44 protein-coding genes and 1 pseudogene (1 of these 45 only partly in view) are annotated in these 48,849 nt (G+C 48.8%); 16 read left to right on the top strand and 29 right to left on the bottom strand.

What is annotated here, in order from left to right; all coding sequences use genetic code 11:
• From HK26_RS13445 to HK26_RS06670, 4 genes are all read left to right on the top strand, one after another.
• Positions 1 to 291: recombinase family protein (locus tag HK26_RS13445; protein ID WP_180539388.1), on the top strand; the 291-nt coding region annotated here is incomplete at its 5' end.
• Positions 292 to 512: 221 nt separating this feature from the next.
• Positions 513 to 881, top strand: a complete 369-nt coding sequence (locus HK26_RS13980) for a DUF6538 domain-containing protein (protein ID WP_307772207.1) — start codon at positions 513 to 515, stop codon at positions 879 to 881.
• Positions 878 to 1,021 (top strand): hypothetical protein, encoded by a 144-nt coding sequence (locus tag HK26_RS13440; RefSeq protein ID WP_180539351.1) that lies wholly within the window; start codon positions 878 to 880, stop codon positions 1,019 to 1,021. Before HK26_RS13980 ends, HK26_RS13440 begins: the two co-directional genes overlap by 4 nt.
• 392 nt (positions 1,022 to 1,413) lie before the next feature.
• A complete protein-coding gene (locus tag HK26_RS06670; protein WP_257640894.1) occupies positions 1,414 to 1,875 on the top strand; it encodes a tyrosine-type recombinase/integrase in 462 nt (153 codons plus the stop codon).
• A gap of 121 nt (positions 1,876 to 1,996) precedes the next feature.
• Here HK26_RS06670 and HK26_RS06665 read toward each other — a convergent pair whose 3' ends face one another.
• The gene (locus tag HK26_RS06665; RefSeq protein WP_086639050.1) at positions 1,997 to 2,884 is read right to left on the bottom strand and encodes a hypothetical protein; all 888 of its coding nucleotides are present in this window, start codon (positions 2,882 to 2,884) and stop codon (positions 1,997 to 1,999) included.
• Positions 2,885 to 3,205: 321 nt separating this feature from the next.
• On the opposite strand from HK26_RS06665, the gene HK26_RS06660 reads away from it, so the two are divergent.
• Complete coding sequence (locus HK26_RS06660) at positions 3,206 to 4,138, top strand: DUF6538 domain-containing protein (RefSeq protein WP_257640893.1); 933 nt, start codon at positions 3,206 to 3,208, stop codon at positions 4,136 to 4,138.
• Here HK26_RS06660 and HK26_RS06655 read toward each other — a convergent pair.
• The 10 genes and pseudogenes from HK26_RS06655 to HK26_RS06605 all read right to left on the bottom strand — a co-directional run bounded on the left by HK26_RS06655 (position 4,047) and on the right by HK26_RS06605 (position 18,938).
• Positions 4,047 to 4,789: pseudogene (locus HK26_RS06655) on the bottom strand (IS5 family transposase). The gene HK26_RS06660 and the pseudogene HK26_RS06655 overlap by 92 nt on opposite strands.
• Positions 4,790 to 4,959: 170 nt before the next feature.
• Complete coding sequence (locus tag HK26_RS06650; protein ID WP_086639049.1) at positions 4,960 to 5,874, bottom strand: LysR family transcriptional regulator; 915 nt, start codon at positions 5,872 to 5,874, stop codon at positions 4,960 to 4,962.
• Between the two features lie 90 nt (positions 5,875 to 5,964).
• Positions 5,965 to 7,284 (bottom strand): amidase family protein, encoded by a 1,320-nt coding sequence (locus HK26_RS06645; RefSeq protein WP_086639048.1) that lies wholly within the window; start codon positions 7,282 to 7,284, stop codon positions 5,965 to 5,967.
• A gap of 18 nt (positions 7,285 to 7,302) precedes the next feature.
• Positions 7,303 to 7,968: a DUF2848 domain-containing protein gene (locus tag HK26_RS06640; RefSeq protein ID WP_086639047.1), complete on the bottom strand. Its 666-nt coding sequence runs from the start codon at positions 7,966 to 7,968 to the stop codon at positions 7,303 to 7,305.
• Positions 7,958 to 9,229, bottom strand: a complete 1,272-nt coding sequence (locus tag HK26_RS06635; protein ID WP_219337080.1) for an MFS transporter — start codon at positions 9,227 to 9,229, stop codon at positions 7,958 to 7,960. Before HK26_RS06635 ends, HK26_RS06640 begins: the two co-directional genes overlap by 11 nt.
• 114 nt (positions 9,230 to 9,343) lie before the next feature.
• The gene (locus HK26_RS06630; RefSeq protein ID WP_257640892.1) at positions 9,344 to 11,797 is read right to left on the bottom strand and encodes a TonB-dependent receptor plug domain-containing protein; all 2,454 of its coding nucleotides are present in this window, start codon (positions 11,795 to 11,797) and stop codon (positions 9,344 to 9,346) included.
• 1,331 nt (positions 11,798 to 13,128) lie between these two features.
• Positions 13,129 to 14,400 carry an MFS transporter gene (locus tag HK26_RS06620; protein WP_086639044.1) on the bottom strand — a complete coding sequence of 424 codons (1,272 nt, stop codon included), beginning with the start codon at positions 14,398 to 14,400 and terminating at the stop codon, positions 13,129 to 13,131.
• Between the two features lie 31 nt (positions 14,401 to 14,431).
• Positions 14,432 to 15,589 (bottom strand): M20 aminoacylase family protein, encoded by a 1,158-nt coding sequence (locus HK26_RS06615; RefSeq protein ID WP_086639043.1) that lies wholly within the window; start codon positions 15,587 to 15,589, stop codon positions 14,432 to 14,434.
• A 16-nt stretch (positions 15,590 to 15,605) separates the two neighbouring features.
• Complete coding sequence (locus HK26_RS06610) at positions 15,606 to 18,092, bottom strand: TonB-dependent receptor (RefSeq protein ID WP_086639042.1); 2,487 nt, start codon at positions 18,090 to 18,092, stop codon at positions 15,606 to 15,608.
• A 129-nt stretch (positions 18,093 to 18,221) separates the two neighbouring features.
• Positions 18,222 to 18,938, bottom strand: a complete 717-nt coding sequence (locus HK26_RS06605) for an SDR family NAD(P)-dependent oxidoreductase (protein ID WP_086639041.1) — start codon at positions 18,936 to 18,938, stop codon at positions 18,222 to 18,224.
• A 1,287-nt stretch (positions 18,939 to 20,225) separates the two neighbouring features.
• Between HK26_RS06605 and HK26_RS06595 the strand changes: the two genes are divergently transcribed.
• Positions 20,226 to 20,609 (top strand): hypothetical protein, encoded by a 384-nt coding sequence (locus tag HK26_RS06595; protein WP_180539386.1) that lies wholly within the window; start codon positions 20,226 to 20,228, stop codon positions 20,607 to 20,609.
• A gap of 689 nt (positions 20,610 to 21,298) precedes the next feature.
• Entirely contained in the window at positions 21,299 to 22,030 is a 732-nt protein-coding gene (locus HK26_RS06590; RefSeq protein WP_180539384.1) for a hypothetical protein, read from the top strand.
• A gap of 65 nt (positions 22,031 to 22,095) precedes the next feature.
• Here HK26_RS06590 and HK26_RS06585 read toward each other — a convergent pair whose 3' ends face one another.
• Genes HK26_RS06585 through HK26_RS06535 form a run of 11 tightly spaced genes read right to left on the bottom strand, consistent with a single transcriptional unit; the run spans position 22,096 to position 30,003 of the window.
• A complete protein-coding gene (locus tag HK26_RS06585; protein WP_086639039.1) occupies positions 22,096 to 23,142 on the bottom strand; it encodes an EscU/YscU/HrcU family type III secretion system export apparatus switch protein in 1,047 nt (348 codons plus the stop codon).
• Complete coding sequence (sctT, locus tag HK26_RS06580; RefSeq protein ID WP_086639038.1) at positions 23,139 to 23,969, bottom strand: type III secretion system export apparatus subunit SctT; 831 nt, start codon at positions 23,967 to 23,969, stop codon at positions 23,139 to 23,141. Before sctT ends, HK26_RS06585 begins: the two co-directional genes overlap by 4 nt.
• 7 nt (positions 23,970 to 23,976) lie before the next feature.
• Positions 23,977 to 24,243, bottom strand: a complete 267-nt coding sequence (locus tag HK26_RS06575) for an EscS/YscS/HrcS family type III secretion system export apparatus protein (RefSeq protein WP_086639037.1) — start codon at positions 24,241 to 24,243, stop codon at positions 23,977 to 23,979.
• Between the two features lie 9 nt (positions 24,244 to 24,252).
• Positions 24,253 to 24,912: a type III secretion system export apparatus subunit SctR gene (gene sctR, locus HK26_RS06570; RefSeq protein ID WP_257640890.1), complete on the bottom strand. Its 660-nt coding sequence runs from the start codon at positions 24,910 to 24,912 to the stop codon at positions 24,253 to 24,255.
• The gene (gene sctQ, locus HK26_RS06565; RefSeq protein ID WP_086639035.1) at positions 24,905 to 25,912 is read right to left on the bottom strand and encodes a type III secretion system cytoplasmic ring protein SctQ; all 1,008 of its coding nucleotides are present in this window, start codon (positions 25,910 to 25,912) and stop codon (positions 24,905 to 24,907) included. The genes sctR and sctQ overlap by 8 nt, the downstream gene beginning before the upstream one ends.
• On the bottom strand, positions 25,909 to 26,424 hold the full coding sequence (locus tag HK26_RS06560; RefSeq protein WP_143296302.1) for a hypothetical protein: 516 nt from the start codon (positions 26,422 to 26,424) through the stop codon (positions 25,909 to 25,911). The genes sctQ and HK26_RS06560 overlap by 4 nt, the downstream gene beginning before the upstream one ends.
• Positions 26,403 to 27,707, bottom strand: coding sequence for a FliI/YscN family ATPase (locus tag HK26_RS06555; RefSeq protein WP_180539382.1), 1,305 nt, complete (start codon positions 27,705 to 27,707; stop codon positions 26,403 to 26,405). The genes HK26_RS06560 and HK26_RS06555 overlap by 22 nt, the downstream gene beginning before the upstream one ends.
• Positions 27,704 to 28,255 carry a FliH/SctL family protein gene (locus HK26_RS06550; protein ID WP_086639032.1) on the bottom strand — a complete coding sequence of 184 codons (552 nt, stop codon included), beginning with the start codon at positions 28,253 to 28,255 and terminating at the stop codon, positions 27,704 to 27,706. The genes HK26_RS06555 and HK26_RS06550 overlap by 4 nt, the downstream gene beginning before the upstream one ends.
• Positions 28,248 to 28,817 carry a hypothetical protein gene (locus tag HK26_RS06545; RefSeq protein ID WP_143296301.1) on the bottom strand — a complete coding sequence of 190 codons (570 nt, stop codon included), beginning with the start codon at positions 28,815 to 28,817 and terminating at the stop codon, positions 28,248 to 28,250. Before HK26_RS06545 ends, HK26_RS06550 begins: the two co-directional genes overlap by 8 nt.
• Positions 28,818 to 28,828: 11 nt before the next feature.
• The gene (gene sctJ / locus HK26_RS06540) at positions 28,829 to 29,560 is read right to left on the bottom strand and encodes a type III secretion system inner membrane ring lipoprotein SctJ (RefSeq protein WP_180539380.1); all 732 of its coding nucleotides are present in this window, start codon (positions 29,558 to 29,560) and stop codon (positions 28,829 to 28,831) included.
• Between the two features lie 14 nt (positions 29,561 to 29,574).
• On the bottom strand, positions 29,575 to 30,003 hold the full coding sequence (locus HK26_RS06535) for a hypothetical protein (RefSeq protein ID WP_143296300.1): 429 nt from the start codon (positions 30,001 to 30,003) through the stop codon (positions 29,575 to 29,577).
• A 208-nt stretch (positions 30,004 to 30,211) separates the two neighbouring features.
• Between HK26_RS06535 and HK26_RS06530 the strand changes: the two genes are divergently transcribed.
• The 8 genes from HK26_RS06530 (at position 30,212) to HK26_RS06495 (ending at position 37,295) form a co-directional block, all read left to right on the top strand.
• Complete coding sequence (locus HK26_RS06530) at positions 30,212 to 30,808, top strand: hypothetical protein (protein ID WP_086639028.1); 597 nt, start codon at positions 30,212 to 30,214, stop codon at positions 30,806 to 30,808.
• Between the two features lie 18 nt (positions 30,809 to 30,826).
• Positions 30,827 to 31,015, top strand: coding sequence for a hypothetical protein (locus HK26_RS06525; RefSeq protein WP_086639027.1), 189 nt, complete (start codon positions 30,827 to 30,829; stop codon positions 31,013 to 31,015).
• A gap of 34 nt (positions 31,016 to 31,049) precedes the next feature.
• Positions 31,050 to 31,841, top strand: coding sequence for a DUF1521 domain-containing protein (locus HK26_RS06520; protein ID WP_086639026.1), 792 nt, complete (start codon positions 31,050 to 31,052; stop codon positions 31,839 to 31,841).
• A gap of 105 nt (positions 31,842 to 31,946) precedes the next feature.
• Positions 31,947 to 32,117, top strand: coding sequence for a hypothetical protein (locus HK26_RS13430; RefSeq protein ID WP_180539378.1), 171 nt, complete (start codon positions 31,947 to 31,949; stop codon positions 32,115 to 32,117).
• 48 nt (positions 32,118 to 32,165) lie between these two features.
• Complete coding sequence (locus tag HK26_RS06515; RefSeq protein WP_086639025.1) at positions 32,166 to 33,035, top strand: FHA domain-containing protein; 870 nt, start codon at positions 32,166 to 32,168, stop codon at positions 33,033 to 33,035.
• Positions 33,035 to 35,020: a type III secretion system export apparatus subunit SctV gene (gene sctV, locus HK26_RS06510; protein WP_086639024.1), complete on the top strand. Its 1,986-nt coding sequence runs from the start codon at positions 33,035 to 33,037 to the stop codon at positions 35,018 to 35,020. Before HK26_RS06515 ends, sctV begins: the two co-directional genes overlap by 1 nt.
• A 32-nt stretch (positions 35,021 to 35,052) precedes the next feature.
• Positions 35,053 to 36,239 (top strand): IS3 family transposase gene (locus HK26_RS06500; protein WP_143296299.1). Its coding sequence is split into 2 segments (ribosomal slippage): positions 35,053 to 35,311 and positions 35,311 to 36,239, totalling 1,188 coding nucleotides; the frame shifts between segments, so codons are not numbered across the junction.
• A 243-nt stretch (positions 36,240 to 36,482) separates the two neighbouring features.
• Entirely contained in the window at positions 36,483 to 37,295 is an 813-nt protein-coding gene (locus tag HK26_RS06495) for a tetratricopeptide repeat protein (protein ID WP_086639022.1), read from the top strand.
• Here HK26_RS06495 and HK26_RS13205 read toward each other — a convergent pair whose 3' ends face one another.
• The 4 genes from HK26_RS13205 to HK26_RS06480 all read right to left on the bottom strand — a co-directional run bounded on the left by HK26_RS13205 (position 37,296) and on the right by HK26_RS06480 (position 43,592).
• The gene (locus tag HK26_RS13205) at positions 37,296 to 37,958 is read right to left on the bottom strand and encodes a CpaD family pilus assembly lipoprotein (protein WP_180539376.1); all 663 of its coding nucleotides are present in this window, start codon (positions 37,956 to 37,958) and stop codon (positions 37,296 to 37,298) included.
• Entirely contained in the window at positions 37,955 to 39,379 is a 1,425-nt protein-coding gene (locus HK26_RS06490) for a type II and III secretion system protein family protein (protein WP_180539374.1), read from the bottom strand. The genes HK26_RS13205 and HK26_RS06490 overlap by 4 nt, the downstream gene beginning before the upstream one ends.
• A gap of 169 nt (positions 39,380 to 39,548) precedes the next feature.
• The gene (locus tag HK26_RS06485) at positions 39,549 to 42,410 is read right to left on the bottom strand and encodes a type III effector HrpK domain-containing protein (RefSeq protein WP_086639020.1); all 2,862 of its coding nucleotides are present in this window, start codon (positions 42,408 to 42,410) and stop codon (positions 39,549 to 39,551) included.
• A 183-nt stretch (positions 42,411 to 42,593) separates the two neighbouring features.
• A complete protein-coding gene (locus HK26_RS06480; protein WP_180539372.1) occupies positions 42,594 to 43,592 on the bottom strand; it encodes a cupin-like domain-containing protein in 999 nt (332 codons plus the stop codon).
• 312 nt (positions 43,593 to 43,904) lie between these two features.
• Between HK26_RS06480 and HK26_RS13200 the strand changes: the two genes are divergently transcribed.
• Positions 43,905 to 44,339, top strand: coding sequence for a hypothetical protein (locus HK26_RS13200; protein ID WP_143296297.1), 435 nt, complete (start codon positions 43,905 to 43,907; stop codon positions 44,337 to 44,339).
• Positions 44,340 to 44,786: 447 nt separating this feature from the next.
• On the opposite strand, the gene HK26_RS06475 is transcribed toward HK26_RS13200, so the two are convergent.
• The 3 genes in view from HK26_RS06475 to HK26_RS06465 are tightly spaced (each overlapping or abutting the next) and all read right to left on the bottom strand, a layout consistent with a single transcriptional unit that may run on beyond the window.
• Positions 44,787 to 45,785 (bottom strand): ABC transporter substrate-binding protein, encoded by a 999-nt coding sequence (locus tag HK26_RS06475; protein WP_086639018.1) that lies wholly within the window; start codon positions 45,783 to 45,785, stop codon positions 44,787 to 44,789.
• Entirely contained in the window at positions 45,782 to 46,399 is a 618-nt protein-coding gene (locus tag HK26_RS06470; protein WP_086639017.1) for an ANTAR domain-containing response regulator, read from the bottom strand. Before HK26_RS06470 ends, HK26_RS06475 begins: the two co-directional genes overlap by 4 nt.
• Positions 46,399 to 48,849, bottom strand: partial view of a bifunctional nitrate reductase/sulfite reductase flavoprotein subunit alpha gene (locus HK26_RS06465; protein WP_086639016.1) — the 3' portion only. 1,518 nt of this gene lie beyond the right edge of the window; only the last 2,451 of its 3,969 coding nucleotides appear in the window; the start codon falls outside the window, past its right edge — the gene reads right to left on this strand; the stop codon is at positions 46,399 to 46,401. The genes HK26_RS06470 and HK26_RS06465 overlap by 1 nt, the downstream gene beginning before the upstream one ends.

The following is a 48,849-nucleotide window of genomic DNA, read 5'->3' as shown; positions in this document are numbered from 1 at the left end:
ATTGCTCAAAATGAGCGTGAAACCATTAATGAGCGCATTAGAAGTGGCATAGACCATGCTCAGAAATATGGAACGAAAACAGGTCGTCCCATAGGCAGACCCAAAGCCAGTTCTGCAAAGGTGCAACATGCTCTTGACCTTTTAGCATCTGGAAAAAGCTACAGACATGCGTCTTCCATTGCTGGTGTGTCTTTAGCCACATTGGTCAGGCGTGTTCAGGCCATGCAACAGAATAACCAGTTCACACGCCAAACCAGTATTTTTGAGACACTGAAGCAGGAAGCCTCCTGACAGAAAGGTCTTGATTTTCTACGAAGGTCTTCTACAATTTCCTTCACGTCAGGATTATAAAAGTCTTTAATATCAGTATGTTATTTAGGAGACTGCGGGATTCTTGACTTTCGAGTCCCGCAGTTCGCACCACAGACACCTGAAATAGCACGATTTTTCGGCTGAATGAGGGGCAAAGACTGTCTTTGCTCCATCATCCTTCCCCACTGAGGGAAGATTTTATGCTCCGTGTCCGAGGCACTACCTACCACTTCCGCCGTATCGTTCCCTCTGCCCTGCGAACAGCCTTAAACCGGCGGGAAATCTGGATTTCCTTAAAAACTGGCTATCAAAATAAAGCCCGCAAACGGGCATCACTTCTCCATGCCAGAACCACTGAACTGTTCGCGCAGGCCCATTCTGTTCTGGCTCAACCGGACGCTTTAGGCAGGCTTGAAGGACTGCGGGTTTCACTGCGGGATTTGCAGAGCGTGAACCTGCCTTCATCTGCTCAGGAAACGGGGTCCTTGCCAGTTTCAGCACCGATGCCCAAACCCCGGACAGTAAAGAAAACGGCCAAAGCACCCAAAGCAGCCCCCTTGATGCTATGAAACGCTTCGTGCTGGATAATCACCATGCCAGTGCTGACACCAAGAAAGCTACACAACGGGCGGTAGAGCTATTTCTACAAGCTTTCGGAGATGCGCCTGTATCCATTATTGGTGGCGAAAAGGCTGGGGGCATTCCGTGACCTCTTGTTTTCTCTTCCTGCGTCACTGGGGAAGCGCAAAAGCAGCCTTACCCTTGAAGAAGAGGCTCAGAGAGCCAAAGAGGAAGGTTTACCAACCTTGAGTGGCAAGAGCGTCAAAAACCATATGATGCGCCCCTCGGCTCTCTGGAACCAGTTACACCAAAGGGAATTGGTCACACGCAACCCGTGGACGGGCTGGAATTTCGAGAACGGACAGAAGACTGTCAGAAGAAGCTGGACAGCTAAAGAATTAGCCCTCTTGGCCTCTGCGTCATGGCATAGCACGTCTGTGCCAGAACAGACCTTCAGGCTGGTTGCCCTCATTGCAGCCTATTCTGGCATGAGGCTGGGCGAAATCTGCACCCTGCGCAAGGAAGACCTCCAGACTGTCGATGGTATCCCCTGTTTCCTTATCCGGGCGCCACCAAAACCGGCTGGCACCCAAGACGGAAGCAGGCACCCGCATTGTGCCCGTCCATTCAAAACTGATTGAAGCAGGTGTGCTGGCCCTTAAGGATACCACTGACAGCCCTTATCTCATTCCGGGTCTGGAAACCTCAAAACAGGGTGTCAGGGGCGCAGCCCTTGGCAGAGCTTTCTCATTGCTCAAGACCCGCATTGGCCTGCCCGCTGAAATCACGTTTCATTCCTTCCGGCACACCGTATCGACCCGACTCAGAAACGCAGATGCCAGCATCCGGGAAGTATGGATTGACCGCCTACTTGGTCATGAAGCAACCCATAAGAGCCAAGGGACGACTACCTATCTGACCGGCATTTCAACAGCCAATCTGCAACAAACTATAGAGGCAATAAGCTACCCTGAAACAGCCTTTGCAAACATGACGATTTAAAAAGGAGCCAGCAGTGTCGAATGGCTACCCATTCGACATCTGGCAAGGGGGAGAAACCTCCCCCGTTGACCCCCTCCAACATAAAATATTCGGATATTTCTGATTTCTAAAATGCTTTGATTTAATGCACTACCTCAGTCGGTGCACTATTACTCGAGTTCTCATTTTGTTTGAGTAAGCTATCACTCAAACCTGCATTTTTCAGAGAAAATCGGACATTAACCTGCGCACGTCGCGAATTCAGTGCCAGTTTCTCAACAGATTCGACAGCCCGATCCATATCGTCAACGCCTGACATCTCGTTACGAAGTTCTCTCAGTATTTCATCATGAAAATAAGTCGACCAGTAGTATACATAACTTTCCCCAAACTTATCAAAACCCTCTTTTGATTGAGGTACCATTTCAATTATTGATTTACTGATAGACCCAGCCTGAAGCAAACTACTTTTATTGTCTAATGGCATACTTAGAATCTTCATTACCCCAGCAGCTAGGAAAATAATATTCTCATAAATATCAAAAGCTTTAAGTGCTTTCTCACTCAAATAAAGTCGCGGAAGTGTCTTATCAATTTCTCCAAACTTCTTCATCTTCTCATCAATATCAAATGGTTTAATTAAAGTCTCTATAAAATCTGTAATCCTCGAGTTTTCAGAACTCGCAAATATTTCATCTGTATTAAGAATTTTCAAATACTCAACAAGCATAGAAAGCTGTGAAAGCGTATTGCGTGCACGAAGCAATATTTCTGCGGCTTCTAATCGTTTTAACTGAACTACCGCGTCACGATCTTTACGAGCAGAAACGAGGAACGATCTGATGTGTTCTAATTCAGTTTCATTATCCCTGATACCGGCTTTAAAGGTCTCAAGTTTTTTTTCAAATTGATGCTCAATTGCTTTAGCAAAAAATTTTCCGATAGTGTCGCGCAGTAGATAAGCGACGCCGCTTATTATACCAGCCGAGGACACCACACCTAGTAGCCAATTCCAAAACGTAGAAATCATAAACCACTCTCAATAAAGCATGTTACGAAGTGTTGTTAGTCGAACGTATAGGATAAGATTATAACAATTATCGAGTGTGCGGTAATCCTCTTGACTGCCCCACGGATTTGCCCGCAGAGTGAACCCGCAGTCACCATACGAAGGATGATTTCGTCTGAAATTATCGTTCTGCTTCAATGGGTTGTCTGATTGATTGCGATCAAGGAGAGCGGGTTCGAGTCCCTCAGACTTGTGCGCTACAACCTTGAAAAGACGTCATAAAACCGGATGGTGATAGGTGAACGGGACTTTCCCGGTTGTCTTCCCAGTCTGGGAACTCACATGCTGCGTCTTATCGGCTCTCATTACCACTTCCGCCGTGTCGTTCCGGTCGTGCTGCAAGCCTGCCTTGGCAAAACGGAAATCTCCCTCTCCCTGCAAACCGAAAGCAAGTTTCTGGCCCGCCAGAGGGCTGCTGCCCTTTATGCCCGCACAGGCGAAGTTTTCCATAAAGCCCGAACCATGCAGGGACGGTTCTCAAGCAAGGAACTGACATCCCTCCTCACTTTCCAAAGCCCGGTAACGCTGGAACCTGAGGTTATGGCTCAGGAACCGAAGGCAACCTATGCCCCCAAACGGAAGACCCTCAAACCGAGGGAAAAACTGACCCGTAAGGTCGTCAGGAAGCCTCGTAGCACCAAGAAGAAACCGTCCGTTCTTATGCTGTCGGACGCTCTGGAGCAGTTTGTCTTGAGCAACCCCAACGCCAGCACCGATACCAGAGAAGCAACCAAAAAAACCGTGGCCCTCTATATCAGGGCTTTTGAGGATGCGCCTGTCAGTGACATCGGCGGCAGTCAGGCGGGAGCTTTTCGTGACCTGCTTCTTGCCCTGCCTGCGACACTGGGCAAGGGCAAAAGCAGCCTCACTCTGCAACAGGAGGCACAGAGAGCCAAGTCTGATGGTCTCCCGACCCTGAGCAATAAAAGCGTTAAAAACCATATGCTCCGTCTGTCCGCACTATGGAACCAACTGGTGCAAAGGGAACTGGTGGCAAAGAACCCTTGGTTTGGCTGGCATTTTGAGAGTGTCCCCAAGACCGTACGAAGAAGCTGGACACCACAGGAACTGGCACTTCTAGCTTCTGCTTCATGGCATAGCTCCTTAGGCTCAGGACTCATAGCTAGAACAAGACGGTTGCAGCGAGGCAGATTGCCGAGAAGAAGACGGTCGGGCATCTGTCATAGCGTGTTGCGACCCATCTCCAGTCTTTGAGCCTGCCGAACATGATCTCGATACGGTTGCGGTGTTTGTATTTCCGTTTGTCTTATTTGACCGGTCTTCCACGAGATTTTCGGCCAGGGATACAGGGGTTGATTCCTTTCTCCTCCAGGGCATCCCTGAACCAGTCAGCGTCATAGCCCTGGTCTGCCAGCATCCATTCGGCTGGTGGGAGACCGTCCAGAAGGGCAGCAGCACCGGTGTAATCACTGATCTGGCATGCTATCATGAAGAAGTCGAGCGGACGTCCGTTCCGGTCGGTGACAGCATGCAGCTTCGTATTCATCCTGCCTTTGGTCCGCCCGATCAAACGGCCCGAGCCCCCTTTTTTAAACGCAGGCTTGACGCCGTGCGATGGGCCTTGAGATAGGTCGCATCAATCATGATCGTCTGAGGCTCTGCCTTGCCGGTAGCCAGTCCCTCCATCATGCGAATGAATATCCCCATAGCACTCCAGCGCTTCCAGAGCGTCATGTGCGGACCGTATTCCCGGGGAGCATCACGCCAGCGCAGACCATTTCGGTTCACGAAAATGATCCCGCTCAACACACAACAGTCGTCAACGCGAGGTTTGCCATGGCTCTTCGGGAAAAAGGGCCGCAGACGATCCATCTGCTCGTCCGTCAGCCAATACAGGTCACTCATCTTCAGTCTCCTCACAGAGCCTGAGTCACATCCTTCCGTCCATATCAATAGCTCCTGAGCCTAGCCAATATCGTCTATAATATGCTTCGCTTAGTGTTCTTGGAGAAGAGTAATGCCCATGCTTGGCAAGCCAGCGAATGAGAACTCCTGCGCCTCATGTTTTACCGTTTTTACTGACTGGGTGTTTGGTGGCCCCACAAATGCGGCGTGCGCGTCATGCTGCTGGCAAGATTAACAATATCATCAACAATATTGGAGCCATGCTTTGCAAGCCGACCGGCTACACATTCCATTGCCGGAATTTTAACACCAAGATTGATAACCTTCAGTTCACCACTATCAAGATACTTTTTAATCATCACAATCGGTAAAAGCGCCAGACCTATTCTGTTACACAACATGTTAATAATTGTTGGCACGGAGTTCATGGCGCATATCCTGTGGTGCACTATGCCCTCACGCGCCAGCAAACTCCGTAAAATGACATGCGGTACCGTATTGCGTGAGAATGTCATGATCGGCATAGCAGGCAGGGTGTTAAGATTGGCACGCTCGTCCGTATCCAGTTGAATCTGGGAGGAGCAGACAAGCGCCATTTCAAAATAACATAAATGCATTTCCACCAGCATGGGGGAGTTAGTCGCACCTATGTATAATCCTATATCCAACATACCTTTGAGAATTTTTCTCTGGATTTCGTCAGACACGCTCACATCAAGGTCAACAGTAACATGCGGGTATTTGTCCGACAGGGAGCACATGAGCGATGGGAGCCATGTGTGCACCACTGTTTCTACAGCACCAATGCGGATAATGCCGCGCTCCTCGTTATGCCCTTTGATGGTTGCAATAGCCTCGTCTCGCAGTTCAAGAATACGCTCTGCATATTGGAGCAGCGTCATCCCCACTGGTGTCAGCGTAATACTTTTGCCTGTGCGGTAGAAGATTTTTGCGCCAAGCCCTGCTTCCATCTGTGCAATACGCACAGAAATGGCAGGCTGCGTCATGCGCAGGGCTTCCGCGGCCGCCTTGAAGCCCCCTAGCCTGTCAATCCAGATAACGGCTTCAAGACTCTTGAAATCCATAAAACATCCATTCCGGCAACATACCCACCATGCCAGGCAACAGCATGGGCACAACGGGAAAATACAATATTCTCCCGTGTATTGCGATGATTACTTGTCGTTGACGATGGTTTCAATCTCCTTCGCGCAGTGCAGGAGCGCCCAGTCTGCATCCGTTCGGCCCCACAGCATCAGACCAACAGGCTTGCCCGGCACAGGCAGAGGGATGGAAACGGACGGCATGTCCAGCAGATTGGCAATACGTGTATTGCGCAAAAGCAGGCTGTTGATGGCATGAAAATGCTCAGGCTCGGCCAGATCAGCCGCCAGAGGGGCCACAACAGGCACGGTCGCCAGCATAATGGCGTCCACCCCCTGCATAAGCTGCTGCATATGGGCAATCGCGCTCTTACGGAGTTGTTGCATGGCTAGGTAGCCTGTTGCCTTGGCGTGGTACCCCGAGCGGATACGGTCCCATATTGTGGGGTCCAGCAAAGCCTTGTCTGCATCAGACAAAGTGCCCAGTCTGGCTGCCAGTTCAATACTCGGGAACGTGCCGCGGGCATCAATCTGCGCCAGTTCATCCAGTACTGGAGCAATGTCTATACTCTGCAACAGCACGCCCTTTGCGCTCAGCCTGTTTTTGGCCCGCTGCAACGCCTGTACAACCGCATCCTCCGTACCATCAGTTATGCGGCCATCATACACAATGCCCAGTCGGTAAGGACCGCGTGCAGGCATAGCCGGAACACAACCGCCGGATAACACAGCAAACGCCTGCATACAGCCTTTTACCGTAGTCGTAATCGGCCCTACCGTATCCAGCGTCTCGGACAACGGGAATGTCCCTGCGGTTGGCACCATCCCCGACGATGGCTTGAACCCCACAACCCCACATAAGGCCGCTGGAATACGCAAGGACCCGCCCGTATCGCTTCCCAACCCGACATCTGCCAGCCCCAGTGCGACAGAAACCGCAGCTCCAGAGGACGAGCCACCCGGAATACACGCAGGATCGACCGGATTGGCTGGCGTGCCAAAGTAAAGATTATTCCCAATGCCGGAAAACGCCAGTTCGGACATGCTGGTACGCCCGATGATAATCCCGCCCGCCGCGCGTAGCCGCTGCACTGCCGGGGCATCTGCCAGTGCCTCGGTTGCATGGGTGGCCAACAGACGGGAGCCCGCGCTGGTTTTATGCCCCCTGATGTCAAACAGATCCTTAACCGAGACAACTACCCCATCCAGCGGCCCCAGACACAGACCAAGATGCCTGCGCCTGTCCGCCTCCCGGGCTTCGTGCAGGGCACTCGTCTCATACACCTCTGTAAAAACAAAGCGTGTTCTGGCATCTTCCTGCTGTAGTCTGGAAAGGATGCCACGCACCCGTGCCTCGCTTACGCCAGAAAGTGGGGCCTGTGGATGTGTCATATCGCTCTCGTCTGTTCTTCAGGCCACAACAGGCAGGCATGTCACAATATAGGTATGCGACAGGGTTTTTTCCTTTACGGGGTCAAATAGCTCAACCGTCAGCTTAGGCGTTGGCACAATGCCCCCAATGGCCACAGTTGTACCACAGAACATGACAGTCCCGTTTTCCAGCAGCCCCGATGCAGTCTGCCGGGGGGACTGCTGCATCAGCACCTCTGGGCGTAGCAGGGAGGAAAGCTGACCATTCTGGTAAAGAATACGCGTGTCACCATCATGGAGATACGAACGCAGGTACAGATCATCCCAGTAAGGCTGCACATCTTCGTACCGCCAGAACTGCTGGCCAACCACCTTGGGGCAAACCTGCTTGGACAGGGCCACGCTAAAGTTTTCGCAGGTTCTGTCCGTATGGTCAGACCCGATACCCACAAGCAGTCCGTCGCGGGTCGCAAGCAGAACCGGCTCCGCCTCCCCCGATGTATTGTCCCCCACAACAGCAATATTATGTGCTTGCGTCAGACGGTCCACAGAGACCTGATAGAACAGAGGCGTTGTAGAAGGAGGCGCCACACCCAGTAAGGCCAGTTCCTGAATATGGTGCTCCACATCCTCTTTATGCCGCCCGGCCCAGCCAGCAATAATAACGTCTGTCACGCCCGCATCATGCGTAATGTCAATGTGCATTATTATGTTTTTCCTGTGCGAAGTACTGTCCCGCCATTGCAAGCCCAAGAAATGTCACTCCGGTTGCGGCAATAGCGTAAAGAGCAATTGTGAATGAGGATGAAGTCGTGCGGTACAGCACGGTCATGATAAGGGGAGCAAAGGCCCCACCTCCAGCAAGACTTCCAAAAGTATAGGAAATTGAAGACCCACTATACCGGATTTCTGCTGGAAAACAGGCTGTTATAAATGCTCCCTGAACAGCATACATAGAGGCATGAACAATTAGGCCACCTGTTACAATCAGAATAATGGCAGCAGTATGCCCCGTGTTCATAATTGGAAAAAATAGGCAGATTACAGGCACGGACGCCACAAGTCCTGCCATATAAACAGCTCGAACCCCCACCTTGTCCGCCAAAACGCCAAAGCCCGCCGTAGCCGGAACACTCAATGCAGCCCCCACCAGCAGCGCGCTCAAAATGACCGAGCGCGACAACCCCAGAACCTGAGTGGCATACGTCAGGCTAAAAACAACAAGCAGCGCGTACAGCACATCCGGGCCAATTCGCGACATGGACGCAAACAAAAGGGATTTTGCATGATACCGGAACAGGTGTAGAACCGGAGAGGCTACTTTTTTCCCACTGTTCTGTAGTTTTTCAAACTCTGGTGTTTCTCCCACGCCATGGCGTATCCACAACCCAACCCCGGCCAGAATCCCGCTCAGAGCAAAAGGGAGACGCCACCCCCAAGACATGAACTGCTCACTGCTGACACAGGCCGCCACAATGGCGATCACGGCGGAAGAGGCAACCGTGCCCGCCCCTGGCCCCATTTGCGCCCATGAGGCATGCAGCCCACGCCGTTCCTGCTGGCCATGTTCTACGCCCAGCAGCACAGCACCAGCCCACTCCCCCCCAAGAGCAATACCCTGAAACAACCTGAGCATGACCAGAACAAGGGGGCTCGCCAGCCCTATGGCCCGGTAGGTCGGCAGCAGTGCAATAAGCCCCGTGCAGGCCCCCATAAGCACCAGTGTAAGCGTCAGAACCGTTCTGCGCCCCAGCCGGTCCCCCAATTGGCCAAATATTACGCCACCAAGCGGGCGGGACACATACCCGACAGCATAAGTGGAAAACGCCATAAGTGTGCCAACCATGGGAGATGTCTGGGGAAAAAACAGTTGCCCGAAAACCAGCGCCGCCATGGTGTTGTAAATCATGAAGTCATACCATTCCAGCGCGGTCCCTATCATGCTGGCAAATGCAACGTGCCTCATGGAATGTCGGGAGGTCCGGGGGTCAATAGCTTGTCTGGTCATGGCACTCCGCCGCATCGTGGTAAGGACCATGCCAGCAGGGCATGCTCCTTACGATAAGGCAATATGATCTGTTTAAAACTTCAGGGATGTTTTGACGTAATACATGCCACCATTAAACCCGTATGGAGAATTTCCGGCGTAAGTAAACGCATTTTGCAAGGCAGCTCTGGAAGCCGAGTTCGCCTTGGTCGGGTAATGGTTGCCCAGGTTATACGCGCCAACCGCAACATGCCACTTTTGCAGAATATCGTACCCAAGCTCCAGGTTGGTAATGTATGATGGCCCGGCATAGGTCCACTGGGATTGCTGGAGGGAGGGAGAGGCAACCCAGGTGTAGGATCCAAAACGCTGCTCCTGCACACGGATCGAATAGGGGCCTCTGTTCCACAGCACCGTCAGGTTTTCGATATTCCGTGGTGCGGAATGCAGGAGATACTCCTTGTTGGTCCGGTTAAAGGTTGTCAGGCCCATGCCCGCCAGAATAGACGGCGTGCTGTTGTAATGGCTGATTTGTGTATCCGCTATATTCACGGCAAACCGGAACTGGAATGTGCCCAGCCTGTCGGTTTTAAGTGTGTAGGCAGTTGCAATATCTCCACCATTGGTCGTGGTGTTTACCGGATTGCTGTAATACGAGGCATACAGAACACCCGGCAACCCGGCGCCGGAGAGCAGGCTTTCCACCTGACTGCCACCAAACTGCGATGTATTGAACAACCTGTCTGCAATGGAAATACGGTAAATATTTGCAGTCAGGGTCCAATTGGGCAGCAATGTTGCATCCACACCAAAGCTAAAGCTGCGGGACTGCTCCCCTTTAAGCTTGGTTGCACCAAGGGCTTTGGCCCAGGACGAATTAACGGGCAACTGCGCCGTACGGTAGGTGGGGTAGGTCGTTTCGGCAAAAAATGCCTGTTCGCCAAGTGTCGGAGCACGATAACCGGTGTTGGCATTAGCGCGAATGGCAAAATGATCACTAAAATTATAGCGCGTTCCAACCGACCCCGTAGGATGGGTACCCACATCGTCATAACTGACAACATGGCCGCCAAAGGTCCACTCCCAGCGTTTTGTGGCGTACATGTCCAGATTTATGGAGCCGTCATAAATACCACGATTGATGGTGCCGCCTGCTTCTTTGGGCACCCCGAACTTGTCAACCGCACCGGCGGAGGCCATCTGCCCTGCATTTGGGCCATCCAGAATTGGCACCCCACCATCCAGCACCGATGCCTCATCCCCCGCACCAACCTGGTACGTATCGTAACGATATTCAAACCCGTAAGACAAGCTGATCGGGCGTGGAAGGCTGGGGGAATGGAAAATCTTTGTCGCCTTCAGCCCGGTTGCCAGCTCTGTAGAAATAAAGAGGCTTGTGTTGAATGTTGTCGGGCTGGCAAGCCCCATAGTCGGGTTATCGGTATCTGTGATCTGGGTTTTCATGGAATCACGGCCATAATTTACGTACGCGTCCCACTGCATACCCAGCAGGTTACGGGCACGAATACCGTTATCCACCTGAAAGTCGTATTCTTCCGCCAAAGCCTGAGGCTGCATGCCATCGGGATAAAAAGAACGGATGACGTTATCATTGGAGTATGCGCGGTAGGTCTGCGCCTGCACCATATCCTTATGGGCAAATGTGGAGGTATTGTAGAGTTCAAGACCATGGCCAATAGGATAGGCCGCATTGGTGCTGACCGTTTCCAGCAAGGTGCGCGGAGAACCCGCTATACGCTGGACATCACGGTTGGCAGTCTGGTTCCGCGGGTCCCCGGCAAAATAAAGATTTCCCAGATAATCACCCGAACGGTTGGTAGAAAGCTGGTTCGCTATCTGTGCCGCAACATTCAGGTAGCCTCCATTACGGCCAAGGGCCATTCCGTAATCCGCACTTCCGTCAAACGACTGCCCATCCCCGACATAATATCCGCTATTCTGCAGGTTGATGGTGCCCCCTTTTGTGTTCCGTTTGAGAACAATATTCACCGCCCCCGCTTCGGCATCCTGACCGTACAGGGCACTCGCGCCTTCAGTAATAATTTCCACATGGTCAATCGCGCTCATGGGAATAAGGGAAAGGTCAGCCGGGTCTGTGCCATAGTTCGGTCCGGACTGGAAGTAATTGAAGTTCGCATCAACATGTCGGCGCTTGCCGTTAACGAGCATCAGCGTCTGGTCGGCTCCAAGGTTGCGCAACTGCATGGTCTTGTTCAGCCCGTTCCCACCAATCCCGCCAAATGGAGAGGACGTTACCGCGGGCGAAAGCTGGGCAATAGCGGCCAGAATATTGGTCTGTCCCGTTTCCTTCAACTGCTCCGCACTGTAACGAAAAACCTGTGCAGTGCTGTGCTCACGCGTGGAAGGAGACAGAACAGTGTTGGCAAGCCGTGTTCCCTGTACGGAAACATTTTCGTTGTCACGCGCAGTAACCTGTCGAATGGCCTTTGCCCGCTTGGCCGATGTGTAGTCTGAATCCTTCTTTTTTTGGTAAGTTTTTTTTGCAAGGCTTGGCGCATCCTGCACAGATGCAGCCTGCCCCTCCTGAGCACACAAACCGCAAGCAAGAATGAACACCCACACCAGAGGGGATAAAACATTGCTGTTTCGCAACGATAATGAAGAGGTACGAAGGTGCAACATTCCTGATCTACTCCCTATTCCATATCGCCAGGTTTTAAGATGATTCGCCCGAATCATTCATTCCGATATCGCATCTAAACAATCCACAGGTCGAAAATAAAGATTTATATTCTTATACGATTGGATAAATTTTATTTATGCAATCAGATCCTCATGCCCCGGCGACACCGTCGTATGAGAATTTCTGTTTTGAATTCAAGGTTATCGTTTTTCCCTCAATCCATTGAAAAAATACCATCAGAAAAAGAAGATAGGCTTTGATGCACGATAGAAATGACATGTCTGTACGTTTAACATCTTCCAAAATCTGAAATCATGCATACCGGCGGGTAAGTCCCGCTATCCTGCCCCCATACAATAAGGCCCAGTGGGGCAAAGGAGTTTCTCTGCTAGGCTCAGGACCTGTTAATTCATGGAATTGAACGGTGCTCCGTGATTCACAGTCTTACCGATGGAGGTGAGGCTGTGAGTGACGTGTTTCTGCTGGCTGAGAGGCAGAAGGAGCAGATTGCGCCATTTTTCCTTCTGGCGCACGAAGTGCCACGCGTGGATGACCGGCGTGTTCTGGCGGGATCGTTTATGTGATGGACAGAGACGCCCTGTCCACCCTCATCTGACTGCTGGACAGGTCAGTGATTTCACAGGCGCTAATCTGCTGGCGGACCTGCGAATGAAACAATGGAAGTCATCAGTGATCGGGGATACGACAGCAATAAAATCAGACAGTCTCTGACAGACCGGAACATCACTGCCTGTATTCCGCTAAGGAGAAACAGGAAACCAAAGCCATCTTACGACCGGCATCTGTATAAGACGCGCCATCACATCGAAAACATGTTCGCAAAGCTGAAGGACTGACGATGTGTTGCGACCCGATATGACTGGTGTGCTCATACCTCCATGTCCGCAATCCATATCGCAGTAAGCTTCATCTTCTATCTTGAAGAATGAGTCCTGAGCCTAATCAATTCTGAACTGGCTGATGACGATGGCCAGCAGGTCGGCTCAGAACATTACAACCTGCGTCATGCACTCTCGCGCAACCTCTCGCTCAGCTCAAGGCCCTGAATCTGGATATGACGGTGCGACTGCGCGACCTGCTGCCAGACTAATGCAACTATCTTCCATTACATCAATAGCTTCTACAATCCAAGGCGTACCCATTCCTATCTGGGTGGCATCAGCTCTTTCACGTTCGTAGGCATGATACATTATCAATGAAGAGAATTATTTATTGTATTCGAATATTTAAAGTTCAAATGCAACATAGATAAAGTTCCAATAATAGATGCTACTGTACCAACATACGCAGGAATCATTACACTACCAGTGTGAGCAATGAGCCAAGCTATAATGGGTTGTGTTACCCCGCCAAACAAACAAACAGCTAACGTATATGTAATGCCATAGATCAGAGATCTGTTTTCTTTTGGCAGAGACTGCAATATTAAACTCCAAACTGTTGTCGCCATTAATCCAGCGGGAAGAAATAAAACAGTATTCAAAACAATTTGACTTATTATACCCGATAAATGTGTTGCATAATAAAATGCAGGATAAATAGAGAAAACCTGAACCAGATTCAGGGAAAGAAGAATTCTCTTTGCAGGAATTTTAGCATGAATATTTATGCTAATCAGCATCCCCAGAATACCCAATAACAAGCCAATACTCATAGCAGCCATGGCGACAGTTGTCGGCAACCCGAGAACATTAACAGCATAACTAACGCCAAATGTTCTAATATAAGTAAGAACAGAACCACTTGCGACATATACAAACATATTAATCGCCAAAAAACTGCCCAGTTTTTTCTGGGACGATTTTTTTGCCTTTTTGAGCGATATGTCTTGAGAAATAGATGATCGAATCCAAAAACCAACAGGCACAATAAGAATACCCATTGCAAATGGTATTCTCCACCCCCATGAATACAAACTCTCTTTTGAAAGCACGAGTGATAAAATTAACCCAACAAAAACCCCGCAAAAAGATGCTATATATTGTGTAGCAGGCTGCATAATAATATATGCAGATCGGTAACGTTTTCCTATTTGTGAAAATAGCAGATCTGTAGATGGCCCGACATCTCCACCTTCTGAAAAGCCTTGTACAACGCGTGCAACAACTATCAAGATAGGTGCTGCATACCCTATAGTCTTAACTCCAGGTGTTAATACCAAAATTAGGGTGGAGATTCCCATAAGAATAAATGTTAAACTAAGTGTCGCTGCTGATCCATGTTTCTCAACATAAAATCCAAAATAAATGGAGCCGAGAGGGCGAGCAATATATCCAGCAGAAAATGTCAGCAACGCACAAATCAGCGATACCATTTGGTTATGGGAAGAAAAAAAGACTTCTCCGATCATAGGCGCAAAAAAAGCGTATATAATGAAATTATAAAACTCTAGAAAGTTCCCAATACTAGCGCCTAACGCTTGATTCTGATGATAGGGAATAATATTTTTCATTCTGTCAAACATTACAAGCTCCCACAATATTTAATAAATATTATTATGTCAGGAAATTTTCTACAAGTTTTGCATAAAGGGCTGCACCAAATGGAATTGCTTCATCATTGAAATTATAATTAGGATGATGCGGTGAAAATCCTTTACCATTTCCAATCATGCCATAAGCTCCTTCTACATGCTCAAGCATGAAACCAAAATCTTCTGATCCCATGAGTTTTTTTGCATTTGTTTGAACATTTTTTTCGCCCAACAAACTCTTTGCTGTTTCTGCAAAAAAATCAGTTTTCTCTTTATTGTTAATAGTTGGAACAAAAATAACTTTAAAATCCACTTGTGCTTCAGCACCGTGGGAGTGTGCAATACCTTGGGAAATTTCTATCACACGCTTTTTTATAAATTCCATTATCTCATTGCTAAAGCACCTTACTGTACCACCCAGAACAACATGATGTGGGATAACATTATACGCAGAACTGGATGACTCCACACGTGTTACGCTAAGTGAGGCACTTTCGAAGGCTGTAATATTTCTTGAAAGGATAGTTTGCAACGCAAGAACAATTTGCGCGCCAATAACAATAGGATCAATGCCCGTTTCTGGGCGAGAAGCATGTGCTCCTAAGCCGGTTATCGCTATATCAAAAAAAGCACCACCTGCCATAATAGGTCCGTGATTGATCCGGAACTCACCAATCTCCAGTTCAGGTGAGTTGTGCATCCCAAAAATAGCATCACAAGGAAAACGCGTAAAAAGATCATCCTGCAACATGGCCTGTGCCCCCCCGGCCCCTTCCTCACCAGGTTGGAAAATAAAATGCACAGTTCCATTAAACTTCCTTGTTTGCGCGAGATATTGCGCAGCTCCAAGTAGCATGGTTGTATGTCCATCATGGCCGCAGGCATGCATTTTATTGGCCAAAGTGCTCTTGTAGGGAACGTCGTTTTCTTCCTGCATAGGTAGAGCATCCATATCAGCTCTTAAGCCAATTTTTCTATGCCCTGAGCCCGCACGTAAAACGCCTACAACTCCAGTTTTCCCTACGCCTTCATGCACATCTATACCAAAAGACCGTAATTTTTGCGCAACCAGTCCTGCTGTACGGTATTCCTCCAAACCCAATTCAGGATGAGCGTGCAAGTCCTGTCGAAATAGAGTCAATTCATCATGAAATTTACTGATATTTTTTATAATATTCATTTTTTCCTCACATTCTTTACAAATCAAAACCAACACGGGCACCCACAAAGCGTGGTGGCGCTGGCAACCAATATTGTGAAACCGTTACTGATCCGCCTGCTGTATAATATTTTCTATTCGCCAAATTACTTCCATAAACCGTCACATTCCATTTCCCATTATTGGGTCTGAAAGACATATGTGCCCCAAGCGTAAAATAAGGAGGTAAATGATAACCGTAGGTGTTCAAACCTCCCACGCTTGTTGCCTGTGTGCTTCTATATTGCCAATCCAAACCAGTTTCCCACTGATAAGAACTAAAGGCATTAACACGATAGTTGGCAAAACCATTCAGTGTCAGTTTTGGATTACCCATATCTTCATTGGCATAGTTTGTATTAATCTGAGCCCATTGTCCGGTATTTTTATAATGCGCATTTACTGCGGGAAGATCTGTCGCTTCAAATCGGATATAATTACCGCGTTGATAACCAATATTTTGACTAATAAATAGATTTTTAAAAGGATGAAGCTCTAGAGTTGCCTCAATCCCCCATATCTCTGAATGTGGAATATTAATATACTTCCCAATTGTTCCATACTGAGGAAGAACAATAGGAGATGCAAGTTCCTGCCCCCGGTAATCATAGTAGAATGCCGCAGCATTCAATCTTACTTTATTTTTTACAATATCAGACTTAAATCCTGTTTCATATGCCAGAACTGTTTCAGGCTTAGTCGGAACAAGTTGTTCCTGTACAACAGTATTATTGGCAGTAAGAGCCCCGGGTTTAAATCCTTTGCTAATCTTAAAATAATACATAAAGTTTTGAACAGGCTGCCACTGGACACCAATTTCACCAGAAAACTGGTTAGATGCCGCACCAGATGCCGCAAAACCAAGATCCTGCGTTTGCGCTTGGCATAGCTTGGTAGCAGAGCATAGATTACTTGAAGCATAATGAATGGTGTGAAGGTTATACAATTGCCGATCGTCAGCCTCGTGACTGATACCGCCAAATAATGTTACATGTCGCGGCAGCTGATAAGACACATGTGCATATTGCGAAAATGTCTGTTGATCGTCATTAAATTTTGTCTGTGATAGATATCCACGAGCTGGTGTATAATCGGTAAAATCTAAAAATTCATTCTGTTTTGATTGCACTCTATTATAATAAGCGCCCACAATCCACTTCAGGCGATCATGAAAACTATTACCATATAATTTGACTTCCTGACTAAACGAATTTGTGCTTATGGTCCGATATTCATCGCCTGTGCGCCAGATCGTCGCATCTTCATCTACAAACTCACCACGGTGTTCTGTTTCGTAAGCACTAATAGTTTCAAGTTTTGCAAAATTCAAATCTCTTACAAAACGCAGGTTAAAACCCCACAAAACGTTTCGTTCACTCGGTTTCAGGTCAGCATTGCGGCCAATAAGGTTTGCAAATGCTGGGTCCATACTCCATTCTGTTTGCTTATACGGGAGCACATAACTCCCTGCAGGACTATTCCCGTTAAGGCTAACAAGATTACCTGGACGCGATGGTAAAGAGTTAACTGTTGTTACACCATTAATATTTTCCGATCGATCTTGCACCCACTGGGCAGTCAACTTGATTTCCGTCTTTGAATCCGGATTCCATTTGAGCTTACCTCTAACAGCTCCCGTATCAGCATCACCCAAGTTTGTATTGTGTGATGGACTGTATTGCCACCCGCCTCCCTGCAAAGTTTGTGCTGCAACCCGAAAGCCGAGATTTTCAGTAATAGGTCCAGAAATATACGCATCTGTGCGGCTACGCGCGTAGCTTGCTATATCTTCCGATAGCCCACCATGTAATTTATCTGTGGGATCATTCGTAACAATATTAACTTCCCCACCCGTATCTGCCTGACCATGCTCAAAACCGACTGGACCTGGTTTGATACTTACAGAGGAGATATCAAATAGTTGTCCCGTCATCATAGATGAAAATGGATATGCTACCCCATCTATATAAGTCATAACAGATTGGGTATTATTATTTGTAATATCGCGCATACCTATGCCACGAATATTAAAATCAACGGTGGAAGTACCATTGCTTTGCTGAATACTCAGGTTAGGAGCAAGGTTTTGTAGATTGTAAATACTCACTACTCCCTGCTGCTTTAATCTTTCTGCACTAATATGAGTGTCCGAATTCGCTTCGTGCTGTTCTCGTGTAAAATTAAAAGCTGCTCGACGACTTTTTACGTCTATGTCTTCACCATGCGCAGATTGGTACGCAGTGTTTTTAGCTGATATTTGCTTTAGTTTTTTTTTCCCATGCACGGACGACGCGTTGCTGCTCCATGCGCCTACCTGAGCGGGATTGGCTCTTGCATAGCCTTCTTCTCGCACAACGGTTAAACCCGCAACACCATAAAACACTAACGATAGTGTATTTATATATGACGTCGTACGTCTTTTTTCCCCTGAAAAAAAGACTCTCCGCCCTTCGATCCACCCTGATTTTAGCATGCCGATCCCCATATATTAAACTTTAATTTTTTGTATATTATTTTTTATACGATTCGCAACGATAATTTTATATTAAACGATATAATTTAGTTGTTTATGTGCGGAATTAACAATATGCAATGAATTTTTATATAAATTTAGTTATTCTGCGTCATAATCAATTCTAGGTCGAACAGATATTTCAGATATCTGAGTATTTCTACCCACATTAACAATAGCTCTTACCGCTTTTGCATGATCCTTAGCTTCACTTTCACGCCATTTCACTTGGGTGTGACTATATTCAGTCTTATTATTACTCTCTGTTGGGCCTGGATAAATTGTTGCCACTCTTATTCCATCTGCGGCTTCTTCCAATCGTAAAGAGTCTGCCAAACCGCGTAATGCAAATTTGGAAGCAACATAAACTGTATGACCAGCAATACCACGCTGGCCAGCACCTGAGTTAATAAAGATTATCTGCCCTAAATATTCTCTCAATTTATACAAAGACATCCTAGTTACTTCAGCTGGCACAAACACATTTATATCAAAAACCTTTTGCCACAAATCATAACTACTATTTTCAATAGAAAATTTTTCTAAATTTGCAGCAGAATGTACAAGAACATTTATTTTATTTAAAGTCCCGAAAAAATCTTCTCTTTCTTTTTTATCAAGAAGGTTGAGTTTTATCGGAATAATATTTTCTTTATTTTCCAGATCCTTAATTTTTTTCTCGTCTCTCCCTATTGCATAAACAAGATGATCTGCGGCTAATTCATGCACAATAGCAAGACCAATACCACTCGTTCCCCCCGTAACCACCGCAACAGGGAGTTGCGCACGCTCAGTATCATTTTTAATTAACGATTGCATTTAGTTATTCCTTTTTTACACTATATATTTTGATTATTTTATTCGGCGCATGTCAACTAGATTTTGATGGTCACTTCAAATATCATTCTTTTATTTCGGATCAGAACTCATGCCTCTAGGTGGGCAATAAAGCGCACTACGATGTGGATTGCATTCAACCGAACTTGAATATTCTCCAGTTTTGTGGAGACATTTTTTATCTGATTTGAGAAATTAATGCCTGGTATTTATAGAAATATTCATCAGAATTTAATTCAATTATATATTCAATAAATGATATAGTTTATTTACTGTTTAGATTATTGATCAATTTCATTGTGGATATTTAAATATATTCACAATTTTTTCATGCCCCCTGATAACATATGAGTTCATTTTTGTGAAACCGTGCATAGTCTCCACTAGAACATTATCAGAGGATATTTCCAACAGATGTAGAGGGCAATACCAATGACTTCATGTCGTAGCTAATACTAAACCTTGCACCCTCCATAGACATAGAAATTATCTACTCCATGTCCCACTAGTTTTATTTCCTGCTCTTTATTTTTCTAAATACTTAGACGGATATCTTCTGTCTTGCTACAAGAGCATTCTCAACAGATGGCACAATCAGCAGAACTTTATAGATTTCCCCAAACATATAGAAGCAAGTCGTTTGCCAACATCCAATACAGCGGTGCCTGTTTTCATGTGTTCGCGTTCTGACAGCAGACTTTCCGCTTCCCCCTGATCTGCCAGTCGGCTCATGAAATTTGAAGCAAACAGGCGGCAATCACCATTAGGTCACGGCAGGGATCACCCCGTACGACACGTAAAGCCCGTCCTCACCGGGGGGCTTTCACCGACCCTCCCCTTATCCTCCACAACCTCCAAGATCACCCACCAACCAGAACCTTCTCTCACCCTATCGACAGAAAAACCTTGACCTCAACCATCATGAGGTACCCCCGCATAATCTCAAAGCAGGTAGCCATGTGCTACGAAAATACGTCGATCCAACGGACGCGTATATCGAACGCCGATTCATAAAGGAAAAGCACTCAATTGTTTCATTCTTCACTTCGAAGGAAGCAGCCGAACGTGCTATTCACAAAGTAATCAGAGATAATGCCTCCAAAATTGATGAGTGACTAACGAAAGCCAAAACCGGAACCAAGACAGAGTTTGAAGGATATATCTCGGGCAGCGGAACTGTCATTATCGAAAGCAATGATCGTTTGCGCAAAACTGCTCGACGTATCCACGTGACAATTATCAAAAAAGAACACAATGGAATGATCCACTATGTCCAAACCGTTAAACTATACCAATAATGATATTCTCGACCTGTTTCCTCGTCTGGCTGACCTCGGCTGCGGCGCATTCGGCGAAGATGCCGAGGCCTTTGGCGATACGTTACGTGAAGTTATACAGGATGAACCACAAACGCGGGTTTTGTCATTCAAATGGCAAACGATCAGCGAATTAAAAACTTTATTGGCTGGTAGTGATGCAGACATCGAATGCGTCAGTGAGGCTGTCCTTGGCATAATTCCAACCGTTGCCCCTGAGGAACCACCGAATTGGGGCAGTTTTTCTAACCTGCGGACATTCTGGTCAGCTGTTCTACAGGCCTTTGAAAGCGACCCCGAGGTGCAGGCGGGGAAAGACATTGGCCCCGACATGTAAGGGCGGGGTATCCACTAACACCGTACACAGGGATGTCTGCTCAACATATGCCGCACCATTCCAGTGCTAAGAATGTCCGCTCACGCAAACATCTGTCTGGCTCGGCACCCTTAACTGTCGTTCAAATGTCTGGACGAGCGCTTTAAGGTACCGTTTGTTCTTACCTTACTCAGGGGCAGTTACCTTTGGCTAGGTCGTGACGATTGACTTTTTGCACTTAGCCCCATCGTATCCAGCGTGTGATCCCCTCTCCAGAGTTGAACACAAAGTCTGGCAGTCGAAAAGAACCGCCGTAGGCCTAGCAATACATGCGTATTAAACACAAAATATAATACTAAAATATCAATCAATATATCTATGCTCTCTATATGAATTACCAAATGATTTTCATAGAATTTACGTGGACCTTATCCATTTCTCCAACGTCATGCAGACAGATAATTTATAGCAGCAAGACAAAACCATACTTCCACAAACACCCATACTTTATTAAACTTTTATAAATAAAATGATCTTTTCTTCCTTTTCATTTTTTTTATGCGAGACTTCACTCCTAAACTTCCTAGATCAGTAAGGCTGTTATTATGGCTGTTTCAAATGTTCTGAGCGCAAGTTCTCTCGCGGCTATAGAAGATGCATTGACCAGTGCAGGGGTCAACCCAAGTGAGTTGGCCCAACTGTTTGGGAGCATGGCACAAAATAGCCAGGCCACAACCGGTCAGGCTAGCAGCCCGGCGCTCACCAGCAGTGTGGTTGCGGCCCCCACAAACACTGCTACAACGGCAGCAGCAAACCAGTCGTCTACAACAGCAAGCGATGCTGCAACCAAACAGGCAGATGTGTCTGGTGGCAGTGGCAGCAATACCGTCACTATTACCAATACCAGTTCACAGAGTGAAACTATTGGTGAGTTCCTGAATGGTGGCTCCACAACCCAGCCAGTTGCCGAAATTACGCTCAAACCTGGAGAAACCGGCACCCTGAGCTACGCGAATGGTCAAGGTGGATATATGGCCAAGGCGGATTCCTCTGGCACATTCCAGTCCACAGCCTCCCGCCTGGAATTTTATGCTGACGCCAATGGTGTGAACAACACAGACGTCAGCTATATTGACGGGCGGAATGCATCCATCAAAGTGTCGGACGATCAAGGTAAAACCGCAGGCGATACGCAAAGCATTGCTGCATCTGCACCTGAAGGCACCATAACACGGGACAGCGCAGGCAATGCGACAATTGCCGGCTGGTACGACGGGTCCACATCCACCATGCAGGCTGGCGGCGCTTACATGGAACAGCAACTTGGAACGGGCAATGCCTATATTCATCCCGATGATGACCAGCGTGCCACAGCCTCAAACCCCATGACCATGGCACAAGATAAAAGCCAGAACTACACGGCCAGCTTCGGAGACGCATGATCGCTCTCCTCTTTCTCCCCCGGTATGCTGCATACCGGGGGATAGAACACATAGTGCTTTCACACTTACAGAAGACCTGCCTTACGCATACATGTAATAGCGGTCTGAAACGTATCCTTTGGCAATAAGCCACCCAATGGTATTCGCGCTGCCAGCACTTTAACCGCATCTGGGTCTTCCACGCATGGAATACCGGCAGCTTTGGCATCCGCTATAAATTCAGGCAAATTATCTTGTGTGGCACGGGCAACCAATGCCGGAACCAACACGCCCGGAGGCGCATATTGAAATGCAAGTCCAACGTCAAAATCATAAACCACAAAAGTTGCGTTTTTTAAGCCCATACGCACATTGCTACCCATTGCCATGCGGCGCTCCTGCCGTTGCGCTTTTTTAATAAGAGGATTGCCCTCCATATTTTTATGTTCTTTTTTCTGCTCTGTACGGGTCATACGCATCTCGCGCGAAAACAGCAGACGCTGGATACCAAGATCAAGGCATCCAAGAATAAGAAAACAAAAAATAGCAGATAAAAGAACAGGCCATACCATGGTGCGCAAAGCATCAGGAACACAATAAAGGCCACAAGCTGGCAAATGCACAAGGTCACGCACATCGGCCTTAACAACAAAAAAAAGCGTAAAAAGCACTGCTGCAAATTTAAGAACAACCTTTAACCCATCAATCATATTCCGTAAGGAAAAAATACGTTGAAAACCACTGACGGGATCAATTCGTTCAAACTTTGGAAGCAGCGGGTCAACTGAAAAAACAAGCCCTCCATTGCCTACGAGCGCCGCGACTGTAACGGCCAAAAACAACAAGGCTAGTAAAGGCAGAATAAACTCAACAAACAAGGCAACAAGCCGCTGCATAATAAGGGGCAGTGCCTGCTCAAGCGGCTGCTCCGCCAGAACTGCCACATCGGATAAAATAGAAACAAATTGTGCAAAAAGGGTTGGCGCACGCAAAGCAACATAAAAGAGAGCTGTAACAGTTGCTACAGCTCCTACAAAATCCTTACTATTTGCAACCTGACCTTTTTTGCGTGCATCCTTGAGTTTTTTGGAAGAAGCTGGGAGTTCCTTACTCTCACTAGAATCGCCGCTCATGTTAACGGCTGCTCCACCATCAGTTTCATCGCATCAAAAAATATTGGCATGCGTGCAATATCCTGGCGGACAAAAAGACAGAGATAGGATGTATAAAGCGTCAATATGAAAAAAAAGACCACATTCCGCGCACCCATGGCGTAATCGTCCACCCGTAATGACGATGCAGCACGGCTGACAATGCTCAAGGCAATATCTGATAAAAGCATGGCTAACAGCATAGGCAATGCCAAACTTATGGCCGCCGCCAGCATTTCATCCAATAGCCCCAGAACAAGAATCGGAAATTGATCAGAAAAATTTGGTATTCCTGAAAGGGGTTTCCACAACTCCCAGCTTTTATACAAAATATCGACCATCATTTGCAGTCCACCAGACGCTGCAAAATATGCGATACTCAGAAGTAAAAAAAATGTACCTGTTATGGAAACATCCTCAAAACCTGCCGGGTCATTCAGTCTTCCCTGTGTTGCACCACGCTGCAAATCCAGAACATCCCCTGCTACATCCAGCATCCAAAAAGGCATACCCAGCAGCAAACCCAGGATGCAGCCTATACTTCCTTCCTTAACCCCCAGCAGCATCAGTGCAACACCTGTCTGTGGCTGCTGATCCAACATATACGCAATCATGGGAACGGCTGGCAGAGCCAACACCAGAGCCATGGCTCCGCGCAGCAAACCTGTAATTTGAAAACGTGTGAAAACAGGAAAAATAGCTAAAAATCCCATGGGTCTGGCCATGGTAAATCCCAGCGCGAGCAACCAGTGCTGGATAAAACCCAACGCATCCAGAAAAAATGGCAGAGTATCTATCTGTGCGTTCACTCTGGCATTACCGCGTGAGGGCCGGAAAAGAATCAAATACCTCTGCCGCTTCACGCTCCAAAGGTACAGCAAGCAATGCGCCACCAAACAAGAGCAATAAAATAACTGTTAGCAGCTTAAATGTCATGGGCAGGGATTGGTCCTGCACCTGTGTAACAGCCTGCAAAATACCAACAATCAGCCCCACTGCCATTGCAGATAAAAGCGGCAGCAAAGACATGTACAGTACAAGAGATAACGTAGACTGTAGGTGAGAGATAAGCTGCTCGGACATTGTGCACCTTTACGTGGCGTAACTCAGCACAAGGCCGTGAATCAAACGAGTCCATCCTGTGATTGCGACAAACAGGAAGAGTTTAAGCGGCACCCCAATTGTTGTGGGTGAAACTGAAGACATACCCATGGCCATAAGCACTGCCGTAACAACCAGATCAATCGCAATAAAGGGGAGATAAAGCAAAAATCCGATTTCAAACGCCCGTTGGAGTTCTGACAGCAAAAAGGACGGCAAAACAATCAGCAAATCATTAGGAGCCGCTTTAAGCCCGGATTCAGTCCCCCACACCCGCATTGTGGCATTTGTAAAGAACTCTCGCTCACCTGGGCTGGTAAAACGCAGCATAAAGGCTTTAACCGGCTGCTCAGCCCGCTTGGCTGCTTCAAACATGTCTGACAAGGTCATATGATCGACCGGTGTTGTGATGGCCGCTGTGTAAGCACTCATAACCACTGGTGCCATAACGTAAATGCTCAGCAGCAACGCAATCCCGTATAAGACAATATTAGGGGGTGTCTGCTGAATACCCAAGGCATTACGGAGCAAGAACAGAACTACTGCAATTTTAATAAAACTGGTCATTGTTACCGCTGCAAACGTAACAAAGCCCAGCGCTGTAATGCCAACAAGAACCGCAGAAATATCGGGGCTGACAAGATTATTCACGACCAAAAAACCTTGTGACACGCACCCCTGCGGCACCATCTACATTCACCAATGCACCGCTCCCAATACACCGCCCCCCCACATAAATATGAATTGGTGCATCTACAGGCGATGCCAGCGCCATGACACTACCCGGCCCAACTGTCTTTAATTCGGCCAGAGACATCGTTTTTTGCCCCATTTCAAAATTCAGTGTGACAGGCAGATCATCAGTCGATGTCATCATTTCATCTGTACGATCATGGTCAATCGGCTTTGCCACATTATCATGCTCTGTCATCTGACCTTCCTTCTTATTCTTGTATGTTATGGCAGTTTCCAATACCCAGCCTTGTTCCTGTATCCACTGGACTGTGGCCTGTGCGCAGCCTGCGACCAGCAGTATGGCCTGGTTTGGGGTAGCCTCTTCAAACAACACAACATCTCTAATCTGAAGGCTGAGCAAAACACCCAAAGGAAGAGTAGTGCGACCCACACACAAAGCTGTTCTGACAAACACCTCCTGCTCTGGCAGGGGCGCAACAGGCCAGACATCCAGAAGAGCTGATAGCACAGCCGGGGAGGCATGCAGAGCAACAGGCCAGTTGTGCCCGTTGACCTCCATAATACCGTAACGATCCGTCGCAGAAGGAACCTGCTGCGAAAACCTATGCAAATGAATGCTTTTGCCCAGATTCTGCTCCAGCTGCGCCAGACCGCTTTCCATCAGCAAAATGCTGATCATAGCCTGTATCTCACATGAGAGAGCACCGGCCGACACACCCATTTTTGCTGTCAGTGCTGCCAGAAGCGGCAGTGCTGCAAACATAAAAAATGGCTCGTCACCGATCTGCCCTTCGTAGCAGATCCATGACCCAGTCCACGGCATGTGTCTGTCATGCAACGAGAGTCCCTGATCTATTTGCAGCGAAACACGAGGAGTACAACTCTGGTTGGTCAGACGCAGCTCGTCCTGACTGACATCCGAAGGCACATAAGTCTTCACAACACCGTCTATCATTCCTGTGCGTCCACAACACGACACGCAAACATGATTTGCGCATATTGGTCACGCTGGACTTCCTCAGTCATACGTTGACGCTGCATAACATCCTGATAAACGCGACGCCTGAGCGCACCGCGCCTGCTGGTTATGGTGCGCATGACCCGGGCCTGCTCCTGAACGGCTTTCAGGTCTTCTTTGGCACTCTCCAGCGCATCCTTTGCCTTTTGCTGCGCTTGTGCACTCAGCGCGATGGAAGAGAGTCCTTCTTTATCTGCATCATTTAAAAACTGAATGGTACTTCCACTCAGTTCCAGCCCCACTTGTGCACGCCAGCGTGCAGCACGGGCCTGTGTCTGCTCAGCGGCAGTCCGTTCACTCGCGCTCACCGCATTTCTGAGCATATGCTCTGCACGCACGACATCCTTCTGCGCACTGGCAAGCTGGCGGGTTACGCGCTCCTCACGAACAGTCTGTAGCCGTTCGAGTGTGGCAACCTGTTTCAATCTCAGGCGATCTGTTGCAGACATGTCGTTACTTCAGAAAATGGTGTAACTTCCCGTTCACCCTGTTTTAAAAAAGCCCTGATTTCATCAATTTTGGCCAGAGCTTCATCTGCAAGTGCATCGCCTCCAGGCTGGTATTCACCGACTTCCACCAAAAACCGCACTTCTTCATACCGGTGCAGCAATGCCCGAATACGGGCCGCATGCGCGCAGTGCTCTGGCGTTGCCACAATACTCATCAATCGGCTGCGGCTCGTCATGACATCAATGGCAGGATAATGGCCTGACATGGCCAGAGTCGGTGAAAGAAGAATATGCCCATCCAGAATACTCCGCATTTCTTCGGCGACCGGGTCCCCTTCCCCTTCAACCAGCACAGTATAGAAAGCAGAAATCATACCCGCGCCCTTGCGCTCGTCTCCAGGACCTGCCCGCTCCAGCAGGCGCGGCAGTTCCGCCATAACGGATGACGGAAAACCACCTCGGCCCGGTGCTTCCCCTGCAGCCAGACCAACCTCACGCAAGGCTCTGGCATGGCGTGTCATACTATCCACCACGAGCAGCACATGCTTGCCCTGATCTCTAAACCACTCGGCAATAGTTGTGGCCGTCATACTCGCTCTGATCCGCTCCAGAGGTGGGCGGTCAGATGTTGCGGCAACAAGCACCGTGCGCGCACGTGTAGGGGGATCCAGTTGATGCTCTAAAAAATCTCTTACCTCGCGCCCGCGCTCGCCAACCAAAGCTACAACCACCACATCAGCCCTGGCCCCGCGCACCAGTTGGCCGAGCAACGTGGATTTGCCACACCCTGCCTCGCCAAAAATACCAACACGCTGGCCTTTGCCGCAGGTTAAAAAACCATCAATAACCCTCAAACCCGTTGCCAGTGGCTCTGACACACGGTGCCTGTACAGGGCTGATGGGGGCACATCCGCACAGGGGCGCTGCGCACAATCCTCTGGCAAGTGCTCGCCATCCAGTGGACGGCCGAACCCATCCAGCACCTGCCCCAGCAGACGGCTGTCTACTGGCACTTTCAGCACCCCACCGGTGCGATAAACAATGCTACCCGGTGCAATACCCTGCATACTGCCAATGGGTGCCAGACGCACCACTACGCCTTCAAACCCGACCACTTCAGCCAGCAGGTCTGTATCAGGCAAAGCAATACGGCAGATTTCCCCTAACGCTGCTCCCTCGACCCGGGCAAAGGCAAGTCCCCCAGACACCCGTACCACCTGCCCGACAACCGGACGTGGCGTTGCCAGAGTCAGACGCTGCGCAAAGTTGGCTAACGCTTTCACGCTGTCGCACTCTGCCACAAGGCTTTAAGCTGTGCAGGCACATCCAACTGAACCTGCCCCAGATCATGCTGGATGAGGCAGCCTTCCTCCCCTTGAGACGGACATTCCACAACACTTATGCCACCAGAATCCAGAACATCTGAAGGTAAAGACGCTACAAGAGACGCACCAGCCGCGACCGGCACCTTTATAACAACCCCCATTTTTTCCGGCAGTTCAATCAGAGCCGTTTTAACCAACCGTGCCAGCTTCTCATCACGCGGGATGTCATCAATCAAACGGCGAGCGACCAGAAAAGCCAGATCTGCCAAGCTGTCTTCACAAGTTTGAAGAAATGCTGAGATTTCGCTCCTGATCCGCTCCTGCTGCTCTTGCCCGAAAGCGGCAGCCTCCGCCTGTGCTGCAAGCCTGATAGCAGTTGCCTCCTCCTGCGCCGCAGCAAGACAGAGAGAAGCATCTACCTGCGCCTGAGAGCGAATGGCCTGCGCATCTTCAATCGCAGCAAACTGCTCTGCACGAATAACGTAAGGTGAGGAGAGCTTACTCACCACACAAATGCTCCCTCACAAACGTATCCACCATAGCCGCAGGGTCTGCCAATGGCAGTTTTACAGGCTGCTCCTGCACCGGCAGTATAGCTTGAACACGCAGGCAAACGGGTTTTGGCTGCTGTGCACACCATGCCCAAAGACAGTCTATCCCTGCAGTCTGAATGGCACTGGCCAGATCCTGCGAGGTCGATACCCCACCCGAAGGGGATAAAAAACCATATCCCCATGCCGCATCCTGCATGACAAACAGTGTTGTCTTCTGCGCAAGGGCGCGCACATCTTCCCCTTCAATCAGGGCGAGAATAGCTGGCGCATAACACACAGCCCCAAGACGCAGAGCCAGCCCCCCCACCTGCTCCCCCGATTGAGCAAGCATGAACTGCTGAACGGACGTAAGGGTCGACGGCAGGCTCCCACCCAGTTTTTCTTTTAAACACGTATGCAACACGTCATGAACGTACCGGCTGGCATCCATACGATGTATGATGCTTTGATCGACACCAAACAAACGGGCAGCAAGGGTGAGGTCTCCCCCGGCCACATCGTCTGGTGCAGGCATGCCGCCGTGCATTATTGACCACGTCCCAACCGGACGCGCTCGGCCAGTTGAGGCCAGCGCCTGCACGCCAGAACACCGGCAAAAATAGCCATGAGCAAAGCAGGGACACCGCCCATAAGCCCCCACACAAACCCGCTGCGTGTGTGAGTCGGCACAACAGGCATCGTATTGTCTTCCACTGGCACCATCACCACCGAAACCCGGTCGTAATTCAGGCCTTCCACACTATCGGCAACCAGAAGCTTGATTTGCGGCACCAGGCGCTGTGCAGCACTTTGCGCTTTGTAGCGTACAAAAACAGAAGCAGAAGAAGGCGTTGGTTCGCGGCTCAACAGGTCATTATTGGGCAAAACCACCTGTACACGTGCCGTCAAAACCCCATCAATGTCAGAAATTGTACGCGAAAGCTCCTGCCCCAAAGCCCACAAAAAACGTGCCCGCTCCTGTTGGGGAGAAGAGACAAGACCCGATGGCTGAAAGACGTCCCCCATGCTCTGAAAGTTCTGGCGGGGATAACCCGCGGCATGCAAAAGACTAACAGCCTGCGCAAATTGTCCCTGCTCAACCCGCAGCGTATCTTTACCGTCCGCTTGCTGCACTTTATCCGCATTGACCCCACGTTGCAGCAATAATGCCAGCATAACATTGGCATCATCCTCCGCCAGGCCAGACATAAGCTCTGTTTTACAGGAACAAAGAAGCAGGAGCGGCACAAGACACAGAACAGCTCTTAAAGAACGCATACGCCGGGAGAGCATTATTGCCCTTTCAGAAGGGTATTGAAAATCTTGGTTGTCTCCGTGGAGCCCTTACTGACCAGCGTTGTTTCAATGGCAAAGGTATAGGTAGCCTGAATCTGGGCTACGAGTTCGGTTGTGCTGGCCGGGTCTGCCGCAGCCGGAGTTGCACCAGTGCCTGCAGCCGCCTGCCCCAAAGGCTGCGCACCCCATTGGTTGAGGTAACTGGAAAGACCTTCCAGCTTCTGGTTCAGGTCATGCCCGACGGCAGCAGCGCCATCTGTGCGTTCGGGCACAAAAGCAACCTCCCGCGCAATAGCCTGATTAAACTCCACCCCCAAATTAGGTGCGACCTGCTGCGTAAGAGCTGTCTCCTGCATACCAGAAGCCGTCAGATTTTCCGTCGGAGCGGCTGCCAGACCCGACAACGCGCCAATAGCGTCAGACATACAAACAACCACCTGCATAACAAGGAGCAGGCACTTCAGCCACAACACTGTTTATAGGTTGGGCCAGCCTGTCCATATCATTCTCAATAGCAGTAGTTTTCCGGGAGTTGTGTGAAATTTTTATTGCTTAATCACTTTCGTGTTGCATCCTCCCCAACGGCACTGCTTAAAAAGCCACATTGAGGAGCTAACAGGAAAAACTCTTTAAATGCTTGACCATTTCTCGACGATTTTGGGTTGTGCAGTAGTGGGTGGGTTTACCATATTCACACCTGCCGCACTCGCCCATGGGGAATGGGAAGAAAAGCCGTTTTCCTATATTGCAATAAATCAGGAACTTTCTTCTGTATTGAAGGAATTTTCTTATATAAATGATATTTCCATTATCACCTCAGACAAAGTTCATGGCCGGGTTCATGGCCGCTGGCTCGACATGTCTTCCGAAGATTTTCTTCAGAAGATGAGCCATCTCTATGACTTTGACTGGTATGATGATGGATCAGCAATCTACGTCAGTAGCAAGTCGGAACGCTCAACGCAGATTGTCTCTCTACACGGGCATCCTCTTGGTCAGGTCAAAGGGGAGTTACAGAGCATGGGCTTCATGGACCGGCGGTTTGATATAAGTGCCAGCACCACAAACGATATGGCCATTATCTCCGGACCACCTCGTTTTGTTGCCGTGGTTCAACAAACCATCCAGTCCCTGCCAGCAGAAAACCATGTTGTGTCTCAGGTGGCCCATACAGGCAGGCATCTTACACTTTTCCGGGGATCTTCCGTCTCCGATATTGTTGTTCACTGAGGCAGGGAAGACCACATAATGACAGACCCGGTTTCAAACGTAAGCGCAAGCGATGCCAGCACTGCATCCGGTTCGGATTCTGAAGTACTTGGCAATGAGTTCCAAAAAATGTTGCTCAAGGGGGGCCTGATGATGATGCAAAACATCCAGTCAGATGCAACGGACTCTTTGAGTGATAGCACGAGCGACCCCGACGCTCCCTTCTAACACCAACCCACTCTGAATCTCACAAGGAAAAGCAATGTCTGTTTCCATTCAGAACTCTGGGAATAGCGATCTTGCTGTTGACCAGACCTCGTCCAGTACCGATTTTGCATCAGCTTCGGCTACTGCTCCGCTTACGGTTTCTGGCAACACCATTGACACAGGCCGTTACCTGATTACCGCCAGCAACGACTACTCAACTGGCGCAGCCTATAATTATCACACCGATACTGATGGGTGTGTGCGCATTTTTGATAAGCAGACCAATACCTACCTGCAGGTTTTTGGCGACCCCCACATTGAAACCAGCAACGAAGTGCATGGTAAATTTCAGCAGGATGGTCTGGTTATTGACCTCTCTGATGGCACACAGGTGCAGGTCCAGCCGACGGGCGCCAACAGCAATGGTGATACGCACATCAATGCTGTTTCTGTCACCAAAGATAACCAAACATCTTTCATTACCGGGCTTTACAATGATGCCGGGAATGCGAGCGTGCAAATTTCCGCTCCGCAGACTGGCAACGCTTTTCAGTTGAACAACACGTTCGACTCCTACAGCGACACAGAACTGCACCCCGGTTCGTCTCTGAATGACCTGCGTTTTGCGAACAATTCCGCTTTGTCAGCTTCTGGTGAAACATCCCTTGACGGCAAAGGCGGCGGTATTCTGGAGTTTTTGGACCAGCGCGTACCGCTAAAGTCCATTGATTCCGTTATTCAGGCCAGCACTTCCATGGCAGGTCAGGGATCGCAAAGCGTGGATGCTCCAGAATATTCTGCAGCAACCTTGAATAATCTCAGGATCGAAACAGGTTATAGCCAGTAACCCTGTTTCTGATACAGGCCGCATCTGCTGCCTGTCACCTACTGCTTCGGGCTCCGGGGCAAACCATCAAGCACAGAACTTAGGCTTCAAAACAGGAATAGACACATGAGCGATACTTCCAGCGTTTCCAGCTCTTCCAGCGACATCGACAGCCAGATCGACAACATGTCTGCTGCTTTCAACAAAGCAATCGAAACCAACGAAAAAATTACAGTTGTCAAAACCGAAAAAGGTGCTGAAGAAACTGCCGCACAGCAGCGCCCGAACATCGGCTAAAAAAACAGGGATTCCGGCTCACTATGGGTCGGAATCCTTTTTTGTGCCATGAACTCCGGACAACGCGTTACCTGTCCTAGCACCCCAACACTGGTGATAGAAAACGGCCCACAGGCTGGTCGCTCCCTTGCTTTGCAATCGGGAGCCATGAGCGTTGGAAAATCGTTAGAAAACGATATTATTATTGTTGATAACGCACTTTCTGACGTCCATTTCAAAATTCAACAAAAACTTCTTGGTGTGGAAATAAGTGCTCTGCACGGACCTCTTACACTCGCCAACGGCAAACATATTACCCCACCAAGACGAAAAATTTTTTATCAAAATTTTATGTTTGCGGCAGGGTCAACCAAATTCTGTGTTGTATTTCCACAAAAAAAACATGCATTACGTCTGTTTTTATTTATTTTCTTATTTCTGATTTTGAGCATGGCCTGCTTTAAATATATGCACGCGTTTACACACGCAAAAGCAGGTCTTTATCCTATAGCGGCACGCACAACACAACAGACTGAACCAGACAATACCTTATTGATACTAAAATCTTTACAGAACAAACTTGTAGAACAGAATTTTATAAATATCACAATATCTGACAGCCCTGACGGCGCACTTGTCGCCAACGGATATGCCGAGCCAGAGCAAAATAAAGACTGGTCAACCATTAAACTCTGGTTTGATAACACGTACGGCACCAAAGCACTTCTTTTAGATCACGTGGCCTTTACCCATGCCACTGTGCATTCCCCTATTCAAATTTCGGGTGTGGCACTCGGTGCATTGCCCTATGTAATTGATACAAGTGGCCAGAGACTTCCTCCTGGGAGCCTTGTTGAAGGCGGTTGGGTTATAGAAAAAATTCTAGTTGATAGAATCATTCTCCATCGTGGCATGGATTTTCTTACGGTACGTTTTTAATGCCCCATTCTACAGACACATTCGAACACCCGATACGCACGTTTTTCCTTCGCTTATCGCGACGACAGGACCTTATTCTGGTCGCCCTGCTCGTTCTAACCGTTGGCATGATGATTCTGCCAATGCCAACAGAACTGGCTGATATTCTTATTGCCCTGAACATAAGCATTTCCACCGTATTAATGATGGTGGCTATCTATATTAGCTCTCCCGTTATGTTTTCGACACTTCCTGTGATTATTCTGGTAACCACAGCCTTTCGTCTAGCACTTTCCATTACAACGTCCCGTATGGTTCTGGTTAAAGCAGATGCGGGAGAAATTATCCGGACATTTGGTGAGTTTGTAATTTCCGGGAATGTAGTTGTCGGTATTGTTGTATATCTCATCATTACTATTGTGCAATTTCTGGTCATTACAAAAGGCTCCGAGCGCGTTGCAGAAGTAGCAGCCCGTTTTAGTTTGGATGCACTCCCCGGACGCCAGATGAGTATTGATACCGACCTGAAAAATGGAGACATTACACAAGAAGACGCCCGCAATCGGCGTAACCGCCTGCAAAAAGAAAGTCAGCTTTATGGTGCCATGGATGGTGCCATGAAATTTGTTAAAGGCGATGCGATTGCAAGTCTTATTATTATTGTTGTTAACCTGATTGGCGGCATTGCCATTGGCTGCTTACAAAAAGGCATGAGTTTTTCGGTTGCATTACAGACATACTCTCTGCTGGCTGTGGGGGATGGTCTTATAGCCCAGATACCAGCCTTGCTTATATCCTTAACCGCTGGTGTCGTGGTCACCCGTGTGACGCATGAGGATGGGGGCGGCAACCTTGGGCGCGACATTCTACAACAAATCAATGCAGAACCCCAATCCTTGCAGGTTGCAGCCGTGGTTATGGGAGCTCTTGCTCTTGTTCCCGGCTTCCCCAGCCTTGTGTTTGTCTGCTTCGGCGGCCTGCTTGGGGGCACCTCCTGGATACTGCTTAAGCGCCAGAAACACGAGCAAGCTACAGCATTCGCCTTATCAGCAACACAAGACCACACACTGGCAACAACACTCAGTATTCATGTCCGTTTAGGCAGTGTTTTTTCTGAGCAGCGGGAAACTACGCAAAAACTGATAACAACACGTATTCATGCCCTATCCGAGCAAATGGGCTTTACGATGCCTCCTATACAGGTCTCCCTTGATTCCAGGCAGCAACAGGATAGTTTTAGCATTGAAATAGATAGCGTGCCTGCACTCCTTGTCCCCTTAAACCCTGATCTGGTGTTTGTTGAGGAACTGCCTGATGTGATGCAGGAACTGAAACTAAACTTTTGTCGCACCACAGGCCCCTTCGGTCCAGAAACCATTGCCGTGTCACCTGATGCCATACCAACACTCCAGGACGCTGGCATTTTATACATTACACCACCCGAATTTGTCTGCCGCACAGCAGAAAGCATTTTGCTTGCACACGCCGGTCAGTTGGTTGGTATTCAGGAAACACAGACATTCATCCGCAAAGCAGAAAAGCTCATGCCTGACCTGGTCCGCGAGGCAAGCAAAGTCTGCCCCCTCCCGCGCATGTCGGACGTACTACGCCTGCTGCTAGAAGAAAAAGTCTCCTTACGGAATATTCGTACAGTCTTTGAAAATGTTGCAGAATGGGCGGCGAGAGAACAAACCACATCTGGTCTGGTAGAACGTGTGCGACTGGCCTTACGCAGGCAAATATGCCATCAGGCTGCTAACAGGGATAAAGTTCTCGCGGCTATCGGCATTGACGCGCCGCTGGAAAATCGCCTGCGCACGTTGATACAAAATGGGCCTCAAGGCAAATACATTGGTCTTGACCCAGTTTCTGCCAAAAAATTAATCGAGACATCCCGCTCCCTCCTGGCACCTTGCCTACTGCATGATCGCAAGGGTATTTTTCTTGTAGCTCCTGACCTACGGCGTCCGACAGAAGTGGTCCCCATTTTTCGGACAGGGCGATAAGCTATCATCTGGCCTGAACGAGGACGGGTTTTATGGGCAAGGTTACGCGCAAGAGGTATGCGGCGGAGTTCAAGTCACGGGTTGCCCTGGAGGCGATCCGTGGGGAACTGACGCTGGCGGAACTGGCTTCGAAACATGGGGTGCATCAGACGATGATCGCACAGTGGAAACGGCAGGCGATCGAGGGGATGGCGGCGACCTTTTCCGGGAAGACGGTGGCTGAGCCGCCGGTCAGCCCAGCTGATGTGGAGAAACTGCACGCGAAGATAGGCGAACTTCTCGTGGAACGGGATTTTTTACGCGATGCCTCTGCTCGGTTGGGCGTGATCAGAGGCGGCAGATGATTGACCCGAAGAGAGCATGCCTGCCGATAATCCGGCAATGCACGCTACTGCAACTCAACCGGTCGGGCGTCTACTATCGGCCTGTGCCACAGAGCGAAGTCAATCTGGAGCTGATGCGGCTGATTGACGCCCAGTTCCTGGAAACGCCGTATTATGGCTCACGGCAGATGACATGGCATCTGCGCCGCCAGGGACATGAAGTGGGCCGCAAGCGGGTCCGGCGGCTCATGGCGATCATGGGCCTGCGGGCGATCTACCAGAAGCCGCGCACGACCGTGCCCCATCCGGAGCATCGGAAATATCCATATCTGCTGCGGGATCTGGTCATCAATCGGCCTGACCAGGTCTGGTGTTCCGATATCACATATATTCCCATGAAACGGGGATTTCTCTATCTCGTGGCGATCATGGACTGGTTCACGCGCAAGGTCCTGTCCTGGCGTCTGTCGAACACGATGGACGTGGAGTTCTGTATCGAGGCGCTACAGGATGCCCTCATGCGCTATGGCGCCCCGGACATTTTCAATACTGACCAGGGGTCGCAATTTACGACACCCCGTTTCACCGGAATACTGGAAGAGCGTCAGATCCGCATCAGCATGGATGGGCGCGGTCGCTGGCTGGACAACGTGTTTATCGAGCGTCTGTGGCGGTCGCTGAAATACGAATGCGTCTATTTGCACGCGTTCGAAACCGGATCGGAGCTACGGGCCGGGCTTGGTAGATGGATCGCCCATTATAACGAAAGGCGTCCGCATACGGCGCTGGCTGGACGTACGCCCGATGAGGCGTATCATAACGTGCCGACGCCATCTGGTCCGGGGTTAACCCCGGACCAGATGGCCAACAGCAACGCCGTCAGAAGGGCGGCATAACAACAACCGGGTATAGCTTATCAAGCCCGCAAAACTGTCCGAACGGACGGGACCACCTCAGACATCCCTTTTGCTACGTCATTATGGGTTGACTGTTCCGGTCATATCTTATGATGAAGTAGCACCTGAGTTTTCTGTCAAATTATATGGAACATTGTCCGAAAATATCATGACTGCAGCAACAGCTGCACCACACTCCCACTGAACCCATAACTCACAAAATTGATATACTGTGAAATTTATATGAGAACTTCAAAATATTTTTCTGTTCTTTTCTTTCCTGCAATCTGCCTGACAGGTTGTACACAAACGCCTGCGCCTGCTACGAACAACACATCCAGTCAAATGATGGAAGCAGCACAAAACCCCGATGCCTTGGCGCGTATTGGACAAGCAGCTTTGCAAACGGGGGATAACAATACAGCCATAACATTCTACAGCCGTGCCGTGGCCCTAAGTCCACATAGAATTGACCTACAGCTTGGTTACGCAGAGGCCTTAACAGCGAGTGGCAAGATCAATGACGCTCTTGGCATCATGCGCCCCCTCACCACCCAATACCCCAATAACAATCATTTAGCACTAGTAACTGCACGACTTTTAATCAAGGCCGGTCACCCGCGTGAGGCCATTAACCTCCTCCAAAATGCCCACACGCAGGCACCAACGAATGTACCAACCCTTGTTGCTCTCGGTATTGCCTTGGACACTCTAGGCGATCAACAGGCAGCGCAGGGTTATTACCAACAAGCCCTTGCCTTAAAACCTGACGATGTTGCTGCACGCACGGATATGGCCCTATCACTTGCATTATCAGGGTCCTATTCACAAGCCCTCAGTATTTTAAGGCCATTACGCAGCGAACTGGCCGGAACGGACCAGGCGGCACATCAAAGTGCTGTAGAAAACGCGCTGGCGTTAATCTATGGATTAATGGGCGACCATACGACAGCCAACACAATCCTACGCCACCACCTCTCATCACAGCAAGCACAGGAAAATCTGTCTTTCTATAACGTAGTACGCCAAACTGGACACAATCCGCCACCCCTTTAATTATGGAGAAAGACTTGTTGTTGACTGCGTATCTGTTGTTGTACCTCCACCAGCACCCATAGTATTGGCATTTGACAGGCCATTATTAAGTTTATCTGCTGGCAAAGCGGGCTCTGCACCAGTATTCAGACGGTGCACAGCCAAAGCCGCACGAGCTGCGGGCGAAGGATGGAACGATGGTGAACTGTATAGATCTCGCGGATCTGCTAGCATTTGTGCCAGATTATTGTTCTGCACACAGCTTCCAACATTTTCTAGGCTGGGCGAAACATTGCCCAACCACCCTGCTTTTATCACTTTAGAGCAGTTAGGCACTGCCACATCAACACTGCTGATGACAAGGCGCGGAGGCATCGCCTCAACATTTCCCGCCGAAGATGTTACGTGCACACGATCAGGGTCCAAACCCGCCGCAACCAGACGAGGAAAAATCTGCTCAGTCAAATCGGGCGCCAGACCAATAAGATACGCACCAGCCTCTCTATGCCCCCCTAAATCTGCCACGGCTTGCTGCACGGCAGAAAAATTAAAGCTGCCATCATACCCTAAAGGTATTGTCAGTTGCTTCGCGTGTAATCCTACAGGAAGTGTTTTAGGACGATCCGACTGCGTGGTCTCACATCCGCACAGCGCAAGAAGCACGAATAACGTAATTTTTTTCACTCGAATATAAACCCCGTGCCATTAAGATGTGGCATTTGCTCCAGATCAGTCTGATCAGCTAAGCGGCCATAAAAAAACCGCTCCAGTTCATTCGGCTGATGAAGGTGCCTGAGTGGATCATCTGGTTTGTGCAAAGAATCAACAGGCTTTACCAGATACGGCGTAATAATAATAACAAGCTCAGTCTGATCACGCTGAAACCGCGATGAACGAAATAACTGACCAAGAATAGGAATATCTCCTAAAATAGGAAATTTCTGCACATTGTTGTCGGCATCATTTCGTAGCAAGCCGGCAATAGCAAAACTTTCTCCACTTGCCAGCTCTACTTCAGTTTCTGCTTGTCTGGTTGTCAGAGCCGGAACGGACAAATTGTTTAATTGATAACTTCCATTGCCTGACAGGGCACTAACAGTCGGCCGCACCTTAAGATGAATAAGGCCAGCCCCTAGTACAGTAGGCGTAAATGCGAGGCTAACCCCATATTGCATGTATTGAATGGACGTGACACCCAAAGCTTGCGGCACAGGAATAGGGAACTGTCCACCCGCCAGAAAAGTTGCCGTAACGCCACTCATCGCCGTCAAATTAGGTTCTGCCAGCAAAGTCACCAAATGCTCATTTGCCATCGCATCCAAAACAGTCTGCGCATTAATATGACCTGAGCTGGCACTGCCAAAAAGTGAAGAAGCCGTGTTTTCTGCAATTGCTGTTGATTCCAGACCAAATGCAAAACTTCCTGCTTTTATAACAGTAGACCAGTTAAAACCAATCTGCTGGGCAACGCTACGGGAGACCTCAGCAATTCTAATACGCAAATTCACTTGCTGCGGATGCGTAACACCCATCTGGTTAGCCAGAGCATGGTCTTTGCCCTCTACGCCCCGTGCAATTGTTTCCAGTTGTTCTGCCTGCTCTGGATTGGCCACACTGCCGGTAATAACTGATCCATTCGGAGAAGTTTGCAGCACGGCACCCTGTGCCTGCGTTTGTGCCCGAGATGTAAAAACCGTTTGATCAGTCTCTACCCGAATGGTCCAGGATGCAACAGAATCTCCATTGTCATCCAGTGCATATAATGTTGTCGTACCAGCCTTTTTACCCAAAATGAATATTTTATTATCAGATGGAATCTGCACATCAGCTATTTGAGGGTCAGCTACAAATACACTTGCTGCGGGGTGCTCCAGACTCAGCATATGTCCGCCCCCCATATTAAGCTTAACCTCGGATTTTCCGGAAGTATGAGCAAATTTCTCGGAATTTTCCTGAATCTGTAATTGGCTTTGCTGCCCTTGAGAGTAACGTGGGTCACGCGCATGCGCCTGCCCGGACATGAGCATTGCACACAGGCTTGTCATGCCTACATAGGATTTATACCGACTAACTTTAACAGAAAATCTTCTGGCCGGTTCACTCAACACACTTTTTTCCCCAACACATCCGTAGATACGGCAACTATACAAAATATTCATTCCAGAGTTTTTAAAATCCCTGATTTCATACAACGCACAGAAGGAGATTTTGGCATAAATACCAAAACCTCCTTTTGTTAAAAATGTCCAATTATTTAATTAGACACCCAAATGATCAAGAATCAGCTTTTTTTGTTGTGTCGTTTTTTCCTGTAATGCCGTAATCATCTAGGTTGGAAAGTTGGTTAAAATAATTGTGCTGTTCCTTTTTCTTTTTCTCTGCCTGAATAATAAGCTCAACAAGCCCGACAATAAAACCAACACCAGCTGCAACACCTGATGCAATACCAGCCACAGTACCAGCCACACCAGCTGCAATACCTGAGATCAACCCGGCTGAATCGGCGGCAGATACAGCCCCGTCTACCCCACCAGCAATCCCACTAATTGTGTCAAGACTCCCGGTGGTCAATGTCAAACCACCATCGACCTTATCACCATTCTTTAAGTCTTTAACGCCGCTGATCAAGCTCAGCACACCTGCTTCAATACCAGCAGCAGCTCCTAGCTCTTTGCCACCAAATTCCACCCATTTTAACGCATCTTTTGTGGCCTTTGAAGCGCGATCCCCCATAATTTTCTTCATCATTTTAGCAGCGCCTTCAGTGGCAGTACCTGCCGTCTGCCCTGCAGAAGCGCTCAACGATGCTTTAGCTGATGCCCCCCCAGACCCCGCAACCACTGACACAATAGACGCAGCCAAAGCGCCCGCACTCATACCTGCACTAGTCAAATGCAAGGCACCACTAGAGTAGAGGTCGGAACCACTGGGCAAAGTCGATTTGGGGGCACTACTGTCACCACCTGCGCTATCACCTCCTCCTTCGGTTGAACTAGCACCGCCAGAAGTAGTCTCGGGAGTTACCGGGGCACCAGCACTATTAGAAGCAGTCTCAGGCGCATTGGCACCATCGGGACTGGTGTCAGGGGTTTCTGGGGCATTAGCATTACCACTAGCCTCAGGAGTTTCTGGAGCGTTGGGGCTGCCAGAGCTCGTATCGGACGCAGCCGGATTATTATCTCCTGCAGATGCAGCAGTTGCACGCGCGTCATCAATTTTTTTAAGAGAGTCTTTAACCTTATAACCCTGCCTTACTAAATCGAGAGCTTTCTTTATTTCTTTGACAACATTACTTGCGGTTGTCGCATTGAAAGCCTCAGGATTCTGGCTTTGAACATTAGAAACATAAGCTTCTATTTTTGAATCACTTATATTCCCATTGCTGTCACAAAACGTAGTGAGAACCCCCCACAGATCCTCTTGATCACTTTCGGCACTTTGCGTTGCTGTATTAATATTATTTTCTATCTGCCCCGCGTACTGCTGGGTATAATCATTTCCGAGCACGGATGAAAATGCAGCATTGTCGTTTTTATAATTACTCAGAACCTCAGGTATTTCCGACTCACTGGAAACAGACTGCAGCGCTGTTGTTAAGCTGTTACCATTCAATATTTCGGTGCTATAAGCCTGTTTAATCTGGTCTGCATCTCCACTTTTATCCAAAATTGAAGTCAGATTTGTTGCGTTATCACCCGTCTTACCCAAAAGGCCATCTACTGTTGTCGCTTGGCTAACAAAATTCTGCAAACCCGCACCAACACTGACACCTTCACCTTTGCTATTTTGAGAATTAATAGCGCTATCAAGACTGGAGCCAGTAAGTTCTGTGTTATTATAATATTGCGTGATTGCAGATTTGAGCGTCGGGTCACTATCCGCAATGCTTTGCAATCCATCTGTTTGTGCAGTTTTTTGAAAACTCTGCACGTCTGGATCCGCACTTAACTGCCGTATCTTACTTTGCAAGTCTGACAGCTCATCGCTATAATTTGAGTCAAGCCCCTTTGATTTTGCCATTTTCCCAGACCAAAGGCCCTGAGACTTACCTTGGGTCATGACACTTTCATCTGTTTCAAGCTGATTGAGAACTGCTGCTTTTGTTGCACCACTATAATTTTGTGGATTTTCAAAGACATCAGATCCAATCGACTTAGAATCAATTGTGGGCAGAGACTGTTTGATAGCATTTTGACTGAGATAACTTAAAAAGCTTGCATCGCTTGTTGGCGCGTCCGTTTTAATCCATTTTTCCAGATTTCCACGGCCAGCGGCACCATCAGCCCCAGTGCCCCCAGGGCCGTTCCCCGCAACATCCAGACCTGAGAAAACAGCATTCTGCCCCATAATATTGGCAGCCTGATTCAATGCACTCCCCAGCCCCGTATCAGCCGCAACGGCAGACAGGTTATCCTGATGGAGGCCCAGATTATCTTGCCGTTGATCAGATGCACCAGATTGCATCTGGCTCCCTGCTCCCGCAATAAGGGTCTGGTTTGCCATGACCAATGCCGCCTGCCGGACCAGCGTCAGTGACATGCTTCCTGCGTTTGGATTCTTTTTTTCGTAAGATGCTAAAGATGATAAAGCTGTTTTAAGATCTGATTTAGATTTTTTTACAAAATCTTTCACTTGGGACAGAGTAATTATTCCATTGGATTTTTTATCTTTTGCACCAGTATTTTCCAAAGCACTGATCATGGACGGGCTGCGCGAAATGACTTTCAGTGTTTTCTGCGCATCTGGCGGCAATGAGCTCCAAGTTGATGGGTCATTAAAATTAATATTGGCATCATGTAAGCCCCACTTTTGCCAATTATCAGCCAATAGCTGGACCGCACCGTACTCCCGCCCCAATGTCTTGGACTGGTCATCTGACCCCGAAGAGTCATTTGTCAGTTTACTCCAGTCGCCATATTGGTCAGCATATTTAGAATCATCTACATAATTATTTGCCGCCTGATCACTGACGATAGCGGATGAATTTGCATTATCATCAGAACCCTGACGACTGGAATCAGACTGATCGGATGTCGTTTTATTGACTGCGCTATTAAATGCAGAGGACAGATCCCCAGTATCACTTTGCGATGTATTACCTGCAGATTGTGCACTTTTAACAGAACTGGCCTGCATAACGCGATCCTAACGCTATCTGGGTTTTATAATTCATTGCAAGATAAACAGAAACCGAGCCCCGTGAGGCATTAAGATTTTATGATTTCTGTAACCGGCAATAATGCAAGCCAACCTGCCATGCACAGCATCCATAAATTATTTTAATAGAATAACTTATTATCTATCAAAATTTTAATTCCTTTAATTTTCATCTTTAACAAAAACATCATGCGGATAATCTATAAAATGATTTGGAATTCCGCTTAAATCTGTCAAACTCACACTAATACTTGCCGTTTCCCCCACAACATGGTGCCACCAGCCAATTGGAATATACAACATATCCCCTGCCTCTACCGTCACTTCTATTCCCTGAGCTTTTTCAAACAATGGATGGTTAACTGTATCAGGTGCAATAGGATTAACCGGACTATAAACAACCCGATGATTGTACATATAAGGCACCTCGATCGCAGGATACATCCTGAAGGTCTTTCGCCCATATATCTGGCAGAATAAAATATGATTCAAATCCTGATGCATGCTTGTAACAACCCCGGCAGGACCCACCCATAAAAATATAGATTTACGGACTGGATCAGGGTTTAAATAACCATCCCCAATATTACCGATTTCTTCACGAATAAAACGAAATTCAGGCCTGTCTAATATGAAATTCACCGCAGTCAGATAGACATCGTTCCCCACAGAATTTTCCAACCGAGACATAAACTGCCCACACTCCATAACCTGACCATGAAGTGGGTTATTCTCATCATAATTTGGATCGGAATCCCGCCCTGCCTGAACCTGTATTAACGTATTAGAGCCGATTTTTTGCTCCAATACTTCTGGAGTCCAGCGTCGTGCAGACCAGTGATCAAATGCACCTGAAAACAAACCAGGACGATTTTGCGATAGATAATACTCTATAAAATCTTCATAAGAAGGCAGCGCGCAGCGAGAAATTTTTTTACTGTTTTTTTCTAAATTTTTATAATAATCGAGGGTTTTTAATAAAGAATTTCTTCTCTCTAAATGCTCTGCAATAGACTGCGCGACAGAAAAATAAGGGCTGGAAACAGCGTTGTGTATTTCCGTATCAATAATATGCTCATTATACCCTCGCTCCAATAAATATCCTTTTATTTGATGAGCGCTACATTTACGGATCAGATTTTCTGCAATCCATGCCTTCATATGATTGGGAAATTCCATATGCATTGTAATTTAAGGTTCCCTAACTGCAAACACACAAAAATGCTAAATTTGATCGCACTTATAACAACGATTACAATTTTAGAGTTCTATAATAATCCTAAATACAATAATTATTTATTATATTTTTAATAAATATTCTCTACGTCACACCAACGATATTTTACAAAAGTATGAAATTTATTACCATATTGCGCGCTTTAATTGACATACTCTTTGCAGCCATGTCACCAATTCAGTTGTGACATTATATTTCATCTCCATGTTTTTTCTTAATTTTGGAGTCTTACCAGCATGACAACCAACGCCATCTCTCCCGGTACAGTTGCCGGTATTTCTAATGACATTTCTAATCATGCTGAATCTTTTCAGCAAGCATTAGGTAGCAGCACAACAACGCACCCCAGCCTCAGTGGTGCTCACGTCATTACTGCTGTTATCGGTAATCACGGCGGTGTCGCACCCAAGCTCTCCGAACCCTCATTACACACACCTCACCCTTCGGTTATCACGGCAGTAACTCCGCATAACACGACCAGCACAACGCTGCCCTCTCTCTCTGAGCCGGCACTGGGTTCAAACCCCGTTTCTGTGATCACCGCAGTAACCCCTCACAACACAACCAGCACAATACTACCCACCCTCTCTGAACCGACATTAAATACGGGCCTCATTTCTGTTATCACTGCAGTCACGCAAGAAAATCATATTAAAAATTCTGAAGTTTAATCAAACACTTAAAAAATAATACTTCATTATAGGGTGGGATATAAATACCACCCTATAATGACTATATATTGAAAGAGCCGCATAAACACAGTTTCGTCAACGATCTTCATAATTGGTGAAGATAAATTGTACAGACCGAAGACGCAGTTACCCTACCAGATTTTCTGGATGCGCAGCATCAATCCCCTACCACATCACGCACGTGCGGCTGGTTTTGGTTAGTTTGCTATGGCCATCTGATGATAATACGTGAGCGGGCATAATCGGCAACACACAACAGATTGGCCTGACGTGGTTCACGGACCCGCACCCCGCCGAGCCTGCTGCATCCATCATACGTGCAGCCGCTCTCCTGAGCAGCCAAGCTTACCACGTCTCTCTCCAAAAACTGCGAAAGGCTTGGTTAGTCCGAGCACCTCACCTACCCATATACGTATCGATTAGATTTTACTTTAAAACCTCTACCTTTGTGGAGGGTACCCCCGACACTGGAATAGTCCATTCTGCTTTTAACGCATCATGCTCTTTTTTATTAATCCAATCTAATCCCAGCATGTCATCAAGCATCCACGTGACGTTTTCTGTCTCACCGGAACTGCGCGCATAATAAGTCTTTTCGGCTATTTTATCGCCACTTAAAGTTCTGAATGTTGCTTCTTGCGGTAAGTTCAGACCTTTTTTTTCTAGTGATCTAGACAGATCATGCGCAATAGCACGTCTGTTTTCCGGCGCATGTAGCGGTATCATTGCATCCTCCAAAGCCCTGACAAGGGCATGGCATGTATGCTGGTTACCATACACTGTCTCTGGAACAACGAGCTGTTTTTCAATATGGTGTGGCATCACTGTTTCCGACCCTCCAGCCAGGAATGCAAGGCCGCGCAAGCACGCCTCTGTTCCCCATGGAGGCCCTACACAGCCACCATCCACTGCGCCTTCAATTAAAGCCTGTATAATATCTGGCGGCGGCATCACCTGAATTTCTACATCGTGCTCCATATTAACACCTATGGATAACAGGAACCTCTTGAGAATCAAAAAATGTGTTGAATACATATGAACAACTGAAAGTTTAGGACGCCGACCAATTGTGGCGCGCCATTTTTCAAAAACCTCCCGTCCCTCCTCCCCCGCTGGCCATAAACCCGTGAACGGGTTGTTACCGCGCAATATGACGGTGTTCCCACCATAGCTCAGTGTTTTCAGCGGTTTTAAAGCGGACATATGACCACGCCGCCCCAAAGACGTCATCATCGCCAAGGGTGCAAACATAATTGCGGCATCCAATGTCTTCCACACCAGACCATCTGCAATATTGGCCCATGAGGGAGAAACCACCAGTTCAGTCTCAAGGCCATATTGTGCAAAGAAGCCCGTATTATGGGCAATCATAACGGGCGCACTATCAGAAAGGCGCAGCAACCCAATACGAAAAGGTCTGGTCATGGTGAATCGCTTTTCTGCTGAGCGGCAAGGTACTGCATGGCAATAGTCACAATGCGTTGGGATGTTTGCATCGCCCGCCCCCTGAACCAGCGATAGGCCTGCATTTCATTTGTTTTTTCATTTTTCATGAAAAGCTTTTTCGCCTGATCTATAATTTTCCGCTCTTCAATTTCCTGTTGTGCGGCATTTAGTTCTGCCCGTGTGCGCTGGAAACGTGCATACAGGGCAATGGCCGCACGCAACAACGGTTTGACATCATCGGGCGGAGCATCCAAAACATTATAGGAACATACCCCCGTATCAAACGCAGTTTCCATAAGATTGACGTCATCTTCATCAACAAAAAGGGCAATAGGTCTTTCCAGCGCTGGGGCGGACAGCGCACGCACACTGTCCAGCGCATCCCGATCAGCCCGCGCCATATCCACCAGCACAACATCGGGGTAATACTGGTGCACGGCATCAATCAGACTCATGCCCACGGGTACGGACTGAACATGCAGGGAAGAATCGGCCCGCAGCGTATCAGACAACGCCTTTGCCCGTCTTGGATTTGCATCCGCGACCAGAACATTAATAGGTGCGCGTGCGGAAGGTGCGAAAGGTTTATCCATTAATAAATATCTCGCAGATAACGCCCACCTCTGGTCAGTTCGGCCACATAATCATCAGCCTGACTTGCAGGCATACCCCCATGCCGCGCAACAATCCGACGTAATGCGGCATCCACATCGCGCGCCATACGCGCTGCATCTCCACAAATATAAAGGAAAGCTCCAGCCCGCAACCAGTTCCAGAGCTCTTCTCCCGCCTCTTCCATACGGTCCTGCACATAGATCCGCTTGGGCTGGTCACGCGAGAACGCCGTATCCAGCCGTGTCAGGCAGCCGTTTTGCACAAAACGGGTCAATTCCGTCTGGTAGTAAAAATTCTCCTGCGCGTGCTGTTCGCCAAAAAACAGCCAGTTCCGCCCGGTTGCCCCGCAGGCTTCGCGCTCCTGTAAAAAACCACGGAACGGGGCAACCCCTGTGCCCGGCCCGATCATAATAACATCCGCCCCGTTATCGGCAGGCAAACGGAAGTGGGTGGTTGGTTGCACAAAAACCGGCACATCCGCGCCAACTGGCAACCCAGCAAGCCAGTTGGTGCAGACCCCCGGCCAAGGGTCGTTGTTAATGCCAATAGTCAACTCCACCACCCGCCCCGATACCAGAGGCGAGGATGCCGTAGAATAAAGCCGGGGCTGCATTCTGCGAAACAGGGACGGCACGTCCTGTGCTGTAACTGCAAGCCTTGCCGCCGATAACAATTCTGGCATGTACCCACCCTCAGTTCTGCCCAATGCATGCAGCATTGCAGGGTTGGGGCGTGTCAGGTCAAAGTGGCGCAACAAAGCATCATATAACCCCACAGTGCCCGCCCCTTTGAGCGTGACAGGTGTATCGTCTGGCAAACTCAGGGCAGCCAGAGCAATTTTGACCACCTCTGCCGCGTTGCATGGCCAGATACCCAGCGCGTCACCTGCTCTCCAGTCCAGAATATTTTTGCCCAGATCCAGACCAATGCGGCGCGTATCCTTACTGGCAGCGCCCTGACACAAGCGCTCATTCATTACAAGGCGGGCAATAGCGGGAGCATCCCTTGTGCCTACTTTGGGGGCGGGTGGCGCAGTGATTACCTCGCCCTCGACTGGCAATGCGGACGGGGTAGAGGCTTTGCCCAGCACACTCAGCAACTGACCACGCCAGACTTCTACCGTATCCTCAAAATCAGGCTCACAATCCATACGCGGCATTATTCTATGCGCGCCAAGCTCCTGTAAGCGCTCATCAAGCGCGCGCCCAAAACCGCAGAAGCTGGCGTAGGAGGAATCCCCCAAAGCCAGAACGGCACAGGACAGAGCATTCAAAGCATCTTTGCGGGCGCGCAGAATATCCCAAAACGATGTGGCACAGTCTGGCGGGTCTCCATCCCCAAAAGTGGAGACAACAAAAATCGCTTTACCCCGATCAAGGTCCGCATCTTTACAACTGTCCAAGCAGGCAAGTTCCGCCGTATATCCTGCCTCACGCAGCCATGATGCAACCGTGGCGGCCAGCGCCTCCGCACGACCCGTCTGTGATGCCCACCAGACCCTGATGGCCTGCCGTTCCACAAGGGCTGCCTGCGGCACAGGCTGAATCGCTCCTTCCCCCACACGGCTGTACAACCCTGCCAACAGACCGCTCACATAACTCCGTGCATCCGTTGGCAAGGGTGCATTAGCTGGCACATCTGGCACCATACCGGGTTGCGGCGGCACCATACGCACCCCTTCCAGAAAGCCTTTCAGCCATATTCTGCCCTGTTCAGGTAAATCGGGCTGAAGAGCAGGATCATCCAGAGCAAAATGGCGCATCAGGGTATCAAGCGGCATAGGGGTGCTTCCTTCTTCCTGACCGATAGGGAGCGGGGAGGATACAGCGGGCGCAACCCGCTCCAACCTAACGGCGCAAAGTTTGAATCCGGGCTGGAGAGAGAGCGGGTCCACGTCATCCGCAGTCACCGCGTTTACGGCCATGTCTGGGCCAAAACGGTCGTTCCAGTGGAATGGTGCAAAACATTGCCCTGCCTGCACACGATCGCTAACCTGCACGGGCAGAACCAGATGCCCACGCCGGGAGGTGACCTTAACCCGATCACCGGCCTGTAACCCAAGGGACTGGGCATCTAGCACAGATACTTCCACAAACGGGCCGGGGTTCAGGCGATTGAGGCTGGCAACACGGCCCGTTTTGGTCAGGGTATGCCACTGGTGTTGCAATCGGCCACTGTTGAGCACAAAGGGGAACTGGTCATCTGGCCATTCCTGTGGGCGCATCCACGGCCGTGCATAAAAAACCGCACGCCCATCCGGGGTAGGAAAAACCGGCAACACCTGCCCCGCAGGCACATAGCGCACCGGGTGGCGGGCCTGCACATCGCCCACAGGCGCAGGCCACTGCACCGGGCCCAGACGCAGGCGTGCATGGGTCACACCAGCACAATCATAACCGGTTTTGGGGTTTGTAAACCCACTGGCCTC

Source organism: Acetobacter okinawensis, assembly GCF_002153655.1.
Lineage (GTDB): Bacteria > Pseudomonadota > Alphaproteobacteria > Acetobacterales > Acetobacteraceae > Acetobacter > Acetobacter okinawensis_A.
This window is presented reverse-complemented; position numbering and strand designations above follow the sequence as displayed.

Bases quoted from the DNA above. Each gene is read 5' to 3' on its own strand.
- HK26_RS13440 (WP_180539351.1), top strand. From the start codon at position 878: ATGAAACGCTTCGTGCTGGATAATCACCATGCCAGTGCTGACACCAAG.
- HK26_RS06530 (WP_086639028.1), top strand. From the start codon at position 30,212: ATGCTTGACCATTTCTCGACGATTTTGGGTTGTGCAGTAGTGGGTGGG.
- HK26_RS06605 (WP_086639041.1), bottom strand. From the start codon at position 18,938: ATGCAATCGTTAATTAAAAATGATACTGAGCGTGCGCAACTCCCTGTT.
- HK26_RS06475 (WP_086639018.1), bottom strand. From the start codon at position 45,785: ATGACCAGACCTTTTCGTATTGGGTTGCTGCGCCTTTCTGATAGTGCG.
- HK26_RS06470 (WP_086639017.1), bottom strand. From the start codon at position 46,399: ATGGATAAACCTTTCGCACCTTCCGCACGCGCACCTATTAATGTTCTG.
- HK26_RS06670 (WP_257640894.1), top strand. From the start codon at position 1,414: ATGGTATCCCCTGTTTCCTTATCCGGGCGCCACCAAAACCGGCTGGCA.
- HK26_RS06645 (WP_086639048.1), bottom strand. From the start codon at position 7,284: ATGACACATCCACAGGCCCCACTTTCTGGCGTAAGCGAGGCACGGGTG.
- sctJ (WP_180539380.1), bottom strand. From the start codon at position 29,560: ATGCGTTCTTTAAGAGCTGTTCTGTGTCTTGTGCCGCTCCTGCTTCTT.
- HK26_RS06535 (WP_143296300.1), bottom strand. From the start codon at position 30,003: ATGTCTGACGCTATTGGCGCGTTGTCGGGTCTGGCAGCCGCTCCGACG.
- HK26_RS06635 (WP_219337080.1), bottom strand. From the start codon at position 9,229: ATGAGGCACGTTGCATTTGCCAGCATGATAGGGACCGCGCTGGAATGG.
- sctQ (WP_086639035.1), bottom strand. From the start codon at position 25,912: ATGATAGACGGTGTTGTGAAGACTTATGTGCCTTCGGATGTCAGTCAG.
- HK26_RS06575 (WP_086639037.1), bottom strand. From the start codon at position 24,243: ATGTCCGAGCAGCTTATCTCTCACCTACAGTCTACGTTATCTCTTGTA.
- HK26_RS06650 (WP_086639049.1), bottom strand. From the start codon at position 5,874: ATGGATTTCAAGAGTCTTGAAGCCGTTATCTGGATTGACAGGCTAGGG.
- HK26_RS06585 (WP_086639039.1), bottom strand. From the start codon at position 23,142: ATGAGCGGCGATTCTAGTGAGAGTAAGGAACTCCCAGCTTCTTCCAAA.
- HK26_RS06620 (WP_086639044.1), bottom strand. From the start codon at position 14,400: ATGTTTGACAGAATGAAAAATATTATTCCCTATCATCAGAATCAAGCG.
- HK26_RS13430 (WP_180539378.1), top strand. From the start codon at position 31,947: ATGAGCGATACTTCCAGCGTTTCCAGCTCTTCCAGCGACATCGACAGC.
- HK26_RS06545 (WP_143296301.1), bottom strand. From the start codon at position 28,817: ATGCCTGCACCAGACGATGTGGCCGGGGGAGACCTCACCCTTGCTGCC.
- HK26_RS06495 (WP_086639022.1), top strand. From the start codon at position 36,483: ATGAGAACTTCAAAATATTTTTCTGTTCTTTTCTTTCCTGCAATCTGC.
- HK26_RS06595 (WP_180539386.1), top strand. From the start codon at position 20,226: ATGTCCAAACCGTTAAACTATACCAATAATGATATTCTCGACCTGTTT.
- HK26_RS06610 (WP_086639042.1), bottom strand. From the start codon at position 18,092: ATGGGGATCGGCATGCTAAAATCAGGGTGGATCGAAGGGCGGAGAGTC.
- HK26_RS06560 (WP_143296302.1), bottom strand. From the start codon at position 26,424: ATGTCTGCAACAGATCGCCTGAGATTGAAACAGGTTGCCACACTCGAA.
- HK26_RS06615 (WP_086639043.1), bottom strand. From the start codon at position 15,589: ATGAATATTATAAAAAATATCAGTAAATTTCATGATGAATTGACTCTA.
- sctV (WP_086639024.1), top strand. From the start codon at position 33,035: ATGCCCCATTCTACAGACACATTCGAACACCCGATACGCACGTTTTTC.
- HK26_RS06485 (WP_086639020.1), bottom strand. From the start codon at position 42,410: ATGCAGGCCAGTTCTGTTAAAAGTGCACAATCTGCAGGTAATACATCG.
- HK26_RS13200 (WP_143296297.1), top strand. From the start codon at position 43,905: ATGACAACCAACGCCATCTCTCCCGGTACAGTTGCCGGTATTTCTAAT.
- HK26_RS06660 (WP_257640893.1), top strand. From the start codon at position 3,206: ATGCTGCGTCTTATCGGCTCTCATTACCACTTCCGCCGTGTCGTTCCG.
- HK26_RS06590 (WP_180539384.1), top strand. From the start codon at position 21,299: ATGGCACAAAATAGCCAGGCCACAACCGGTCAGGCTAGCAGCCCGGCG.
- HK26_RS06525 (WP_086639027.1), top strand. From the start codon at position 30,827: ATGACAGACCCGGTTTCAAACGTAAGCGCAAGCGATGCCAGCACTGCA.
- HK26_RS06665 (WP_086639050.1), bottom strand. From the start codon at position 2,884: ATGATTTCTACGTTTTGGAATTGGCTACTAGGTGTGGTGTCCTCGGCT.
- HK26_RS06480 (WP_180539372.1), bottom strand. From the start codon at position 43,592: ATGAAGGCATGGATTGCAGAAAATCTGATCCGTAAATGTAGCGCTCAT.
- HK26_RS06520 (WP_086639026.1), top strand. From the start codon at position 31,050: ATGTCTGTTTCCATTCAGAACTCTGGGAATAGCGATCTTGCTGTTGAC.
- HK26_RS06515 (WP_086639025.1), top strand. From the start codon at position 32,166: ATGAACTCCGGACAACGCGTTACCTGTCCTAGCACCCCAACACTGGTG.
- HK26_RS06640 (WP_086639047.1), bottom strand. From the start codon at position 7,968: ATGCACATTGACATTACGCATGATGCGGGCGTGACAGACGTTATTATT.
- HK26_RS13980 (WP_307772207.1), top strand. From the start codon at position 513: ATGCTCCGTGTCCGAGGCACTACCTACCACTTCCGCCGTATCGTTCCC.